This is a genomic window from Siphonobacter curvatus, from assembly GCF_002943425.1.
Classification (GTDB): domain Bacteria; phylum Bacteroidota; class Bacteroidia; order Cytophagales; family Spirosomataceae; genus Siphonobacter; species Siphonobacter curvatus.
This window is the reverse complement of sequence record NZ_PTRA01000003.1, coordinates 115,343-172,023: the sequence shown is the minus strand read 5'-3', so window position 1 is coordinate 172,023 and position 56,681 is coordinate 115,343. Positions and strand designations below refer to the sequence as shown.

General features: G+C 47.8%; 57 protein-coding genes and 1 tRNA gene (2 of these 58 running past the window's edge). 36 read left to right on the top strand and 22 right to left on the bottom strand.

The window, feature by feature from the left end; all coding sequences use genetic code 11:
• Positions 1-528, top strand: partial view of a hypothetical protein gene (locus C5O19_RS17805; protein ID WP_094814999.1) — the 3' portion only. The gene continues 426 nt to the left of window position 1, outside the view; the window shows 528 of its 954 coding nt (coding positions 427-954); its start codon lies off the left edge, out of view; the stop codon is at positions 526-528.
• A 75-nt stretch (positions 529-603) separates the two neighbouring features.
• Here C5O19_RS17805 and C5O19_RS17800 read toward each other — a convergent pair whose 3' ends face one another.
• The 3 genes from C5O19_RS17800 to C5O19_RS17790 form a co-directional block, all read right to left on the bottom strand.
• Positions 604-2,325 carry a D-alanine--D-alanine ligase family protein gene (locus C5O19_RS17800; protein WP_104714745.1) on the bottom strand — a complete coding sequence of 574 codons (1,722 nt, stop codon included), beginning with the start codon at positions 2,323-2,325 and terminating at the stop codon, positions 604-606.
• 175 nt (positions 2,326-2,500) lie between these two features.
• Complete coding sequence (locus C5O19_RS17795; protein ID WP_104714744.1) at positions 2,501-3,127, bottom strand: T9SS type A sorting domain-containing protein; 627 nt, start codon at positions 3,125-3,127, stop codon at positions 2,501-2,503.
• A gap of 168 nt (positions 3,128-3,295) precedes the next feature.
• On the bottom strand, positions 3,296-4,906 hold the full coding sequence (locus C5O19_RS17790) for an OstA-like protein (RefSeq protein WP_165796053.1): 1,611 nt from the start codon (positions 4,904-4,906) through the stop codon (positions 3,296-3,298).
• A gap of 29 nt (positions 4,907-4,935) precedes the next feature.
• Here C5O19_RS17790 and tilS point away from each other — a divergent pair, with 29 nt between their 5' ends.
• The 13 genes from tilS to C5O19_RS17725 all read left to right on the top strand — a co-directional run bounded on the left by tilS (position 4,936) and on the right by C5O19_RS17725 (position 16,267).
• Positions 4,936-6,276 carry a tRNA lysidine(34) synthetase TilS gene (gene tilS / locus C5O19_RS17785; protein WP_104714743.1) on the top strand — a complete coding sequence of 447 codons (1,341 nt, stop codon included), beginning with the start codon at positions 4,936-4,938 and terminating at the stop codon, positions 6,274-6,276.
• Positions 6,277-6,368: 92 nt separating this feature from the next.
• Positions 6,369-7,556: an aldose epimerase family protein gene (locus C5O19_RS17780; RefSeq protein WP_104714742.1), complete on the top strand. Its 1,188-nt coding sequence runs from the start codon at positions 6,369-6,371 to the stop codon at positions 7,554-7,556.
• 126 nt (positions 7,557-7,682) lie between these two features.
• On the top strand, positions 7,683-8,618 hold the full coding sequence (locus tag C5O19_RS17775) for a D-2-hydroxyacid dehydrogenase (protein ID WP_104714741.1): 936 nt from the start codon (positions 7,683-7,685) through the stop codon (positions 8,616-8,618).
• A 178-nt stretch (positions 8,619-8,796) separates the two neighbouring features.
• Positions 8,797-9,747, top strand: a complete 951-nt coding sequence (locus tag C5O19_RS17770) for an outer membrane protein assembly factor BamD (RefSeq protein ID WP_317046507.1) — start codon at positions 8,797-8,799, stop codon at positions 9,745-9,747.
• Between the two features lie 32 nt (positions 9,748-9,779).
• The gene (locus C5O19_RS17765; RefSeq protein WP_094815014.1) at positions 9,780-10,100 is read left to right on the top strand and encodes a DNA-directed RNA polymerase subunit omega; all 321 of its coding nucleotides are present in this window, start codon (positions 9,780-9,782) and stop codon (positions 10,098-10,100) included.
• A 72-nt stretch (positions 10,101-10,172) separates the two neighbouring features.
• Entirely contained in the window at positions 10,173-11,369 is a 1,197-nt protein-coding gene (gene coaBC / locus C5O19_RS17760; protein ID WP_104714739.1) for a bifunctional phosphopantothenoylcysteine decarboxylase/phosphopantothenate--cysteine ligase CoaBC, read from the top strand.
• 21 nt (positions 11,370-11,390) lie between these two features.
• On the top strand, positions 11,391-12,299 hold the full coding sequence (gene porD / locus C5O19_RS17755) for a type IX secretion system protein PorD (protein ID WP_243406436.1): 909 nt from the start codon (positions 11,391-11,393) through the stop codon (positions 12,297-12,299).
• Positions 12,300-12,321: 22 nt separating this feature from the next.
• Positions 12,322-12,759, top strand: coding sequence for a GNAT family N-acetyltransferase (locus C5O19_RS17750; RefSeq protein ID WP_104714738.1), 438 nt, complete (start codon positions 12,322-12,324; stop codon positions 12,757-12,759).
• Positions 12,752-12,973 carry a hypothetical protein gene (locus C5O19_RS17745; RefSeq protein WP_104714737.1) on the top strand — a complete coding sequence of 74 codons (222 nt, stop codon included), beginning with the start codon at positions 12,752-12,754 and terminating at the stop codon, positions 12,971-12,973. The genes C5O19_RS17750 and C5O19_RS17745 overlap by 8 nt, the downstream gene beginning before the upstream one ends.
• Positions 12,974-13,034: 61 nt before the next feature.
• Positions 13,035-14,723: a DNA repair protein RecN gene (recN, locus tag C5O19_RS17740; RefSeq protein ID WP_104714736.1), complete on the top strand. Its 1,689-nt coding sequence runs from the start codon at positions 13,035-13,037 to the stop codon at positions 14,721-14,723.
• Between the two features lie 66 nt (positions 14,724-14,789).
• A complete protein-coding gene (locus C5O19_RS17735) occupies positions 14,790-15,185 on the top strand; it encodes a hypothetical protein (protein WP_104714735.1) in 396 nt (131 codons plus the stop codon).
• Positions 15,186-15,222: 37 nt separating this feature from the next.
• The gene (locus C5O19_RS17730; RefSeq protein ID WP_317046506.1) at positions 15,223-15,867 is read left to right on the top strand and encodes an SCO family protein; all 645 of its coding nucleotides are present in this window, start codon (positions 15,223-15,225) and stop codon (positions 15,865-15,867) included.
• 13 nt (positions 15,868-15,880) lie between these two features.
• The gene (locus tag C5O19_RS17725) at positions 15,881-16,267 is read left to right on the top strand and encodes a RidA family protein (protein ID WP_104714734.1); all 387 of its coding nucleotides are present in this window, start codon (positions 15,881-15,883) and stop codon (positions 16,265-16,267) included.
• A 64-nt stretch (positions 16,268-16,331) separates the two neighbouring features.
• On the opposite strand, the gene C5O19_RS17720 is transcribed toward C5O19_RS17725, so the two are convergent.
• Entirely contained in the window at positions 16,332-17,828 is a 1,497-nt protein-coding gene (locus tag C5O19_RS17720; protein WP_104714733.1) for a DUF4301 family protein, read from the bottom strand.
• Between the two features lie 140 nt (positions 17,829-17,968).
• Here C5O19_RS17720 and C5O19_RS17715 point away from each other — a divergent pair, with 140 nt between their 5' ends.
• The 6 genes from C5O19_RS17715 to C5O19_RS17690 all read left to right on the top strand — a co-directional run bounded on the left by C5O19_RS17715 (position 17,969) and on the right by C5O19_RS17690 (position 22,045).
• A complete protein-coding gene (locus C5O19_RS17715) occupies positions 17,969-18,856 on the top strand; it encodes a PE-PGRS family protein (protein ID WP_133163387.1) in 888 nt (295 codons plus the stop codon).
• 36 nt (positions 18,857-18,892) lie between these two features.
• Entirely contained in the window at positions 18,893-19,309 is a 417-nt protein-coding gene (locus C5O19_RS17710; RefSeq protein ID WP_104714731.1) for a nucleoside deaminase, read from the top strand.
• Between the two features lie 107 nt (positions 19,310-19,416).
• Positions 19,417-20,025, top strand: coding sequence for a superoxide dismutase (locus tag C5O19_RS17705; protein ID WP_104714730.1), 609 nt, complete (start codon positions 19,417-19,419; stop codon positions 20,023-20,025).
• 108 nt (positions 20,026-20,133) lie between these two features.
• Positions 20,134-20,209: transfer RNA gene (locus C5O19_RS17700), tRNA-His, on the top strand.
• Positions 20,210-20,268: 59 nt separating this feature from the next.
• Positions 20,269-20,928 carry a carotenoid biosynthesis protein gene (locus tag C5O19_RS17695; RefSeq protein ID WP_104714729.1) on the top strand — a complete coding sequence of 220 codons (660 nt, stop codon included), beginning with the start codon at positions 20,269-20,271 and terminating at the stop codon, positions 20,926-20,928.
• A 235-nt stretch (positions 20,929-21,163) separates the two neighbouring features.
• Positions 21,164-22,045, top strand: coding sequence for a MerR family transcriptional regulator (locus tag C5O19_RS17690; protein ID WP_104714915.1), 882 nt, complete (start codon positions 21,164-21,166; stop codon positions 22,043-22,045).
• Between the two features lie 74 nt (positions 22,046-22,119).
• Here C5O19_RS17690 and C5O19_RS17685 read toward each other — a convergent pair whose 3' ends face one another.
• Positions 22,120-25,140, bottom strand: a complete 3,021-nt coding sequence (locus C5O19_RS17685) for a TonB-dependent receptor (protein ID WP_104714728.1) — start codon at positions 25,138-25,140, stop codon at positions 22,120-22,122.
• Positions 25,141-25,308: 168 nt separating this feature from the next.
• On the opposite strand from C5O19_RS17685, the gene C5O19_RS17680 reads away from it, so the two are divergent.
• Positions 25,309-26,358, top strand: coding sequence for a DUF3089 domain-containing protein (locus tag C5O19_RS17680; RefSeq protein WP_104714727.1), 1,050 nt, complete (start codon positions 25,309-25,311; stop codon positions 26,356-26,358).
• A 57-nt stretch (positions 26,359-26,415) separates the two neighbouring features.
• Positions 26,416-27,492 (top strand): mannose-1-phosphate guanylyltransferase, encoded by a 1,077-nt coding sequence (locus tag C5O19_RS17675; protein WP_243406435.1) that lies wholly within the window; start codon positions 26,416-26,418, stop codon positions 27,490-27,492.
• A gap of 72 nt (positions 27,493-27,564) precedes the next feature.
• Here C5O19_RS17675 and thiL read toward each other — a convergent pair whose 3' ends face one another.
• Complete coding sequence (gene thiL / locus C5O19_RS17670; RefSeq protein ID WP_104714726.1) at positions 27,565-28,599, bottom strand: thiamine-phosphate kinase; 1,035 nt, start codon at positions 28,597-28,599, stop codon at positions 27,565-27,567.
• Positions 28,600-28,731: 132 nt separating this feature from the next.
• Positions 28,732-29,190, bottom strand: a complete 459-nt coding sequence (locus C5O19_RS17665; RefSeq protein ID WP_243406434.1) for a hypothetical protein — start codon at positions 29,188-29,190, stop codon at positions 28,732-28,734.
• A gap of 105 nt (positions 29,191-29,295) precedes the next feature.
• Here C5O19_RS17665 and C5O19_RS17660 point away from each other — a divergent pair, with 105 nt between their 5' ends.
• Positions 29,296-29,535 (top strand): cytochrome b5 domain-containing protein, encoded by a 240-nt coding sequence (locus tag C5O19_RS17660; RefSeq protein ID WP_104714724.1) that lies wholly within the window; start codon positions 29,296-29,298, stop codon positions 29,533-29,535.
• Positions 29,536-29,670: 135 nt separating this feature from the next.
• On the opposite strand, the gene C5O19_RS17655 is transcribed toward C5O19_RS17660, so the two are convergent.
• From C5O19_RS17655 to C5O19_RS17635, 5 genes are all read right to left on the bottom strand, one after another.
• Positions 29,671-30,606 carry a ring-cleaving dioxygenase gene (locus C5O19_RS17655; protein WP_104714723.1) on the bottom strand — a complete coding sequence of 312 codons (936 nt, stop codon included), beginning with the start codon at positions 30,604-30,606 and terminating at the stop codon, positions 29,671-29,673.
• Between the two features lie 355 nt (positions 30,607-30,961).
• The gene (locus C5O19_RS17650; RefSeq protein ID WP_104714722.1) at positions 30,962-32,215 is read right to left on the bottom strand and encodes a sulfate adenylyltransferase subunit 1; all 1,254 of its coding nucleotides are present in this window, start codon (positions 32,213-32,215) and stop codon (positions 30,962-30,964) included.
• A 94-nt stretch (positions 32,216-32,309) separates the two neighbouring features.
• Positions 32,310-33,251, bottom strand: coding sequence for a sulfate adenylyltransferase subunit CysD (gene cysD / locus C5O19_RS17645; RefSeq protein ID WP_104714721.1), 942 nt, complete (start codon positions 33,249-33,251; stop codon positions 32,310-32,312).
• A gap of 76 nt (positions 33,252-33,327) precedes the next feature.
• Positions 33,328-34,032 (bottom strand): phosphoadenylyl-sulfate reductase, encoded by a 705-nt coding sequence (locus C5O19_RS17640; protein ID WP_104714720.1) that lies wholly within the window; start codon positions 34,030-34,032, stop codon positions 33,328-33,330.
• Between the two features lie 382 nt (positions 34,033-34,414).
• Positions 34,415-34,615 carry a hypothetical protein gene (locus C5O19_RS17635; protein ID WP_104714719.1) on the bottom strand — a complete coding sequence of 67 codons (201 nt, stop codon included), beginning with the start codon at positions 34,613-34,615 and terminating at the stop codon, positions 34,415-34,417.
• Between the two features lie 164 nt (positions 34,616-34,779).
• On the opposite strand from C5O19_RS17635, the gene C5O19_RS17630 reads away from it, so the two are divergent.
• From C5O19_RS17630 to C5O19_RS17620, 3 genes are all read left to right on the top strand, one after another.
• The gene (locus tag C5O19_RS17630; RefSeq protein ID WP_104714718.1) at positions 34,780-35,277 is read left to right on the top strand and encodes a hypothetical protein; all 498 of its coding nucleotides are present in this window, start codon (positions 34,780-34,782) and stop codon (positions 35,275-35,277) included.
• Between the two features lie 69 nt (positions 35,278-35,346).
• Complete coding sequence (locus C5O19_RS17625) at positions 35,347-35,808, top strand: ferritin-like domain-containing protein (RefSeq protein WP_165796052.1); 462 nt, start codon at positions 35,347-35,349, stop codon at positions 35,806-35,808.
• 375 nt (positions 35,809-36,183) lie between these two features.
• Positions 36,184-36,390, top strand: a complete 207-nt coding sequence (locus tag C5O19_RS17620; protein WP_133163386.1) for a hypothetical protein — start codon at positions 36,184-36,186, stop codon at positions 36,388-36,390.
• 161 nt (positions 36,391-36,551) lie between these two features.
• Here C5O19_RS17620 and C5O19_RS17615 read toward each other — a convergent pair whose 3' ends face one another.
• The 3 genes from C5O19_RS17615 to C5O19_RS17605 form a co-directional block, all read right to left on the bottom strand.
• Positions 36,552-36,764, bottom strand: coding sequence for a hypothetical protein (locus C5O19_RS17615; protein WP_104714715.1), 213 nt, complete (start codon positions 36,762-36,764; stop codon positions 36,552-36,554).
• A gap of 151 nt (positions 36,765-36,915) precedes the next feature.
• Positions 36,916-37,857 (bottom strand): hypothetical protein, encoded by a 942-nt coding sequence (locus tag C5O19_RS17610; RefSeq protein ID WP_104714714.1) that lies wholly within the window; start codon positions 37,855-37,857, stop codon positions 36,916-36,918.
• 74 nt (positions 37,858-37,931) lie between these two features.
• Entirely contained in the window at positions 37,932-38,441 is a 510-nt protein-coding gene (locus C5O19_RS17605) for a hypothetical protein (RefSeq protein WP_104714713.1), read from the bottom strand.
• Positions 38,442-38,690: 249 nt separating this feature from the next.
• Here C5O19_RS17605 and C5O19_RS17600 point away from each other — a divergent pair, with 249 nt between their 5' ends.
• Complete coding sequence (locus C5O19_RS17600; RefSeq protein ID WP_104714712.1) at positions 38,691-38,882, top strand: hypothetical protein; 192 nt, start codon at positions 38,691-38,693, stop codon at positions 38,880-38,882.
• 26 nt (positions 38,883-38,908) lie between these two features.
• A complete protein-coding gene (locus C5O19_RS17595; protein WP_104714711.1) occupies positions 38,909-39,724 on the top strand; it encodes a glucose 1-dehydrogenase in 816 nt (271 codons plus the stop codon).
• 71 nt (positions 39,725-39,795) lie between these two features.
• Here C5O19_RS17595 and C5O19_RS17590 read toward each other — a convergent pair whose 3' ends face one another.
• The 4 genes from C5O19_RS17590 to mutY form a co-directional block, all read right to left on the bottom strand.
• Entirely contained in the window at positions 39,796-40,182 is a 387-nt protein-coding gene (locus C5O19_RS17590) for a Dabb family protein (protein WP_104714710.1), read from the bottom strand.
• Between the two features lie 38 nt (positions 40,183-40,220).
• A complete protein-coding gene (gldE, locus tag C5O19_RS17585; protein WP_233207828.1) occupies positions 40,221-41,609 on the bottom strand; it encodes a gliding motility-associated protein GldE in 1,389 nt (462 codons plus the stop codon).
• 124 nt (positions 41,610-41,733) lie between these two features.
• Positions 41,734-42,222 (bottom strand): single-stranded DNA-binding protein, encoded by a 489-nt coding sequence (locus C5O19_RS17580; RefSeq protein ID WP_104714709.1) that lies wholly within the window; start codon positions 42,220-42,222, stop codon positions 41,734-41,736.
• A gap of 85 nt (positions 42,223-42,307) precedes the next feature.
• Entirely contained in the window at positions 42,308-43,375 is a 1,068-nt protein-coding gene (mutY, locus tag C5O19_RS17575) for an A/G-specific adenine glycosylase (protein ID WP_104714708.1), read from the bottom strand.
• Between the two features lie 279 nt (positions 43,376-43,654).
• Between mutY and C5O19_RS17570 the strand changes: the two genes are divergently transcribed.
• The 3 genes from C5O19_RS17570 to C5O19_RS17560 all read left to right on the top strand — a co-directional run bounded on the left by C5O19_RS17570 (position 43,655) and on the right by C5O19_RS17560 (position 46,964).
• The gene (locus C5O19_RS17570) at positions 43,655-43,978 is read left to right on the top strand and encodes an HU family DNA-binding protein (protein ID WP_255157790.1); all 324 of its coding nucleotides are present in this window, start codon (positions 43,655-43,657) and stop codon (positions 43,976-43,978) included.
• A 199-nt stretch (positions 43,979-44,177) separates the two neighbouring features.
• Positions 44,178-45,014, top strand: coding sequence for a tetratricopeptide repeat protein (locus tag C5O19_RS17565; protein ID WP_104714707.1), 837 nt, complete (start codon positions 44,178-44,180; stop codon positions 45,012-45,014).
• 393 nt (positions 45,015-45,407) lie between these two features.
• Complete coding sequence (locus C5O19_RS17560; protein ID WP_104714706.1) at positions 45,408-46,964, top strand: Rne/Rng family ribonuclease; 1,557 nt, start codon at positions 45,408-45,410, stop codon at positions 46,962-46,964.
• Between the two features lie 50 nt (positions 46,965-47,014).
• On the opposite strand, the gene C5O19_RS17555 is transcribed toward C5O19_RS17560, so the two are convergent.
• Positions 47,015-48,034 carry a J domain-containing protein gene (locus C5O19_RS17555; RefSeq protein WP_104714705.1) on the bottom strand — a complete coding sequence of 340 codons (1,020 nt, stop codon included), beginning with the start codon at positions 48,032-48,034 and terminating at the stop codon, positions 47,015-47,017.
• 256 nt (positions 48,035-48,290) lie between these two features.
• Between C5O19_RS17555 and adhP the strand changes: the two genes are divergently transcribed.
• The 5 genes from adhP to C5O19_RS17530 all read left to right on the top strand — a co-directional run bounded on the left by adhP (position 48,291) and on the right by C5O19_RS17530 (position 53,548).
• On the top strand, positions 48,291-49,325 hold the full coding sequence (gene adhP, locus C5O19_RS17550; RefSeq protein ID WP_104714704.1) for an alcohol dehydrogenase AdhP: 1,035 nt from the start codon (positions 48,291-48,293) through the stop codon (positions 49,323-49,325).
• Between the two features lie 207 nt (positions 49,326-49,532).
• Entirely contained in the window at positions 49,533-50,843 is a 1,311-nt protein-coding gene (locus C5O19_RS17545; protein ID WP_104714913.1) for a metallophosphoesterase, read from the top strand.
• 177 nt (positions 50,844-51,020) lie between these two features.
• Positions 51,021-51,902, top strand: a complete 882-nt coding sequence (locus tag C5O19_RS17540; protein ID WP_104714703.1) for a dienelactone hydrolase family protein — start codon at positions 51,021-51,023, stop codon at positions 51,900-51,902.
• Between the two features lie 173 nt (positions 51,903-52,075).
• Positions 52,076-52,285: a hypothetical protein gene (locus C5O19_RS17535; RefSeq protein WP_104714702.1), complete on the top strand. Its 210-nt coding sequence runs from the start codon at positions 52,076-52,078 to the stop codon at positions 52,283-52,285.
• A gap of 171 nt (positions 52,286-52,456) precedes the next feature.
• Positions 52,457-53,548 (top strand): ferredoxin--NADP reductase, encoded by a 1,092-nt coding sequence (locus C5O19_RS17530; protein ID WP_104714701.1) that lies wholly within the window; start codon positions 52,457-52,459, stop codon positions 53,546-53,548.
• A gap of 162 nt (positions 53,549-53,710) precedes the next feature.
• Here the strand turns inward: C5O19_RS17530 and C5O19_RS17525 are convergent, their stop codons facing one another.
• Positions 53,711-54,472: a GLPGLI family protein gene (locus C5O19_RS17525; protein ID WP_104714700.1), complete on the bottom strand. Its 762-nt coding sequence runs from the start codon at positions 54,470-54,472 to the stop codon at positions 53,711-53,713.
• A 25-nt stretch (positions 54,473-54,497) separates the two neighbouring features.
• Positions 54,498-56,681, bottom strand: the 3' portion of a protein-coding gene (locus tag C5O19_RS17520; protein ID WP_104714699.1) for an outer membrane beta-barrel protein. 642 nt of this gene lie beyond the right edge of the window; the window shows 2,184 of its 2,826 coding nt (coding positions 643-2,826); its start codon lies off the right edge, out of view — the gene reads right to left on this strand; its stop codon occupies positions 54,498-54,500.

Genomic DNA, 56,681 nt, shown 5'->3' with positions numbered 1-56,681 from the left:
CAATTGACCCAGGAAAACACGACGATCCGTACGGACTTGGATAACACCCGTCGTTCGTATAGTGACTCGGTTAGTACGCTTCGTACCAGCAACCAGGAGTTAGCCGATAAAGTAACCATTGGTTCCGCACTTCGGGCTGAGAATGTACGTGTATTGGCCGTTAATAAAAAAGGCAAGACTCGCTCAAATGATGAGAACGAGTACAAAGGCAAACGCGTAGATAAAATTAAAGTAGCCTTTACGCTGGCTCCCAACCCGCTGACGAAAGAGGAATCGAAAGACATTATGATGCGTGTAGTTGATCCCGAAGGTGCTGTATTGTCGGATACCGAAACGGGTTCAGGCATCTTCTCTTTCCAAGGCCGTGACATGCAGTATACCTACAAACAGTCGATTCAATACTCTAACAATCGGCCCGTTGTTGAAATGCTGTATACGCGTGGTCAGCAGTACAAAAAAGGAAAATATAACGTTGAGCTGTACGCCGAAGGATTCAAAATCGGTCAAGGCGAATTCGTAGTAAGATAATTCGATTATCATAGCTGTACAAAAAAATACCGCCCGGGTTTCGGGCGGTATTTTTTTGTATCTCTTACTCGAACCTTAAGCAACTGCGATAACGGCCGGAACCAGCTCCCCCGTTAAGAACGTTGTTACCGCGGCCGCATTAATTCGGCATTCTTCAATCAGCGGATGTAGTGGCTCACTCAGCGAGAGTTCCAGATCAGCAATAGAAGGTTTGGCCATGAAAGCCGCATTCAAGATTAGCTTACGACCGTCCGAATGCGTATAAAGAATTTCAGGACGATAATCAGCTGAAGCCGTTAGCGTATTGTAAAGCTTCTTAGCCAGCTCATAGGACTCGTCCGTAGCCTCGAAGGCAATAGTTTGAACGCTACGTTGGGCAAGACCTGCCGTACGCTGCTCAATGGCTTCATCAAGGCGGGCTAGTTGTTGCCGTAATAGCGTCGTGAATTTACCCGTACGGATGCGTTCACGAATAGAAAAGCGGATAAAATACGTGAGCGAATCGGTGACGTTTAACCCAATTTCGGCCATTTGCTTAAAAATAAACGAACTAGGTGACATCCCTGGCAAGGTATTCGGATCGTGTAGCAATACTTCACCAGCGGGCGTCAGGAAACCATCGATGCGTGTACAAACACCGAAGCCCAACAAGCGGAAGGTTTCTTTTACCATCCGATGTACTTCCTGATTATTTTCCAGACTCGTACGAATGGGCATCCCTTTGCGTACCGTATTGGTCAGGTATTTCGTGGCAAAATCAAAAACCGTATCCTCATCGGCTTTAATTACTTCCGAAGGAGGCAGCGCTAGCGGAGAACCGTCAAAATCCTGAATTACGCCGCAGCTAAACTCCTGTCCGTACACAAAACTTTCGAAGAGTACCGCGTCCTCGGCGTGAATGGAACTTAGTATAACGGTACAGTACTGGGCCGCAAACTGCTCGTCAAGGGCTTTCCATAGATCAGCCGGGTGGGCAATGGTAGTTTCGCCATTGAGCGTGAGCGGAAAGGCGATGCCTTCATCTAGGTTGGTGACGCGTTGTAAGAAAGCTCCCTTCTCTTCATCACTTAAGTAAACCCATTCATCGGGGCGAATTTCCTGTTGAAAGAAGCTTTGCCGTACGCCTTTTTCGAATACTTCCTGGCTGTCTTTACGAATGAAGGACACCCCGATGGACGAACCCTGGTGCGGAGCTTTGCACACGAAAGGAAATCCTACATTCTGTTTAACCTGCTCAAAAAGTACTTCCCGGTCAAATTCATCCCATTCCGATTTACTGAGCGAAAAAAGTCGCTTGTTCAAGCCAACCGTTTGCTGAATGAGTTGATTCTGGGTAATTTTATCAATACCAATACCTGAGCCCATGAGGCCTGAACCGTAATAGGGCATTGCGTACCACTCCAGTAAGCCCTGAATAGCTCCGTCTTCGAGTTGGGGACCATGTACGGCCAGGAAAGCAAAATCAAAATACTGCTTAAATTCCTGAGGCAGTATGCGTTTACCTACCTGACTGATCATATGATCCTCCTGCTCCGGCGTTAATTCCAACGATTCCTCGTATACACGAAACGGATATCCTTCCGTACGAGCGAATGATTGAGGCGGGTAGAAATCCCGGATGGAAGCTGCTTCCATGTACTGTGTTTCGAGCAGGATAAAATTACCCCGACCATCAATAAATACGGGAATGGGCTCGAACAAGTAGCGGTCCAAACCCGTATAGGTTGTCTTTCCACCTAAAAATGAAATCTCCCGTTCGCGAGCCGGGCCACCGAAGAAAATGCCAATTCTAAACAAGGTATTCAGTTTTTAAAGGAACAAAAATGGGATTTGACTTAAGAATCGAAAGTTACGGAGCTCCGTATAGAATGTTACATACTTAGCGGTAGAAATGCGAAAATCACTCCTAAAGGGGTACGAAAAAAGCCTCAGAATTTCTTCTAAGGCTCTTCCTGTTATTTTTCGAGTCTTGCTAGGGATGACGAACCAATAGTTTCTTTGTAATCAATGTTCTTCCTTCCTGAGAAAGCTGATAGAAATAAATATTGTTGGGAAGGTTTGACGTGGTGATGCGTTGCTTGCGTTCACTCCGATCCAACATGATATCGGCCACTTGCATACCGAGCGGACTGTAAATGGTAATTTTCGCATCACCGGCATGGGCCGCTATGGCGTATTCTACGTCTACATGATCGTTAGCCGGGTTCGGATACAAGTTGGAAATCGTGATTTTATCACTGATATACAGCTTTTCCGTGGATGCATTGGTTTCTTCAGAAGCCGGAGTTTCACTAGCTACGACTGCCAGCGGAGCAAGCGGTTGATCCGTTTTAGGGGAGCCCGACGACTTGGGACGATTTCGTAAAAGCGTACGATAATATTCGTTAACGGCCGTCGAACGATTCAATTTTACCTCCCGTGACATTTCGGCTTTGGGATAGAAAAAAGAACTCATTTGTTGGGGAACGACCGCAGATTTTGCCTTTGGTTTGATGTCAAGTCGACTGCGTTTTGGCTCTCCCTGAGCATACGTTTCAAGCGTCACTGCCGAAGACAGGACGATTGAAATGCCGTACAGAAAGAGTAAAAGGTGTTTCATAAATTGTTGTATGAAATGCAATCGCTACTTTTTGCAGGAGCAAATGTAGCCATATACGTTTGATAACCAAGTTTTTAACAAGTATTAACACTAAATAATTTACTTTTGTGAATTACTCAGAGAAAAAGGCATACCAAATGTTTTCTACCCTAGTTTCCCCAAATTTTCTCACTTTTTCAGGGTAGCCGTTGGTTCTATTTTTCTCACCGGAGTGGGCTTCACCTGCTTGACTGGCAAGCGTTTAACCATCTCCCGGGTAGGTCGTTCTTTGGCTCGCCAATTGAAACCATCCAACTCTCGGTTATCGGCGGTGACTTCTTTGGGAGGCCTTAATACACCGTCCGGGCTTCCCACAAAGGCAATGCGTTTCACCTGATTTTCCTTAAAATGAAGCCGCATTCGTGAAGCTTGGACGTAATTCATGCCAATGGGTTTACTGTCTTCTTTTTTGGCGAAGTAAATACTTTCGCCATTCCCCTCTACCAGTGTATTATCAAGCTTCGAATCTGCATTGAAATACGCCGTTATTCGTCGGCCCTTCACCTGATTGTACTGAATCAGTGTATCTCTGGCAATAATAAAGGCCCGCCGATTGAGATACATCGTCCGCATCTTGTTATTTACTAAACGGACAAAAATGCTATCGGCTTCCGACTGATTCTGGCCATTCCATAGGATCGGCTTTTTATAAAAGGAAATCAGTGAATCGGCCAGGTTATAGACCAATGAATCACACTTTGCTTGTAGATCACTCCGGAAAATCAATACGTGCCGATCCGCGATTAACCTTCGAGTCGTGTCTTTAACCCCGCGGATCTCCTGCGAGATCAGCGTATCCGCGGAGAGTAATAACGTATCCCTAGCAAAGAATTTTTGTAATAAAGCTTCGCCGTACACCCGCGAAATGCCCGTTTTCCCAAAGTATCGCCCTACCTGTCCAGTCAGTATGGCACTGTCTTTCTTGGCTACCATGACTACATTTCCCCGAGCAATACCGATTTGGGTGATGGGATCGTAAAATAGCGAATCACCGGTCAGATCATTGTTGGGCATGCGCACCGTTGAACGCCCCCTGAAATTCGAAATCCGCGAATTCAAGTTATACGAACCTGAGGATGTAAAAAGCGTATCGTTGGCTGCTTCCTGCTTCTTCTTTTTTGAAATAATCTGCGTAGGAGCGATAAAATAAGCTTCTTTGGAAAGGGTACTATACCGCAGCGAATCGGCAAACAAATCGGTCTCCGGGCTCTTCACTTTCACATTTTTCTTGAATACTGAAAGCTTGGTAGCCGTATTGTAATAGCCCTCTTTACTGACCAGGGTACTGGTTTTATCCACCAGCGTCCCTCCCGTATTGTAGCTGGCGATTTTCGAATTCATGTCGTAATCGAGCTTACGCGTTTTCAGGGTAGATACCTTATCATTGAGCGTCACGACGCGGCCCGTAATCTTGGCCTGCCGGGTATTGCCAAAGTACATCGCCGTATCACCCGTCAGCGTAAGGCTGTCACCCTGGATGATTTTTACATTCCCGTAGGCTTCGACGACGTTGATAAGGTCATTTTTCTTGGCCAGATGACAGAGCAAGACGACATTCCCCTGCCGCATGCGTACATTTCCCCGCAGAAAGGTATTACCGACCGTCTGGTCTACCCAGAGCGTATCGGAATAATCGACATCTACTACTTTTCCTGCCGGAGCGGGCGTGGGATTCTGAGCCCATCCCCATAGGGGAAGCAGGAGTAGCAACCCTACTATATATCTTTGCCAGTGTTTCATTTGCATGGCAAAATTAACCATTCGCAAGCGTGCTGACCGAATTTTTAGCATTCATTAACGAGCGAAAGTTCTTTTCTCCCCAAGATCGGCTGTTACTGGCCGTCAGCGGAGGACTGGATTCGGTCGTATTAACCCATTTAATTCGAAAAGCTGGCTTTGCGTACGGCATTGCTCACGTTAATTTTCAACTCCGGGAAGCCGAATCCGTTCGGGATGAGCTTTTTGTACAGACACTCGCCCAACAGCAGAACGTTCCGTTTTACCTCCAACGCTTTAATACGCTAACTATCGCTCGTCAGAAAGGTTTATCCACCCAACTAGCCGCTCGCCAGTTACGTTACGAATGGTTCGAACGCCTGCGAACGGAACAGGGTTACACCTATATTCTTACGGCTCATCACCTCAATGATTCACTGGAAACCGTTCTATTAAACTTAGTTCGGGGTACGGGACTTGCGGGGTTTCGTGGTATTCCCGCACAGACGCCTACCCTGATTCGTCCCTTACTGGGCTTCAGCCGGCAGCAACTGGCTGCTTACGCTATTGAACAGGGTTTAACATGGGTCGACGATTCAAGCAATGAGAAAGATACCTACCGTCGCAATCGACTCCGCCATCAGGTGGTTCCGGTACTGCAGGAATTAAATCCCAATTTGCTCGGTACCTTTCGCACGACCCTCGACCGCATGGAAGCCGCCGAGCGATTTATCGCCCAGCAACTGCAATCCTGGCAACAGCACGTGGCTCAAACGCACGAACTCTCCTTTGAATCGCTGGATGCTTTCCCCGAGCCCCTGTTTGTACTGGCTGAAACGCTCAAGGCCTACGATTTTTCCTACCCCCAATGTCAGGCTATTTATCAGAACCGAATGGCTCAGCCCGGCACCCGGTATTTCTCTGCCCGGTATGAGCTAATACTCGATCGGCAACGCTGGCTGCTGGAACTTCGGCAAGCATCGTCTCACGCCGTACAAACCCTTCCGGATGCTCCGGCCATTCGTTATACACCGTTTTTCAGCCTTACGTTGCAACGCCTGGAAAATTTTTCCTGGAAAGCGAACCCACTTGTAGCCTATTTGGATGCAGCGGCACTGATTTTTCCGCTTACCCTGCGAATTTGGCAACCGGGGGACTGGTTCTGTCCCCTGGGTTTGGGCGGCAAACGGCAGAAAGTCAGTGATTTTCTGGTCAATCAGAAAGTGCCCCGTACCGAAAAAGATCGCGTGTACGTACTCGAATCCCAGGGCCAGATTGCCTGGATTGTGGGCTATCGCGTAGATGAACGGTTCAAAATCACCGAAAAAACCCAGACGGCCGTACGGGTAGAAATTAACCCAGAGCAGTCTCTTGCAGAAACTACTTTTTCATAAATGCATTTGTATCTAACCGAAAGCCGATAGTTTTGCTTTCTATCGATTGGAAAGCGATTTCGTCTGACCATCTTTTCCTAAACCTCGTAACCATGCTTCATTCATTCCTTCGCCTCGGAAGTGTAACCCTGCTCCTGGGATTGGCCTTAGCAGCCTGCCAGTCTTCCGAAAAAACGGCTACCACTACCCAAGATTCTACTACTGCTTCCACTATGTCTGCTTCGATTACGAAAGTTGCCTTTGGCACCCTCAACAATCAGCCCGTCGACCTGTATACCCTGACGAATCATCAGGGTATGGTGGTAAAAATCACCAACTACGGCGGTATTATCACCGAAATCCACGTGCCCGATAAAGAAGGTAAGCTCGGTGACATCGTACTGGGCTTTGATTCGCTGGCTGGTTATCGTCAACCGAATGTTCCATACTTTGGAGCGTTGATTGGACGGTACGGCAACCGTATCGCCAAGGGGCAGTTCAATCTGGAAGGAAAAACCTATAAACTGCCCGTCAACAACGGACCAAACTCGCTGCACGGCGGTACGGAAGGCTTTGACAAGAAAGTCTGGACGGCGGAAGAAGTAAAAACGGATTCTACCGTAGGATTAAAGTTAACGCTGGTTAGTCCCGATGGGGATCAGGGTTATCCCGGTACGCTCAATGCGACCGTAACCTATACGCTTAGCGATAACAATGCCCTTCGTCTCGACTATCAGGCCACCACAGATAAACCGACCGTTGTTAACCTGACCAACCACACGTACTTTAACCTGACGGGTGGCACGAGCGATATCCTGGGACACGAAGTACAACTCAAAGCCAGCCGGATTGTCCCCGTAGGTGCCGACCTGATTCCAACGGGTAAGCTCCAGGACGTAAAAGGTACGCCTTTTGACTTTACTACGGCCACTGCCGTGGGCCAACGGATTAACGATACCAAAGATGAACAAATCAAAAACGGCGGTGGCTACGATCATTGCTGGGTGTTCGACGAAGCCGGTACGGGCCTGAAATCGCAGGGAATGGTCTACGAGCCGACTACGGGCCGCACCATTGAACTGCTCACGACCGAGCCCGCCGTTCAATTCTATTCGGGTAATTTCCTGGATGGAAAACTGACGGGCAAAAACAACGTCAACTACAAAAAGCGGTCTGGCCTTTGCCTGGAGACAGAACATTATCCAGATTCGCCTAATCAGGCTACTTTCCCCTCGACGGTACTGAAACCAGGGCAGACGTATACCTCGACGACGGAATACCGTTTCTCGGTTCGTAAATAAGATTGCCTCATTGCTACGACGCGGAGGGTGCTGAAGTATGACGCTTTAGGTACCCTCCGCGTCGTTTTGTTTCGTTTCTTGGAGTGAGTTTTTTAACGGAATCTACGTTTCATTTGCTACACGATCATGAATCTATACGTTCAACTTCCCGTACGGGCCGAAGAAAAAGAGTATTTTCTATCGAAACTGCCTGAATCCATTGACGCGGTTTTTGAAATTGACATTACCGAGGCAACGCGGGCAGAAAACATCAAAAAAGCCGAAATTGTCTTCGGAAATCCGCCGGCTGAACTGCTCGAAGCAGCCGAAAATCTTCGCTGGGTACAGCTTCATTCCGTAGGATTTGATAAGTATCAGAACCTGAAAAGCGAAGCTCAACTCACGAATATGAAGGGTTTTTACGCTCAACCCTGTGCGGAAACTGCCGTGGGTGGCGTACTGGCTTTTTACCGGAAAATGGACTGGCTGGGTATTCTCCGCAGTCGTAATGAATGGGTAGGTCAATCGCTACGCATGGAGATGAGCCTGCTTCGCCGGAAAAAAGTCCTGATCCTGGGGACGGGCAGCATTGCCCAGGCCTGCCGTAAAATTCTCAGTGGCTTTGATTGCGAGATTGCCTTCTTTGGCCGCAGTAATCCGGAAGCCCGTTTTCGTACCCCCGAGGCGATTATCGAAGGCATCGGTGAATTTCAAGTCATCATCAATACGCTACCGGGTACGGAGCAAACGGCCCGTTTTGTTTCGGCAGAAATGATTGCCCATATGCATCCGTCGGCGGTATTCGCCAACGTGGGACGCGGCTCAACGGTGGATGAACCCGCTCTGGTACAGGCACTACTCAACGGTGATATTGCCGGAGCCGTATTGGATGTAACGGAGCAGGAACCCTTACCCAATGACCATCCGCTTTGGGATTGCCCTAATGTGATTCTTTCCCAGCATTCAGGTGGCGGATACGCCGAGGAATTCAAGGATCTAATCGATGTTTTCCTCAGCAATCTACACAAGTTTTTATCCCATGAGCCCCTTGAAAATATCATTGATCCGCAGAAAGGCTATTAGAAAAAGGGTGTGATCTAATGGTTCATTTTTTCGGTGTAATGGGCCACCAAGCCTTCGTTTACAGCCGATTAAGGAAGCATTTTCAAAAAAAATAGTATTTAGTAGTCTGCCGGAGTGACGAAACGTCTGCTTTTTTCGTTACCAAGTCTCTCCACTCTCTTAAAAACCTACGGAAGCCTTGTTAACTCTAACAGGAAAGACGTATCTTTGCGGACTTATGCAGACTATTCGGTATTTAGTTCTTTTTCTGGGCATTACGCTAGTTTTTAGTTCCTGCGGGAATTTTGAAAAACTTCGTAAAAAGGGTACTGACGAACAGAAATACCAGGCCGCCCTGACGTATTACAAAAAAGGCGATTACGATAAAGCCGTACTACTGTTTGAAGAACTCAAGCCCCTTTTGAAAGGCTCCGATCAGCAGGAATTGGCTACGTTCTACGAAGCCTACTGTAACTATCACCTTCAGCAGTACGAAGTGGCTTCGTTTCAGTTCAAGCGTTTCTACGAAACCTTTGGCCGAAGCGAGAATGCCGAAGAAGCGTTATACATGAGTTCGTATGCTTCCTACCGGGCGTCGATGCCGTATTATTTGGATCAGGCCAGTACGCTGACGGCAATGGATGCCATGCAAAGCTTCATTAACACGTATCCGCAGAGTAAATTTGTGGAAGAAGCTTCCAAAATTATTAAAGAATCGCGGAAGAAGCTGGAAAAGAAATCCTACGAACGGGCCAAACTGTACTATAAAACCAGTCCGACCAACTTGCAGAATTATCGCTCGGCGGTGTACGCAGTAAACAACTTCAAGAAGGAATTTCCTGATTCGGATTATAACGAAGAACTGGCGTTTTTACAGGTACAGTCCCAGTACGATTTTGCTCAGAACAGCTTGTACACCAAGCAAAAAGAGCGTTACGACGACGTAGTAAAGTACTATCAGGAGTTTGTGGATACGTATCCCAACAGCAAGCTTCTGAAAAAAGCGGAACGTTTCTACGAAGTTTCCGTTAAAAAATCGGCTGATCTGGCCGAACAGGAGCGTTTGGCAAAAGCCGCTCAGAAAGACAAAGAGAAAAACAACCAACCGGCCAACACGGGACGTTTAGGCAGTGGTAGCTCTTCGAATTAATTCCATTACGTAACCATTAAATTAGTAAAGATATGCCCGCGAATCCTTCTATCGTTACTCGCGACACGGACAAACTGGCCGCTAAAACCAACGGCAATATTTACGAGGCAGTAGCCATCATGGCGTCTCGTGCGAAACAATTGTCTGTGAAGCAAAAGGAAGAACTCAATCAAAAGCTTTCTGAATTTGCTTCTACGGTGGATAACCTCGAAGAAATCTTCGAGAACCGCGAACAGATCGAAATTTCCAAACATTACGAGCGTCAGCCCAAGCCCGCTTCTCTGGCTATTGAAGAGTACATTGAAGAACGCGTAAACTGGCGTTACCGGAGTGAATTACCGAGCGAAGACTAATCTTCTTGGCTTTGGGAAAACCTCCGTGCTTGTCTAAGTGCGGAGGTTTTTTATTAGTAGACTTTTTAGCTTATGCTGACGGGAAAACGAATTTTACTGGGCGTCACGGGCAGTATTGCCGCTTACAAAACAGCTTCCTTCGTACGCTTACTGATCAAAGCGGGTGCGGAAGTACAGGTAGTGATGACCCAGGCAGCTCAGGACTTTATTACGCCGCTCACGCTGAGCACGCTTTCCAAACGACCGGTATATACGACGTTTGTAGCGAACGATACGACGGGGGTCTGGAATAATCACGTGGAACTGGGCCTTTGGGCTGATCTCCTGATCATTGCTCCGGCAACGGCCCATACGCTGGCCAAAGCGGCTCAGGGACACTGCGACGACTTATTGATGGCGGTGTACCTGTCGGCCCGCTGCCCGGTGTATTGGGCTCCGGCGATGGATCTGGATATGTACCATCATCCAGCTACGCGGGAAAACCTGAACCGACTTCAGCAGTTTGGCAACACTATTGTTCAGGCAGGCTACGGCGAACTCGCCAGTGGTTTGATCGGCGAAGGACGGATGGCCGAGCCCGAAGAACTGGTAGCTGTAGTGGAAAACCATTTTGTTCAAACGCCCTGGAAAAATAAGAAAGTGCTCATTACGGCAGGCCCAACGCAGGAGGCCATCGACCCCGTACGCTTTATTTCCAATCATTCATCCGGGAAAATGGGCTACGCACTGGCTAGGCAGCTGGCCGCTCAGGGAGCCCAGGTAACGCTGGTCAGCGGCCCCACGGCTCTGGCTTCGCCGCATCCTTCCGTGACGCTGCGTCAGGTACGCTCGGCCCAGGAAATGTACGAAGCCTGTCAGGAAGTCTTTGCTCAACAGGAAGTAACGATACTGGCGGCAGCCGTAGCGGACTATACCCCAACGGTAGTAGCAGAACAAAAAATCAAAAAAACGGAAGCAAGCTTTACCATTGAACTGCGTAAAACCGTTGATATTGCAGCTACCCTGGGGCAACAAAAGCGTTCGCATCAGTTGCTCGTTGGCTTTGCTCTCGAAACGACGAATGAAGTGGCGAATGCCCGGGAAAAATTAACCCGTAAGAATTTTGACTTAATCGTCCTAAATTCGTTAAACCATACGGGTGCCGGCTTTGGTTATGATACCAATCAGATCACAGTCATTGATCGTAACCAGCAACTGACGGAATATCCATTAAAAAGTAAGGCGGAAGTGGCCAATGATATTTTAAAGGCCATTGCCGCGTATTTGTAAGCATCCATCCCCGTGTTCTTTATGAAATATTTGCTTTCCATTCTCTGTACGCTGGCCATGCTGGGTGCGGCCTCCGCTCAGGAACTGGCCTGTAACATTACGCTACGAACGGACCAGGTACGGGTAAACCAGCAAGCCAACAACGCTCAGCAGATTTACGGCGAACTGCAGCGGGCCATGACGGACTTTGTGAACGGCCGCCGCTGGACGAATGATCAGTTTCGGCAAGAAGAAAAAATTCACCTGGATATTTCCATCAATCTTCAGAAGGCTACGGCCCAGGGTGATTACGAAGGACAAGCCATTATTCAGGTGAACCGCCCCATTTTTGGTACTAACTATGAAAGTGTACTGCTTCGGTACGTGGATCGGGCGTTTTCCTTTAAATACCTGCCCGAAAATCCGCTGAATTTTAATGATAACGTTTTCTCGGATAACCTTACGTCCATGTTAGCTTATTACAGCTACATTGCGCTGGCTCTGGACTACGATTCATTCGGTAAACGCGGTGGTGAAGCCTGGATTCAGCGGGCCTATAATGTAGCCAATCTGGCTTCCAATGGTGGTTTTTCCGGCTGGGATCAGCGGGGTGATCAGCGAAGTCGGTACTGGTTAGTAGAAAATCTCCAGAATCAGCAGATGATTCCCTTTCGGGAAGGGTTGTACACGTACCACCGGCTTTCCATGGATGCATTCAGCGATCAACCCGATCAGGCCCGGAAGAACATTCTCGGCGTCCTTAATGACATCCGGCAGGTCATCCAGCTAAAACCTACTTCTATTTTGATTAACAGTTTTTTTGACGCCAAATCCGAAGAAATCGTTCAGGTATTTTCTCAGGGTACGGCGGCCGAAAAAACGCAGGCGTTTCAGGTCTTATCCCAACTCGATCCCACCAAAACGGATTCGTATCGAAGACTTACCAAGTAAGAATTCTTCGTTCTTCTCCTCTATGATTACGCTTCGCCAGGCTACTACGGAAGACAGAGATTGGGCTTATTTCGTCAAGAAGAAAGCCCTAGGATTGTATGTGGTAGAAACCTGGGGAGCTTGGTACGAGCGGATTCAATGGGAGTTTTTTGAACAGACCTACCAGCAGTCGCTTACGCAGATCATTTGTCAGGACCAAACGCCCGTGGGCACGCTCCGGGTAGAGCGGCGGACGGATGAAATTTTTCTGTCGGAACTGTATTTATTACCTACCTTTCAGAATCAGGGAATTGGTTCGGTTTTATTGGAACAATTAAAGGCTGAAGCCCGGCAACGAGCTTTACCTTTGCAGCTAACCGTCCTGCAGGTTAATGAATCCGCCCGCCGCTTTTACGAACGACACGGGTTGGTATGTACCGCAGAAATTAAACACCATTACGTAATGACTTACCATGGGTAAACGACTAGTCAGACTACCAGCCACCGACCCCGCCCTACCCGGACTTACGGGCAAACACCTTAACGTAGTTTTACGCAATGGCGTTACGTATGCGGGACGACTGTTGGGCCAGGAAAACCAGGAATTGATTCTGGAAGACGGTCTGTTACGCGAACGCCGCTACCCCGTGCGGGACATTGAGGAAATTGTGTACGATAAGACTACCGCTTTTTAGTATTTAACAGCCCACCATCCTTTTGTACCTTTGAAGTTCGAAGGTGATCCTCTTTTGACTCATGCTTTCAAATCTGCTCATACAGAATTATGCTCTGATTGAATCGCTCGAGCTTTCGCCCAATGGCGGACTCAACATCATTACGGGTGAAACAGGAGCGGGTAAATCCATTTTGCTGGGAGCCATTGGTTTATTACGTGGCAACCGTGCTGATACCAAAGTACTCTGGGACCCTTCCAAAAAGTGCATTATTGAGGGGCAATTCGATATTTCGGGCTACTTTATTCAAACTCTTTTCGAAGAAGAGGAAATCGATTACGATACCACGTGTATCATTCGCCGGGAAATTAGTCCTTCGGGAAAATCGCGGGCATTTGTCAATGATACGCCCGTCAATCTGGAAACCTTACGCCGGGTTGGTTCCGAGCTGATGGACGTGCATTCCCAGCACGATTCCGTCCTGCTGGGTTCACAGGAATACCAGCTTCAGATTGTCGACACGTACGCCCAGAATACGGCCATTCTGGATCGGTATAAAGAACATTTTCGGGAATTCCGTAAAAAACAGGAAGCCTATGACCGCCTGCAGGCGGAGGCTAAGGAAATCCGTAAAGAGTTTGACTACAATTCTTTTCTGCTCGACGAACTCAGTAAAGGACGCTTTCAAGCCAACGAGCAAACCGAACTGGAACGCGAACTGACGACGTTGGAAAACGCCGAAGAAATCAAGCAACGACTGGCGGCTGCCGTCGGTTACCTCAATGATCCGGAACAAAGTATTCTTGGCTGGATGCAGAGTGTGGTTGGGAACCTGGGAGCGATTAGTACCTATGGAACCGAATACGCCCAGCTTCGCGACCGGGTACAGAGTTGTTTAATTGAACTGAAAGACGTGGTAGCTGACCTGGAGTCAGAAGAAGAATCCGTGGAGCTTGACGACGAGAAAATTGCCGTCGTGCAGGAACGCCTGAGTCTGCTCTACAATCTTCAGAAAAAGCATAACGTTACTACGATTGCCGACTTGCTGCAAATTCAGGCCAGCCTGGAACAGAAAGTAGCCAAAGTGCTCAATCTGGATGAGGATCTGGCGGCGGCTCAAACCGCGGCTCATCAGGCCTGGGAGCAACTGGAACACACGGCCCGGGAACTTTCCGATTCCCGCAAAGTCGTACTCAATGAAATTGATGATTTAGTTACGGGTTTACTGGCGGATCTGGGTATTCCCAATGGCCGCCTCGTCGTGGATCATCAACTGGGCAAGCCCGGCAGTCAGGGAATTGATACCGTTAGTTTCCTCTTTTCGGCCAACAAAGGCATGCAACCCCGGCAGTTGCGGGAAGTGGCTTCGGGCGGTGAGTTTAGCCGTCTGATGCTAGCCGTCAAGTACATTCTGGCCAACAAGCGTTCCCTGCCTACGATTATTTTTGATGAAATCGATACGGGTATTTCCGGTGAAATTGCCATCAAAGTCGGAAACATGATGCTGGATATGGCCCATGGTCACCAGCTCATTGCCATCACCCACCTGCACCAGATTGCGGCCAAGGGCAATGCCCACTATTTCGTCTACAAAGATCATTCGGCGGATCGTACGGTTTCGCGGATTCGTCAGCTTAGTACGGAAGAACGCGTACAGGAAATTGCTCAGATGATCGGCGGGGCAAAACCATCCAAAGCCATCGTGGATAACGCTCGTGAGCTGCTGTCCCAAAATATGACTCAGCGAACCAATTATAAACTTGATTTGTAGGGAAAGAGCGAGCACCCAGTGGATAAGCTCGCTCTTTTCGTTTTATTTTTCCCCAACTACAGGCGTATGAAAAAATATCTTTTCCTGGCCCTGGGCGTATCTCTAGCGGCCTGCCAAAATCCCCCCAGCGAAGATTTAAGCAAGTTTCAGAAAGAAGTAGAAGGCATGCATGATAAAATCATGGGTCCGTACATGCAGATTGAAGACCTTCGCGAAGCCATTCGTCAACAGGTGGCCAAGGATACTACCACGCGTGCCCAAGGCGACAGTTTGATTCTGGCCCTGACCAAGGCCGAAGAAGGCATGAACGACTGGATGGCCAACTACAACGGAGATACCTTACTGGATTTATCCGCTGATCAGGGCCGGGTTTATCTGGAGGCGGAAAAAAAGAAAGTCACGGCCGTTGAAGAACAAACCAACAGCAGCGTAGCCGCCGCCAAAGCGTTTTTGAAAAAGTAGGTTCTTTTCACCTAGAACCGGTTCCCAGGTTTTTCTTATGAAAATGTATTCCGTTGCCTGCCTGATGCTGGCCATCACTTTAGTACTAGCCTGTCAGTCAGAATCGTCGCGTCTACCCATTTTAGGGCCTCGCAATGGCGTGCAAACCCGCGTAGTCGAGGGTAAAACCATAACCGATACGGTATACCATCAGATTCCTGATTTTGCTTTTGCCAGTCAGTACGGGGATACGGTTACCGCAAAGAATTTTACGGGTAAGATTTACATCGCCGATTTCTTCTTTACCACCTGCCCCACCATTTGTCCGAAAATGACGATGGAAATGCGAAAGCTGTATCAGAAATTTAAAGAGGATCCCCAGGTCATGTTTCTCTCCCACTCCATCGATCCTAAACGGGACAGCGTCGGACGTTTGAGAGAGTACGCGACGGATCTGGGTGTGTACGGACAAAAACAATGGTACTTTGTGACGGGCGACCGCAAGGAAATTTTTGACATCGGACAAAACGCCTATTTTGTATCGGCTAAAGAAGATTCCGATGAACCCGGTGGATTACTCCACAGCGGTGCCTTCATCGTCGTCGATCCGCAGCGACGCATTCGGGGTATTTACGATGGTACCAAAGATGAAGTGGTCGGCGAAGTATCCGAAGCGATTGAATTACTCAAAAAAGAAAACTAACGTTCATTCCCTCATGTCTTCACGTCAGAATATTCTCTCGGGTTCACCCTGGGAAGATCGGGTCGGTTACTGCCGGGCCGTACGAATCGGCAATCTCATTGAAGTCGCCGGTACAGTTGCCATTGTCGATGGTGAAACCGTACGGGCCGACGATGCGTACGCTCAAACCAAAAATATCATTGAGCGTATTGCGAAGGTTCTGGAAGAAGCCGGAGCCAGTCTGAGCGACGTCGTACGTACCCGCATGTTTACGACTGATATCAGCAAATTCGACGACATTGGGCGGGCTCACGGTGAGTTTTTCCGAGATATTAAACCGGTAACGGCCATGTACGAAATTCGGAAACTGGTCGCTCAGGAGTATCTGATTGAAATTGAATTTACGGCAGTAGTAGCATAACATTTCTACAAAAAAAGGCTGACTCTGAGGTCAGCCTTTTTTTTATGCTCTATACCGTTTAGACTTATGCTTTGTGTTCGTCACGCAACAGATCGTTTACCGTTTTCACCGGATTGAAGGTGATCAGGGGTACTTCTACGAACAGCGTATTCCAATCGGCCATGGAACCGTTCCAAAGTCCGGGTAATTCCTGAGCTTTCAGGTCTTTGCCATCTTTGGATTTCTGCGTAATAAAGCCCGTTTGCGGATCGCGGTACTTCAACAGATCAAAGGCTTTTCCCGTGTAATCGGTCCAGGAGCAGACCAAATCTACCGGATTAAAGTGCGTCGCTTTCAGGAATTTATTCTTCTGTTCCTCATCATCCATGTCTACCTGAGCGGACTCTACCACTTGCAGTTGGCTAGTACCATCGGAGCTTTTGGCCCAGAAAGGTCCACCGCCCGGCTCGCCTACGTTCTGTACCATGCCGCAAACCCGGATGGGTCGGTTCAGTTTAGTACGGAAATACGCTACTACTTTTTCAACGGACCATTCGTAGAAACCTTCTACCGGCTCTACGCACAGGACGCGGCGTAAGAACTCATCGATTTCCGCCATTAACGCCTGACTCGTGTCTCCACTGTCGAGTCGGTTTAAATAACCGAAAATGCGTTCCCGCGTTTGCAGTAACGTCCCGGCGATGGCCCTTTTGTAAATCGTGGTTGTATTTTTAAGGCGATCCGGTACAACGTTATCAATGTTCTTGATAAATACCAGATCCGCTTCTACGTCATTGAGGTTAGCCAGCAAGGCACCGTGACCCGCCGGACGGAACAACAGGCCGCCATTCTTATCGACAAAAGGCGTATTGTCCAGATTAACCGCAATGGTATCGGTAGAGGCTTTTTGTTCTGAAAAATCAATAACAAAATTCAGGTTGTGCCGCTCGGCGTATTCGGGAGCTTTCTCCGAGATCAGTTCCTTGAATTTGGCCTTATGCTCGGGCGATACCGTGAAATGAATGGCTACTTCGCCTTTGGAACGAGCGTAGCTTGCTCCTTCGACCAGGTGTTCTTCCACCGGGGTACGATTTTCTTCGGCGTAGCGGTGAAATTTCAACAATCCTTTGGGCAATGAACCATAATCCAGACCTTTGCCCGTGAGGAAGTATTCCGCAATGGTTTGCTGATCCGCCGTTTCGATGTCAAGACCGTCTTTGGCTAGCGCTGCTTTCAAGTCGTCATAGAAAGCAAACGCCGGTAACCGCTCAAAAAACTGATCGACTGACTTATCCGATTTTCCGCCCTCCAGGAATCCAAACAAGGATTTGAACATCCGTGTGGCAGCTCCTGAAGCGGGTACAAATTTGACAATCCGTAAGGTAGGTACGTAAGTTTCGTAGGTATCCAGAGCGGCCTGGATTTGCTCGTCCGATAATTGCAGAATGCCGTCTTTAGGGGTAGCGGCACGGGTTAGATTCATCCAGGGGAATCCATTGACGAAGTATTGAATCTGGCTTTCAACCGTTTGGACTTCAATACCTTTGGCTTCAATTTGCTCTAAATCTTTGGTAGAAAACATGATTACTTAGGAAACGTTGAGGCTGAAAAATAAGACGGTGATTAGAAACAGCTAGGAATTATTCTGGTTAAAAATAGACACTTAAGTACACGAATTAACTGTAAATAATGGTTAAAGTTTTTGAAAAATACCCCAAGGCTATGACTTCTTATCGATTGATTATTTTTTTAGGCTTACTCGTCGGTTTTACCGCTTGTGATCAGCTGTTTCCGGGGCCTTCGGAAAACACTTCTTTCGGCTCAGCGGTGAGTCGGGGGGTGCTCAATAATGCTGATATATACGAAGCTTCGGGCCTTGCGGTCAGTCGGCACCAGCCCAATTTTATCTGGACGCACAACGATTCCGGTGACCCCAACCGCATTTTTCTACTGGATGCGACCAATGCCCAGTGGAAAGCCACCGTCACGGTAGAAAATGCCACCAATCTCGACTGGGAAGATATGGCCGCGGCCGTTCGGGATGGAGTCCCCACGCTCTATGTAGGCGATACGGGCGATAACCTCAACCAGTATTCCACCCATGCCATTTACCGTTTCCCGGAGCCAAATCCGGCAACATTGTCGGGAAACGTTTCCGTATCCAACGTTGAACGCATTACCTATCGCTATCCCGATGGTCAGTGGGACGCGGAAGCCCTGATGGTGGATCCTCAAACGCTGGATATTTACATCATCTCCAAGGTTTCTTCGGGTACTCACTTGTACCGTCTGCCTTACCCGCAATCAACCACGGAAGTGATTACGGCGGAAACCGTCGCCAGCCTTTCCCAAAGTACCATTACCGCCGCTGATATTTCGCCCGATGGTCAGGAAATCCTTATGAAAGATTATCTCACCGTGTACTATTGGAAACGAAACGCGGGTGAAAGTATCGCTCAAACCATGCAGCGTTCGGCCCGGGTGATGCCCTATTTTCCCGAACCCCAGGGCGAAGCAATCGCTTTTGCTACGGACCGCTCCGGCTACTATACCCTGAGTGAAGATCGGAATAATATTCGGGCTCATTTGTACTTTTATCCCCGCAAATAAAAACGCTCTTCTGTGGCTTTAAGTGATGAATATTTCATGGCGGTAGCCATGCAGCTAGCTCAAGAGGCGGCTGACGCCGGTGAAATTCCAGTGGGGGCCGTAGTCGTTTCTAACCGTCGTATTATTGGAAAAGGCAGTAACCAGACGGAACGCCTGAAAGATGTGACGGCTCATGCGGAAATTCTGGCATTAACGGCCGCTACGCAACATCTGGGATCGAAGTTTCTCCGCGACTGCACGCTGTACGTAACCCTCGAACCCTGCGTGATGTGTGCCGGAGCCTTGTACTGGGCTCAATTGGGAAGACTGGTGTACGGAGCAGCCGATGAAAAAAGAGGCTATTCGAAAGCCGGTTCTTTGCTGCATCCCAAAACCCGCGTTACCAGCGGTATTTTGCGGGAAGAAACCGAAGCCCAGCTCGTCGAGTTTTTCCGTAAACTACGTCAGTTTTAGCGGTTCCTGTAAAATTCCGATAGCCCTGGAACTCTTTAACCCTTGGAATGCCTTTTTAAAACGAATAGACATTTATTCCTATTTTCAATCCTAATTTTCAACCAGCTATGGCTTTTGAACTTGCTCCTCTTCCCTATGCGGCAGACGCGTTAGAGCCCCACTTCGATGCTCAAACCATGACGATTCACCATGATCGTCACCACCAGACGTACGTTACCAACCTCAACAATGCCGTTGCCGGTACTGAACTCGAAGGAAAAACACTGGAAGATCTTCTCAAGAACGTAGGTCAGTTATCGCCCGCTGTACGGAACAATGGCGGTGGTCACTGGAATCATACATTTTTCTGGAATATTCTTTCTCCCAGCGGCGGCGGTAGCCCCAAGGGTGATTTAGCGAAGGCCATTGATGCCAAATTTGGCTCTTTTGATGCCTTGAAAGAAGAATTTAAAAAAGCCGCTACGGGTCGTTTTGGCTCTGGCTGGGCTTGGTTAATCGTGGGTGAAGACGGCGAACTCGCCGTGACTTCAACGCCTAATCAGGATAACCCACTGATGGACGTAGCCGAGAAAAAAGGCAAATCCATCATCGGTTTGGACGTTTGGGAACACGCCTATTACCTGAAGTACCAAAATAAACGCCCGGATTACATCGATGCCTTCTGGAATGTAGTAAGCTGGGATGTTGCTGAAACTAACTATCAATCAGCGAAATAAGTCGATACAGGGACGGAAGAAGGAAGAATTCCAAATTTTTTCTTCCGTCCCTCTACCGCAAGTACTTGCTTTTTAGTTTTTGAATATGCTATATTTGTAGCTCGAAACGGAGGATGTAGCTCAGCTGGTTAGAGCACCAGATTGTGGTTCTGGGGGTCGCGGGTTCGAACCCCGTCTTTCTCCCTCCTGTCAAACCTGATAAGTTTAACTTGTCAGGTTTTTTTATTGCTACCGCCTTCTTCTATGAAAACCTTGCTTGCCCGCCTGCATTCTTATGAGCCCATCATTCGGCTGATCCTGGCTTTGATGTACATCACTGGTTTGGTTGGTCTTCACATGTCTGCTAGCGAAGATGTATTCCGGTTGCTGGTTCCTTTTCACTTGATTACTACCGGCGTGTTGTTATTGCTTTTTCAGGAATCGCCTACCCGTTCGTTCTGGCTTTTCTGTCTGTCCATCTTTTTGATGGGATACGGCGTGGAAGTAGCAGGCGTACATACGGGCGTGATTTTCGGCGAATACTGGTACGGAGCTACGCTGGGTTTGAAAGTATTCGAAGTACCCTTAACCATTGGCCTCAACTGGCTGGTTCTAACCATCGGAGCGGGTATGCTATGGCAGGAACGGCCCTTGCCTAGGGCTGTACGGGCCACCTTGGCGGCAGCCTGCATGGTTTTTCTGGATGTGCTACTAGAGCCCGTAGCCATTCGGTTTGATTTCTGGCACTGGAAAAACGAACAGATTCCGCTCCAGAACTTCCTGGCCTGGGCTCTGGTAGCCTGGGTGTTTTGCCTGCTTTTTGAGTTCGTTCGCTTTCCCAAAATGAACCGCCTGGCGGCTTACCTTTTTGTGCTTCAGGTTCTCTTCTTTGCCACGCACCGTCTGCTGCTACTTCTTCAATAATTTTCTACAAATATTTAATAATCAATTAGTTATTAAAATTTAAAACAATTCTAAGAACCCTGAGGTTTTTAATTAGCAAGCTCAATCTCCGCTAACGAAGAGCTCTTGCAAACATTATCGTTCACGTTCACGTTCACCAATCAATCCTTACTCGCATTAATCGCTCCGAAGGCATCGTCGGTACTTACGTTTTATGCTCTGTTTGTAAAGTTCCAGCTTTCTGAGGTACATGGCCATGAGCAGTTACTCGATTAAAGACCTTGAGCAGTTATCCGGAATCAAGGCCCATACGCTACGAATCTGGGAACAACGCTACGCTATTATTCAACCCAAACGAACCGATACTAACATTCGGACCTATGCAGAACAGGATTTAAAACTGGTGTTGAACATCGCCCAGCTCAAAGATCACGGTTACAAAATTTCAGAAATAGCAAAGATGACCACGGAGGCCATCCACCAGAAAGTGATGGACATTTCCGAACGTCAGCTGGCTTATCCCGATCAGATTCACGCCCTTACGCTTTCGATGCTCGATCTGGACGAAGACCAGTTCGAAAAAATCATCAATACCAATATCCTGCGATTTGGCTTCGAAAGCCTCATTATCAACATCATTTATCCCTTTCTTAGCCGGATTAGTACGCTTTGGATGACGAGCAGCATTGGTCCTGCTCAGGAGCATTTTATCGTTAATCTAATTCGGCAAAAAATTATCGTGGCCATTGATGGTCAACTGAACAAACAACGCGAAGGAGCCCGAAAATTTTTACTCTTTTTGCCAGAAGGTGAACTTCAGGAGCTAATTCTACTTTTTGCCGATTACATCATCCGCTCACGGCACCACAAGGTCGTTTACCTGGGTCAAAGTTTGCCTTTTGAAGAGTTGGGTTTTGTGTACAATGTGCACAGTCCCGATTATCTACTCACTATTTTTAAATCCATTCCGCCGGGTTACGAGGAATTTCAGGCGTATCTGGACAAATTTTCGGCAGCCTTTCCTCGAGCCACGATTTTGATTCTCTGTAATCAGCACTCGCACGGGCCCATTCTGGTTCCGGCCAATATTCGATTTATCCGCGACATTCAGGAGCTCATCCAACTGGCCGATCATTAAAAAAGCCCGGCGTTTTCTTACGGAAACGCCGGGCTCAATCTTTCACTCGAGTTTAAGTTGAACGGTCTTCGGTATCAGTGAAGGAGTTCATCAAAATTCAGACTTACGTAATACATACCGCCAATCTGCGGGTTGCCCCAGGCCGTCGTATAGGCTTTATTCAATACATTACTGGCTCCTACTTTCAAAATTGATTTTACCGACGGAATTTTCAAACTTACCTGAGCATCCAGCGTACCATAGGCCGGAATTAAAACCTGTGGGTGGTTTTCAGTCGTACGAGCTCGAGCGGGCAATAATAGTTCCATCCAGTTAAAAGCATCCTGATAGCGATAGGTAACCGCAAATCCCCAGTTCGAACGAGCTGAAATTCGCTTGGCTACCGAGGCATTGTACCGGTACTTAGGCGTATTAAAGCCGACCTTGAAACCATCATCAAGTACATTCCGGTTCCGCTTTCCATCGAAAAGTCCTACGCCCCCGGTATTTAACGTCGTATTCGACACGTTTCCGCTAATGATAAAACCCTTGGGTAGCAAATAATCCAGCCCCAGACCAAAACCCTGGTACCGGATATTCTTTTCGTAGTTGTACGGTGAAGAAACCGTTAATGGTCCGCCCGTACCCAGCGTTTTAGGATTATCCGGGTTAATGAATACCAATCCTCCGATGTAATTCTGGAAAACGCTATGGTAATAGTACGCATCGATGAGCAACTTCTCGGCAATCAGACCTTTATAACCGATTTCATAAGTTAGCACGCGTTCGGGCTTGAATTCCGTCAATCGGATTTTATTCCATTTCGAACGATCGCTGGTGTTCGATAAGTAGGTATCATCGTAGGCATACAGTTGGTCCGCGTACGAATTCAGGTTATAGGCATCCCGAACGACTTGCAAGCCACCCAGCAGTAAGGATACGGGTGAAGCCAGACTGATGTACTGATTTTGAGTGGTGGGGATACGGAAACCCGTTTGGTAGCTAGCCCGAATATTATGCGTTTTCGCCAGCGTTAAAACGCCCGACAGACGTGGGCTCCACTGGCCTTTAAAGTTCTCATTCTTATCGTACCGAATCGATCCGGTCAATTTGAAAACATCCGCAAACGAACGAACGGCCTGTACATAGCCGCCCCACTCTTTGATATTGTATTCGCCACCACCCGGTTTTTGCAGGAAGAGCGTACCGCCCGAGTTCAAATCGTACACACGATAATTTCCGCCTACCAAGACTTCCGCAATTTTAGGATCGAGCAGCTTCTTAAAGTTGTACATCCCTTCGGCGTGGTAGAGATTGGTACGGTCTAGGAAACGGGCTCCCTGCGGAATTGGATTGCCTTTGACCCGATCAGCAACGGCGTTAAATTCAGCTGTACCGGGTTGTAGACGACCTGCATCAGCCGCGGAACGAGCTAATCCATTCAACAGGCCGGCGTTAGCACTGACCGCACCCTGAGCGGCGGCGTAAGCGGCCTGGGGCGTTTGTCCAGCTGCCAGAGCCGCCTGTAGAGCCTGGTTGAAGAGTTGCAAGGCTCCGCCCCCGTAGGTAAACGCGTATTGTGGATACCAGGAGCTCGCCAGAGCGGCCGAGTTAAGACTGGGTTTCCAGGCTTCATTGATATAACTCGCCAAAATACCCGACGCATAGGCATCCCCTGATCTTTCCTGGGTAGTATACGCTCGTACGAAAAAATGATCTCCTTTCAATTCCAGTTTATACTGGCCTAAGGTGAAGTCTTTGATGTAATAACGGTCTGAAGACGTATACACTGTTGTACCCAATCCCCAGTTTGCCTGTACTATCGCTTCTACTTTATCACTCAGGCGGTAGTGCAGAGCACCGCTCACTTTCAGACTTTTCGTACGATAATCTACCAAGTCCCGTTCGGTGTATCCCGTGCGAGCCACTAATTGATCGGGCAAAAGAATACCGTTGATAATGGTGCTTGCGGGTAAACCCGTACCGGCCGAAATCGCTTTGATCCCGTTGACAATCTGCGTCAGGCGAGGATCGATCGCGTTCAGTTGAGCGGCGGGTAATTGCATAAACTGGGCAAATACCGGCCGAAAACTAGCCAGACTCACGTTCGATGAATTCTCATCCCCGTACACATTCACACCGTTGTAATTGGGGTTAGTGGCAGGTATACGGTCAAATCCCGGATATAAGGGGTTATCGGCCGCCAGCCCGAAGCTTTGGTCTCGGGTATCCGTTGCTTGCCAGTCTTTGGCCGCTAAGTAACTTACGTTGAGTTTAAAGGCTACTTTGTTATTGAATGCTTTGGCAAAGCGAATAGAAGCGTCATAAAAGGGCGTGGTTGCTTCGGAGCGGTTACTGGCGTGCATGACGCCACCTTTCACGTAGGCACTTAAGCCCTGGTATTGAAATGGACTCTTACTGTTCATCAGTAGTAGTCCATTGGTTGCATTGGGACCATATAGAGCCGAAGCTGCTCCCGGCAGTAACTCCACACTTTCCAAATCGAGTTCGGAAATACCGACAATGTTTCCCACGGCGAAATTGAGGCCGGGAGCCTGATTGTCCATCCCATCTACCATTTGTACCACCCGCGTATTGCCATTACCAGCAAAGCCCCGGGTATTGACTGAGGTAAACGTCAGCGACTGGGTGGCTACATCCACCCCTTTTAAATTCCGTAAGGCATCGTAGAAGCTGGCCGCGGGGGTAGACTGGATACTGCGTATATCCATTTTTTCGATGGATACGGGTGATTGAAGTACGTTCTCCTCCACGCGAGAAGCGGATACTACCACTTCTTCACCCAAATAGGCCTGCTCATGGAGAGTAATGGTCAGATGGGTTTGATTCGCGGAAACATCCAGTACCTGCGTCGCGTATCCAACGCTGGAAATACGGAGCTGAAGCGGTGGTGTGGTTGACGTATTCAGGGTGAAGTTTCCTTTGGCATCGGTGATGGTACCCGTTACCGTACCTACTAATGAAATACTCACCCCAGCCAGCGGCTGTTGGGTAGCAGCATCGGTAACTTTACCGGTCAGAGAAGTTTGACTGTAGGCCGCTAGGCTTCCTAATCCAAGCAGAACAATCCAAAATAAAATACAGGTACGATTCATAAGGGGAACGAATTACATCAATGAACGGGCGAATGTACAACGAAGAATTTGTTAACAAGATGACTATTTTACATTAAAAATATTCAATTAATTATAGAAATAATAAAATAATTCTTTTCAGCGAAAGCATTACGAAACACTTTCTTTACTTAGCGTGTTATTCACGTTATGAATTCAATTTTCCGGGTCATTCCTTTGATTTTAGTAGTAATCAGTGGGTGTGCCCGACCTAAACCGTACTTGATTGAGTCAGCGTACCGTATGGATCAACAGCCTTCCGCTCCGGATTATACTAGACCCGCTCACTGGGCGGCTTTACCCGACCGGAAGGATGCTGCCGATTTGGTTCCTACGCATTCCTCGTTTACGAATCAGCAGGCAACGGCATCCGTAGATGCCTTTTTCGTTTATCCAACCCTGTACGTGGGTAAACCGCAGGGATCGCAGTCTTGGAATGCGGATGTTAATGACCCCACATTAAACGCCCGTATTGACAGTAGTGCGATTACGAATCAGGCTACGGTTTTTAATGGTTCCTGTAAAGTGTATGCCCCCCGCTACCGGCAAGCCCATTACGCCGTTTTTCTGACCAAAGACACCGCAGCCCAACACCAGGCTCTTGACCTGGCTTATACGGACGTCCGAACGGCTTTTTTGTATTACCTTAGTCATTACAACCAGGGTCGGCCTATAATCGTAGCCGGTCATAGTCAGGGCAGTATACACGCCATTCGTCTATTGCAGGAGTTTTTCGACGGGAAAGAATTACAGCAACAACTGGTAGCGGCGTATTTGATCGGACGACCCGTAACCCGGCAAACGTTTCAATCCTTACGCCCGATTGAAAAGCCTGGACAGTCGGGCACTTTTGCGAGCTGGTGTACCTTTGAAAAGAATTTTCACCCAGAACCCGGTTTCTTCCAGGAAGGTCCAGAGGTCATCTGTACCAATCCCCTACTCTGGAATTCATCGGAAACCTACGCGGCTCGTTCGCTACACCAAGGAGGCGTCGGCAGAAATTTGAAATTTCTGCCTAAATTAACCGATGCTCAAACGCACAACGGATTACTCTGGATTTCCAAACCGCACGTCCCTGGAGCCTTTTTACTGAATATTAAAAACTGGCACGTTGCCGATATTAATCTATTCTATGGAAATATGCGAGAAAATGTAGCTTTGCAAGTAAACCATTACTTCCAAACTCATTCCGCCAGATAGTTGAAGAAGTGATCCGCTTTGACACCTATCGTAACCCTATCTTTATTGAATGATCGAATGAACTTCCAACACACGTACGTAGTCATCATGGCCGGGGGCGTCGGTACCCGCTTTTGGCCCTTTTCCCGCCAAACCTATCCCAAGCAGTTCCATGACGTCTTAGGCATCGGACGCACCATGCTCCAGATGACCTTCGATCGCCTGGCCGACATCTGCCCGGTTGAAAACGTCTACATCGTTACTTCGCAGGAGTACTATGATTTGACCAAACAGCAACTGCCCGAGCTTTCCGACCATCAGATTCTGTTAGAACCCTCCCGTCGCAACACGGCTCCTTGCATTGGCTACGCCTGCTACAAGATTGCCACCAAAGACCCCGAGGCCAATATCATCGTTACCCCCGCCGATCATTTGATCTTAAAGGAAAAAGAATTCACCGACCGCATCAAAGTAGCCCTTGAGGCCACGGCTGAATCGGACATCTTAGTGACCCTGGGCATTACCCCCACCCGGCCCGATACGGGCTACGGCTACATTCAGTTTGATGGCCTGACTGACAAGGAAGTCAAGCGGGTGAAGACCTTTACCGAAAAGCCGCACCTGGAGCTGGCTCAGGCTTTCTTAGAGAGTGGCGATTACGTTTGGAACGCGGGTATCTTCGTTTGGAATGCCAGATCCATTCGCAAAGCCTTTGAAACGCACCTGCCCGAAATGGACGAAGCCTTCCGGGATATGGCTACTCATTTTTATTCGGACGATGAAGCTACGCAGTTACTGCGAGCGTACCCCCAATGCCGTAGTGTTTCCATTGATAATGGGGTCATGGAAAAGGCTCAGAACGTGCACGTGGTGCTGAGTGATATTGGCTGGTCGGATCTGGGCACCTGGAAGTCTCTCTACGAAGTGAGTGAAAAGGATGCCAACGACAACGTGATTGATGGCCACATCGTCACTCACAATACGACGGGTTCGATCATCAAGACGCCCAAGGAGCGGCTGGTGGTAGTGGAAGGTTTGTCGGATTACATTGTCGCTGAGTTTGACAACGTGCTTCTGATCTGTCCCAAGGACAAGGAACAAAAAGTCAAAGAGTTTGTCGCGGATGCTTCCAAGCGAGGCACTCATTTTGTCTAGTTAACTTCTTAGTACATAAAAAAGGATACGGAATTCAGTCTTCCGTATCCTTTTTTTTATAACCAATTTCTTTTACTCGCCTTGTTTTTCCCAGCCCTGAGCCGTTAGCGGAATGGCTTCGTTTTGCTTGGTAATCAACAACGCTTCCGTCGGGTCGGCCGAGATGAAGCCGATAAAGCTAATATCCGTCGTCTGATCCAGAATTTTCTGGTAGTCTTCCTGCCGAATGGTAAAGAGTAGTTCGTAGTCTTCTCCCCCATTCAAAGCCGCCGTGAAAGGTCCTAACTTCAACTCCGTAGCTGCCAGGTAAGCTTTCTGATGGATAGGGATTTGTTCTTCGAAAATGCGTACCCCCAGACCCGACTCGGCCGCCAAGTGACGTAATTCAGAAGCTAATCCGTCCGAAACATCGATCATGGAAGTAGGTACAATGTTCAACTCCCGTAGTTGCTTGATAATGTCCAGACGAGCTTCGGGTTTGAGTTGTCGTTGCAGTACGTATTCATGCCCCGCCAGTATCGGCTGGCTTTCGGGGGCTTCGAGAAATACTTGTTTTTCCCGCTCTAGAATCTGTAATCCCAGGTACGCCCCGCCCAGGTCACCACTCACGCAAATAATATCATTAACGGAGGCTCCGCGGCGATACGCTATTTGGTCTTTTTCCACCGTACCCAAAGCCGTTACGGAAAGCACCAGTCCTGAACGCGAAGTCGTCGTATCTCCACCCACCAGTTCCACTTCGTAGTCCTCACAAGCCGTTAGAATACCCGCGTATAGTTCATCGACCGCTTCTACGGAAAACCGATTACTTAAAGCAATACTCACCGTTACCTGCGTCGGTAATCCGTTCATGGCCAGAATATCTGAAATACCCGCCACGATGAGCTTGTAACCCAGGTGCTTCAGTGGGACGTAACTTAAATCAAAGTGGACTCCTTCCACCATCAGTTCGGTAGAAACTAACTGATAGTCCGTATTCCCTTTACTTACCGCCGCATCATCACCGATGCCCTTGACGGTTCGGGCGTGGGAAAACTGTTGCTGAGAGGCGATGCGATGGATAAGGCCAAACTCGCCCAAAATATTCAATTCCGTACGTTCTTCCATTCTTGTGAAACCTTCCGGGGAAGGCTTTAGTTTCCGGCTAAAGAAAAAGCCTCCAGTAATAGGGAGGCCTTACAAAAATAGCTTGAAATTAGATAGGAGTAGCCGAAAAGGTGAAAGCCTTCGGCTTGGGTCCTAGGGATTGACGAGTTGATACTCGTTGGTCGTATTACCCGTTTTAGGATCGGGTGTCGTACGCGTGAGATTCAGTTGGGTCTCCGTTGGCGAACCATTGATGTTGAATTCTACCGTACCATTACTACCCGTGGGCTGAGGCTGGAGATTGGTCAGCGTCAGTTTTTTATTGTCGGATGAAATCGTCCAGTTTCCTACAAATGTTACATCGTCGATTGTAGTCCACCGTACGGTTTGCTGGGCGACGTTACTCAAATCGAGCTTGAATTTGGAATACGTCGTTTTGATATTGCTGGCTCCCCCCTTCGTATAGACCAGCGTATTATTTTCCTTTACCGTATTCACCGTCCATACTTTACGGATAATCTCGGAAACAGGTTTTGAGTTTGGCTTCTTACAACTGCTGGCAATCAGGACGGTCAGGGCTAGGAGACTATATGAAAGTAAATATCTTTTCATCTGCATTTCATTTTTGCACTAAAATAGCGGAAATACGAGACTTCCCATCAATCGATACTGAAAACGCAAAAAATTGGCGATTATTGGTCTTTTAAGCAGGATTTAATGGAAACGTATCAAACCTATACCAAGGCCCAACTGGCCCTTCGAAACGGTCAGGACCGGGAAGAAATCTGGGTGGCTTTTCAGGGAACCATTTATGATGTAACTACCTCGCGACTGTGGCGAAACGGCAAACATTACGAACATTGGGCCGGGCAGGATCTGACGGAAGAACTCAGAGATGCCCCCCATTCTGAACGGGTTTTTGAACGGTTTCGAGTGATTGGAAAGCTGCGTTTATGATCCCTACCAAAGGTTTGAATGGGTTTAAAGTTTGAAAAGTCAGTACAATGGATTTTATCCCATCCTACTGACTTTTCAAACCTTACACTTTTTCAAACGTTCAACTTACTCAAACCTTACATCCAATCTAATCTCTTATAACTTCACCAGTACGGATTCAATTGTAGACCGGTGGGGTTCGTACTGAGCGGGTAATTTCAGGTTTTGGCCTAATTCTTCCAGCGACTCATCGACCGTGAAACCGGGATTATCGGTAGCAATTTCGAAGAGTACACCACCGGGTTCGCGGAAGTACAAACTGTGGAAATACTGCCGGTCAATTTGCGGCGTAATATTCAGGCCACGGCTCTCAATTTTTTCCCGCAAAGCCAGTTGAGCGGCATCGTCTTTCACCCGGAAGGCAACGTGGTGTACACTACCGCCCGCTACATGACCACGACGTTCGCCAGGTACTTCTACCAGATCAATGACATTCGCCGTCTCACTATTAGGGTTCACGAAGCGGTACCGATTCACGTGTTCCATTTCCAATTTATAATCCAGCAATTCCGTCAGAATTTCGGCCGTTGGCTGAATGTTAGCCAATGTCAGCGTCGTACCGGAGAAGCCTTTGATCGCCTGAGCATCGCCAATCTCAGCGGTGGTATTTCCAGAGCGGTTATCTTTCTGTGCGGTTACCGTCAATTCGAGTTTCAATCCGTCGGGATCGAGTACGGTCAGGTATTCTTCGCCGAACTTCGTGGCGGGTTTATTATAAATGACGCCGTGTTGCTCAAGTCGTTTGAGCCAGAAATCCAAGCTTCCTTCGGGTACGGAGAAACCAACTTCCGTGGCCTGTCCCGTTCCTCTGCGGCCTTGTGGTACGGCATTGCCCCAGGGGAAGAAGGTCCAGATGGTACCGGGTTCGGCCTGATAGTTTCCGTAGTAGAAGTGATACGTTTGCGGATCGTCGAAGTTGACTGTTTTTTTCACAAACCGCATGCCTAGCACTTTGGTATAGAAATCATAATTTTTCTTGGCATCACCGGCAATCGCTGTTACGTGGTGAAGGCCTATTACGTTGGTTTCCATGATCTTTCGTGTTTACTATTTCGACTGATTTGATGATACAAAGCTCGCTGATTATAGCCGGCTAAGGAATGGCGGAATCGCGGAAAGGCTTGTCGAAATCGGGGATGGGCGGTACTTCTGAAGGTGATGTGCCATGTATCAGTACCAAAGGCTAGCATCAGCTTTGTATTTCGCAAGAGCTACATCTGTAGCGAATGTTGTACTACCCCGCCCCGCAACTTTACTGGGGCCAACAAAAAAGCCCAGAACCAATAGTTCCAGGCTTATCTACATATCCACTAAACACCTTAAAACTAGGCACATCTACGTATTAGACGGGCACTGGTTCATTTGGTCAAAATGTTTTTTTAAGTTCTTACGCATGGACAAAGCCTACTCCAACGGTAGCGTGCGAGAATTCATCCACTAAGATGAAGGCTCCGTTGGCGGGGTTCTCAGCGTAAACGTCCGCAAAAACCGGCTTGGCTACTTTAAGTCGAATCGACCCTATCTCGTTTAATTTAAGTTGACTAGGCGAGGAACTCTTCTCGAGTGACTGTACGTCAATGAGTTCTTCCAAGGCCAGTACTTTGGCTTTCGTATCGTTGATGCCGTGTTGTAATAACAGCGTTTTACCGGGTGTCAAAGCTTGATAATCCAGCCAGCAAACCTGAGCCGAAAACTCCCGATGCTGAACGGGCTCCTGTCCCACTTTCACTAGCATATTGCCCCGCGAAACGTCAATATCTTTCTCCAGCGTTAGTACCACCGACTCCCGAGCGTGAGCCTGTTCCAGTTGCTCATTAAAGCGTTCGATGGTAGCAATTTTCGACTGCTGACCCGTGGGCAATACGACTACTTCATCCCCTACCGAAAACGTACCGCTAGCCACCCGACCGGCGTATCCGCGATAATCGTGGTATTCTTCCGTTTTGGGACGAACTACGTACTGAACTGGAAAACGAGCGGCCTGCGATGAATCCACTTTTATCTGATCGTCCATGGCTTCCAGCGTCTCCAGCAGAGACGGTCCCGTATACCAGGAGATTTCCTCGGATTTCTTCGTAACGTTTACGCCGTACAAAGACGAAATGGGGATGAATTCTATACTTTGTCCTTCAAACTGTACTTGAGCCGCAATGGCTTCAAATTCCCGCTTGATTTCCTCAAAACGTTCCTGACTGTAGCCAACCAGGTCCATTTTGTTCACACAGACAATCACTTTCGGTATGCGTAACATCGCCGAAATGAAGAAATGTCGGAACGTTTGTTCCACTACGCCGTGCCGGGCATCCACCAGAATCAGGGAAACTTTAGCATTGGAGGCTCCCGTCACCATGTTCCGCGTGTACTCAAAGTGACCCGGCGTATCGGCAATGATGTATTTACGACGGGGGGTACTGAAATAAATATGAGCTACGTCGATCGTAATGCCCTGCTCGCGTTCGGCAATCAGACCATCCGTCAACAGTGAAAGATCCAGAAAATCCAGCCCTTTGCGTTTACTAGCCGAATCTAGGGCTTCCAGTTTGTCGCGGGTAATGGATTGCGTTTCGTACAAGAGACGGCCAATCAATGTACTCTTTCCGTCGTCAACTGAGCCAGCGGTAGCAATGCGTAAAATGTCCATGTATACAAAAGGGGATTACGTAAAGCCCTAGCTCCGACTTGCCCCGTTGAAGATTTTTAATACTAATTTTCTCTGCTAATCGTCCGGTTAACGCTTAGAAATAGCCCTGTTGCTTGCGTTTTTCCATGGCCGCTTCCGAGCGTTTATCATCCATCCGGGCACCCCGTTCCGAGATTTCAGCGGACAGGATTTCTCCGATAATATCATCAAGCTCCGTTGCTTCCGACAGGACGGCCGCCGTACAGGTCATATCGCCCACGGTACGGAATCGAACCGTCGCTTCGAACGGAATTTCGTCGGTATCTTTATTAATGTATTCGGAATCGGCCCAGAGCATCCCATCCCGCTCGAATACGGGACGTTGGTGAGAGAAATAGATGGAAGGCAGGGGAATACCCTCCTCCTTGATATAATTCCAGACGTCGAGTTCGGTCCAATTGGAGATGGGGAATACGCGAACGTTTTCACCCACCGAAATGCGTCCGTTCAGCATGTCGAACAACTCGGGGCGTTGCCGCTTGGCATCCCATTGCCCGAAATCGTCGCGTACGCTGAAAATTCGTTCTTTCGCCCGGGCTTTTTCCTCGTCCCGACGAGCCCCACCAATGCAGGCATCGAACTTGAATTCTTCAATGGCGTCGAGTAGCGTTACCGTTTGCAAGGCATTACGGGAAGCGTATTTCCCGGATTCTTCCTGAGCTTTTCCCTGATTAATGGAGTCCTGTACGTAACGAACAATCAGCTCGGCTCCTACTTCCTTCACCAGCCAGTCGCGGTATTCGATGGTTTCCGGAAAGTTATGACCCGTATCCACGTGCAGCAGCGGGAAAGGAATTTTGCCCGGATAAAAAGCTTTCTGAGCCAGGCGTACCAGGGTAATGGAATCCTTTCCTCCCGAAAACAGAATGGCGGGCCGCTCAAACTGAGCGGCTACTTCCCGCATGATATAAATAGCTTCATCTTCCAGCTCACGGGGGAAAACAGGCTTTTCCAGAGCAGAGGTAGGAATCAAGGATTTATCTCCGAATGAACTCATAGTCAGACTTGTAAAGATTTCCGTGGTTGGTTTTCGAAGGGCCTCCCGGAAATGATCTATTGTTTAGACGATACTTCTACGCTGAGTGTAAGCCACACTCTTTTTTCGATTCTTCCCACCACCAGCGGCCGGCCCGGGGGTGCTCGCCCGGCTCGATAGCCCTCGTGCAGCTGGCACAGCCGATACTGATGAAGCCTTTGCGGTGTAATGGATTGTCGGGTACGCGGTATTCCGATAAATAAGCCAGTACCTGATCGTAGGTCCAGTGAATAAGCGGGTTGTATTTGAGTACCTGATTTCCGTTATCCCATTCCAGAACGGGCATGTCAGATCGGTTTTCCGATTGCTCCGCCCGTAGGCCCGTAATCCAGATTTCGGCTCCGGTCAGGGCTCGTTTCAGCGGTTCAATTTTACGGATGAAGCAACATTCTTTCCGATTTTCAACCGAGTAATAAAAGCTATTGAATCCTTTTTCCTGTACCAAGGCTTCTACGCGTTGCGTGTTCGGGAAGTACGTTTCCAGGGTCTGGTTGTACTTGGCCCGCGTCGCATCCATCAACTCGTAGGTTTCCTGAAATAAACGACCCGTATCTAAGGTGAAGACCCGTACGGGCAAGTGGTTACGAAAGATAATATCAGTAATAACCTGATCTTCCTGACCTAGCGAGGTTGAAAATACTACTTTCCCGGGAAATCGTTCGGTAAGTAAGGCCATTGCCGCCGCGGGTTCCAGAATTTCCAGCTGGGGTTTTAAGTCCTGTATTAATGCTTCGTTGTTCATACGCTTCACGGGGTTCTTCCGCTGCCGATCCTTCGTTTTTTATATACTATCGACAAAATTAGACAATGTCTATAAATTAGATAGAATGATTAACTGATTTTATCAGGAAAACTGTTCGTTCGGACGCTGACTTTTAGCAAATTTTATGAAACCCGAAGCCGTACTAGCCTTATGACCTTCTCCATAAACTTCTAAAAATCAACAGTATATCTCCAAAACAATTCACTTATTTTCTCTTCTACCTACGCGTATCAACACAAAAGTAAGGATAGATTTATCTGATCAGCTTTTCTTCTCCCGTACTGATTTTTACTGGATTAGACCCAAATAAAAGCCCCGCTCGGCGTAGAGCGGGGCTTTTATGGGTAGGACATCGAACGGATCAGCTACCTACAAATTTTTCGGCTTCACGAGCCTTTTCTTCTTCCTGTTGTGAGAGCTCTTTAAACTCTTCATCGTTGTGACGTTTGTGCTCAAGATTTTCTTTCTCCTGGCTTACTTCATTTTCTGCATTCTTTTTTTCTACCTGCTCTAAAAACTTCTCTACGGTAGGTTCTGGATTTTGCGATTCTTGATTTTCCATACATAGCTGAGTTTAGTAAATAAGCCTTGTTAAAATTTAATACCGCCCTTCTTTACAGCGTAACGCGTAGGTTTTCCCCAATTTGGGACGGATCAGACGGTACAGAGAGTGGCACTACTTTTGCCCCCCTATAGGATATTTATATAACTAATATACCTCATCTTATGGAAACGATCCAACCTACGCGTCCGGCTCCCGGCGAAAAATCTTCTGAAATTCATCGGGATACCCCTTCTGAAACAGCTCAAGAATTAGAACTTGAAAAATCCATGGAGGAAAACGAAGGTCCTTTAGGATTGGGTGATGAGTCGGCGTATCCGAAAGAAACCCGTCAGCAGGAGGACCGCTCGGTACAGAACGTTTTTCCGGGTTCAGTGCCTGAAGTGCCACCGACCTCACCGCCGACACCCGAAATCCAGCCAGACTTACCGAATGTTCCCGGTACCTTTCCGGATCTCCCTCATGCTCCCGAAGAAACACCGGATGTAGTACCGGAAGCTCCGGACGAAACGCCTCCGATGCCAGACATTCCCGAGCAGGCTCCCATTCGTCCCGATGAAATCGGGGAAGTAGAAAATATTTCTGCTTCTGAGGAGGCTATGCCCGTACCCACGGCTATTTCGGAAGCAGATCAACAAAATCGGCTTCATCCAGCTCTGTAAAAATCTGTTTATCAATCAACTACGTACTTATTCATTATCCAATCGCACGAAAGTAGTATGGCAACTGAAATGGAAAACCTTATTGATCAGCTGGAATTGCTGGTCAAAATCAATATTGATCGCACCAAAGGCTATTCGGTAGCGGCCAGAGATGTAGAAGAACCGCAGCTGAAAGCATTGTTTGAAAAACTAGAGAAAGAAAGTGAAGGCTTCGCGGACGATTTAGGTGAGGTATTGAAAAAGTACAAACAGACGCCTCCTGAAACAGGTACAACCGCCGCTCGCTTTCACCAATTTTGGATTGACATTAAAGATAAATTACTCGGTAAAGACCGGGATGCCATTTTAAGTTCTTGCGAGACGGGTGATGAAACGGCTCTTGCTACGTATACAGAAGCGTTAGCGCACGAAAAAATTCAGACGCTGCCCGATATTCAGATTTTACTAGAAGGTCAACAAACGATTATTGCCCAGGATTTAATGCTCATTCAATCGCTACGCAACGAAGAAAAGAATATTTCTCAAGCGTAAAAACACGCTTTGGAATGGTATTAGTGATAGTCTAGGCATAAATGCGGTATCCACCCACGTAAGGCGTTGCTCTTCGATTCGTTTTTCAAAACCCATGTTAAATCAATTACAGAATTTATTTTACTATTCCTGACCATGGAAAGAGCTGACAATCACCGCCTAGACTATTGGCTTAATGCCCTTATACACGCTCATGAAGGACGCGTTCGTGTATATCATACCCTAGTTACCCGCGTAAACTGTTTGTTAGTCAAACCTTTCCTCATGCGAGGAATGACTAGCAGTAGTTTATGCAAGACCCAATTAGTGAACCAATTGTGGAATTATGGGGGAAGAATGTCCTATGATGTGGTATCTGCCCCACAGTGGAACGACGTGCTTGACCACGATGACTATGAACAAGATTTGCGTAGAAAAGTAGATGAGAATCTGCTCGTACTCTATCGCAATGCATTACGGGAAGATTTACCCGAAAGCGTACGACAACTCCTCACCAGTCAGTGGAAACTACTGAAAACTTTCACGAATCGACTGGCTGAACTGGAACCAGAACCGACTAATCACTATTTAATGCGAGCTTAGTTTAGTTCAATTTATAATGAAAGTAAAAGCGGTAAGAACATGAAGTTCTTACCGCTTTTTTATGCATCTAGTATCGTGGGTATTGGATTGAATAAAGTCGTTCTGAGAGACAGTAGTCTTATTGCAGGAAGGTTATGGTAGGTTAAGCCGCTACAAAAGGTCTACTGCGTACGCAAGGTATCACTTTCCTGTACAAAAGCTGAATCTTTATCAGTTACTGCTCCGACGCCTTTTGTACCCGTAGGACTATTGGTGAAGAGACCACCAACAATAGCCCAGATAGCACAGATAGCTACTACTACACCAATGAATATGAATAGTTTACGAATATTCGGATTCTCGTTCTGCGGAGTATTAATCGGTTGCTGAGCCATAAGGATATTGGTTTGATTGAAGTATTTCTAGTTACTGATTAATTTAAAATTGTTGTGCCTTTTCTTCTATAAGCCAAAAACCCTTATTAATCAGAATGTTATAAACGAAAGACCCGCTGAGCGGGTCTTTCGTTACTAGAAAAGTTGTAGATTATTTTTCCCGTCTCAAGCTTCTACGGGCATCTTCAATTTTATCATCCAGATCATCCATATATTTCGAAACGTCGCGTTTGGCTTTTCTCCACTCACGACCCGAAGACTGGTTGATACTATAGTACTTCTCGAAAAGCTCCGAACGGCTTTCTTGTAAGTCTTCTCGCATGGCCTCCCGACGACGGCGTTCCCGACGGGTTTCGCCTTTTTGCTTTTCGTCTAAAGACTCAATTCGATTGTTCAACTCATTGATCTGGTCGTCGAGTCGTTCGGCTAATTCGCGTTTCTCACGTTCCTCGCCAGAATCCTGGCGGTTCGAACGACGGGAGCTTCGATCCCAATCCTCATCCTGGTAACGGTCGTCGCGGTCATCATACCGACGGCTGTTGCGATCGTCACTGTACCGATCATCATAGCGGCGGCGATCCCGGTCATCGCGATCATCATTGTAACGATCCCGGCGAGAGCGGTCTTCGTAGCGACGATCATCATCCCGGTAACGATCTACTTCATCCCGGTCACGACGTTCACTCCGGAAGAAGTTCCGATCCTCATTCCGACGCTCCCGGTCATCCCGACGTTCATCATCTTTGCGTTCATCTGACTTTTTATCTTCGTCTTTCCGGTCTTCATCCCGACGTTCTTCGTATTTTTTATCCTCATCTTTCCGCTCCTCGTACTTTTTATCGCTATCTCTTCTTTCATCCCGGTAACGGTCCATGTCTGATTCATCGCGACGGGCTTCTCTTTCCTCCCGTTCTTCCTGACGGCGATCTTTTTCTTTCTCCTCGCGTCGCTCCTGTTTTTCCCGATTTTCGCGGTAGGCGGTACGGTTTGAATCACCGCGTTTAAGGCTACTGGAGAAGTTATCCAGTCCCGCACATGAACTTAAAAATAGTCCAGTAGCCAAAGCTCCTAGTAAAATGATGTGACGTTTCATAGCTATTTCAATTAACGCACTAGCGGTTTCTGTGGGTAGTTAATAAGGCTAGTGCAAGGGTAGTTGGTTGGATGTTAGAAATTATAACGCAGACCCGCGTTCAACTGAGGACTCAAGTAAAAGAAAGCCGGAAGTAATTCGGCATACAATCCTCCTTCCACAAAAAGGGAATAGGGGCTTCGCTTGGAAAGAAACTCGACCCCAGCCACTACGGTAGGCCCAATGCCAATGCTTCGGTCATGAGCATCACTAGTAATGTCGGGATAATAATTCCGAGACGTTAGCTGAGCCCCCACGCCTCCGTAAAGCGACATTCGTTCATTAAATGCGGGAGCGTACCAGAGATAATTGGCATTGATGGCAAACCCAACGCCTTTAAGCCTACCTTTCCGATAATCGCTCGTACCACCAAACAGCCCTCCGTAGGTACCTATATTCACATCAAAGGCATTACGGTCACCGTATTTTCGGATATTGAGGCCAGTAGGCTGACCAATTTTCAGACCCAAGGCCCAATCTTTAATTTGAGCATGTACCAGCGTCGTACAGCTCACAAAAAATAGAGAGATAAGAATTTTTTTCATGGGTAGTTCATCTTAACAAGTAATCAACGATTGTACTAATTTAATCACCATTGATAAATGAAAATCTGCTAGTTATTTACTAACAATTTTCATGCCGTTGTCCTTTTCTTCTCTTAATCAAAGAAATTCAGGTGCCTACCGCTTTATATAACGTTTTTGGGGAAATGACTACCCATGCTTTGAACGGGTTTACCCCTTCTCTACCCGGCACAAAACTTTCTTTCATCCTCCCCAAAACCCAAAACAGCTATGAAATCAGAAGAAATGTTAGGAACTCTTTCGCCCACGACTCGGGAGCGTGCCTTACTGATTGCCAAACGTTTAATGCGAGGCGGTAGACGAAGTCCAGCTGAAGCTATCAAGATGGCCAGCGAATTGGCCCGGCGATGGGCCTGGCGTCAAGTACCTGCTCGCCGTTTAACGGAAACCTATTATAATTAGCTTTACTATTATCCTACTTACTACTTATGGCTTCCTATCAAAGACTCAAAGATTCTGTAGCAATGATTACGGGTGCTAGTTCCGGCATTGGAAAAGCAATCGCTATTGAAATGGCCCGTGAAGGTGCTTCGGTTGTCATCAACTATCATAAAACATCAGAAGGTGCAGAAGATGCCTTAGCTCAGATTGAAGCCTTCGGCGGCAAGGGCATTATCGTGAAAGCGGATGTAAGCAAAGAAGAAGATGTCAAGCAAATGTTTGATAAAACGCTGGAAGCTTTCGGAAAGCTGGATATTCTCGTTAACAACTCAGGTCGTCAGGTTGATGCTCCTTTTCTGGAAATGACCCTTGATGAGTGGGAAGCCGTCATCTCGACTAACCTAACCAGCCAGTTCATCTGCTCAAATCTGGCGGCCCGTCAATTTGTGAAGCAGGCCGAAGCGAATCCTTCCCAAGAGGCCAACGCTATTGGTAAAATCATTTGCATGAGTTCGGTTCATGATATGATTCCCTGGGCTGGACACGTCAATTATGCGGCTTCGAAAGGTGGTGTACTGATGTTCATGAAGTCTATCGCTCAGGAACTGGCTCCTTTGAAAATTCGGGTAAATGCCATTAGCCCGGGAGCCATTAAAACACCAATCAATAAGGAAGTGTGGAGTGATCCCGAAAAGATGCCCGCTCTGATGGATCTCATTCCGTACAAACGCATTGGTAAACCGGAAGACGTGGCTAAACTGGCCGTATGGCTCTCCTCGGACGAATCGGATTATATTACCGGAGAAGCGATCTATATCGATGGAGGTATGATGCTATATCCAGAATTTGCAGACAATGGTTAATGCCTTTCATGAGAGAAAAAAAGAAGGGATGCCTCAAACGGGCATCCCTTCTTTTTTTCTCTGACTATGGATTAGATCAACTGTGAATCGTAAACGACTACTTTACTCCACAAATGTTTGTTCTTATCGATAAAAGCTTTGTGTTCGGGGTGTACCAGGTAAGTCTGCTCGTCTTTAGCGGAGGCGAAGACCAGCATGACCGAGAAACTGTAGGTACCATCCGTTACCGCCTTATCGAATTCGGTAACGACGGGCTTACCAATGTGCGCGTGTTTGATCACGGACAGCTTACCCAGACTCTTCAGGGCATTCAGTAACTGATCGTGCTCGGCTTTATTTTTCGGGTTTTTCAACCAGAAAAATACGTGGTGAACAAAGGTTAGTTTTTCATCGGCCTGGGGTACTGCACCGGCAGCCGCAACAACGGAGGCATTTTTCACAAATGATCGACGATCCATGGATTGAGGTTATGATAGAATTTGACTGAATTAAGCTACTAATCTAAATTACGATCCTGTTTCTTGATTTCGCTTCGTTGCATAGAAACGCGAACTTTCTTGATTCGTTTCTGATCAGCGGCGAGTACCCGGAACGTGAATACGTCATGAATGACCTCTTCATTTACTTTGGGTAGACGTCCAAATAATTCCAGTAACAATCCGCCTAACGATTCGCTATCGCCGCGTACGTTCCCAAAGACGTCGATCCCCATGTTCATCACCTTGGTTACATCGTTGAGAGACGTTTTTCCCTCAAACACGTAGGTGTTTTCATCAATCTTCGTGTACTGAATTTCTTCTTCATCGTACTCATCACGAATATCCCCTACAATTTCTTCAATGATATCTTCGAGCGTAATCAGTCCTTCGGTTTCGCCGTATTCATTGACGACAATGGCCATATGGACGCGTTTTTCCTGAAAATCATGGAGCAAATCGTCAATCTTTTTGCTTTCGGGAATAAAGTAGACGGGTCTTACATTAGCCTGCCATTCGTAATGTTCGTCTTTATCAATGTGCGGTAACAAATCCTTGATGTACAGAATACCTTCAATCTTGTCGATCGACGTTCGATAGACCGGTACACGCGAGTAACCCGACTTATTGATTTTATCCATCAATTCGTGGAAATCCAGCTCAATATCGAAGGCAGTAATATCCATCCGGGATCGCATGATCTGTCGGGCCGAGATGCTACTGAAGTTAACAATTCCCCGCAGGATTTCCTTTTGCTCCAAAGACGTATCCTTTCCCGTTGTAATTTCCAGGGCGTGGCTGAGTTCTTCGGCAGTAATAGTATAGCCTTTCCGTTGAACCCGTTTTTCGATGATATTGGAAATACCCATCAACGGTACCGAGATCGGTCGAAAGAGAAACTGAGCCGCTTCAATCACCGGAGCTGTAATCTTCAGAAAGCGAATCGGATTCTGATTGGCCCAAACTTTGGGTATTAATTCACCGAAAAATACAATCAGAAAGGTTACCCCAACGGTTTGAATCACTACACCGACCCAGGCCGCCACCCCTTCACCCAGGGCTTCCTTGGTAGCAATGGAGGTCAAGGTAACCAGCGTAATGTCGAGTAAATTCTTGAAGATGAGCAGCGTCGCCAGTAACAACTGCGGATGATCGAGCAATTTGGCAATCCGGCGTTCGGCGGCGTTGTCGCTATCCCGAATTTCGTTACGAGCGTCGAGTGAAAGGGAAAAAAAGCCTACTTCTGAACCGGCAGCTAAAGCCGAGGCGGCTAGTAATAACAACAGCATAAGGCCGTTGCTGATGTAGAATCCGGCACCTACCGCGTTGGCGAGAGGTGCCCAAATAGGGAATGGGTCTAAAATATCGCCCAGGGTTAGAGCGGATTCAGTGAGCAAATGTGGCTCCAAGTCAGGAAGCGTTTGGTGAAACGTAAGCCAAGGTAACAAAAAATTGAATCCGTTAACCCCGACCGATTTGCAAAACAATCAGGATTAACGGATATGTACTAATTATGGCAAGCAGATTTAATGCCTAGAAGGGTAAATCGTCTTCGTCGCTGCCACTGTTGAAAGCAGGAGTCACCGGCGTAGTCGGCCGGGGAGCTGCGGGCGTCGCTGCTGCCGTCGGAGCTGGCGTACTACTCGTCGAAGCCGTGGTTGGCGTGAAACCACCTTCTTCATTACGGCCACCGCTACCCATCAGGTTAAGTTCCATCACCCGTAAACGTAACGCTGAACGGGTGTTGCCTTCTTTGTCAGTGAACTCTTCCATCCGTAAACGGCCCTCTAAATACACCTGATCTCCTTTTTTCAAATACTGAGAAGCGATGTCGCTCAGGCGTTCCCAGGCTTCTGCCCGGAACCAGGTCGTCTGTTCTACTTTTTCGCCCGTACGGGTCGTGTACGATTCAGTAGTAGCCACACTAAATTCCGTTACTTTAGCTCCGCTGGGAAGTGTCCGTGTTTCGGGATCACGCCCGAGATTACCGATTAAAATTACTTTATTGAACGTCCGTGCCATGTTAAAATAGTCAGTAGGATTGAATGTGAAATTACGAAATTTCCCGGGTAAATCAAAGCGAAATTTTCGGGTACTATCCTCCTGATCAATCAGTTATTTTACTCACCCACTGATCAATAAATTTAAGTACTAATACCGATTTAGGCAACTGATCAATTGCCTCTGGGGTATACCAATGCAAAGGTTCAGGTAAGGCTAGCGGTCGGGTTACTTTCAAATGCCAAAAACGCGTCTCGATACGTTGGTGCGAGAGTACGTGCGTATACACGGGCGACTCCTCCAGCAGTACTAACTCCGGTAGTAAGGGTTGCAGACTCGCGTGTTGACTAAGCGTTTCCCAATCCAGCAGTTGTTCGTCTTCGATCAGCAGGAAATCAAACATATTCGTCCAGACGTCTTTTCCAGTCCGTTCACGCATGGCTAGTCGGCCCTGTTCGTCTTCCAATACTATGTAGTGAAAGAAACGGTCGCGTACTTTCGCCTTCTTCGCTTTGACGGGAAGTTGACTCTGTCGTCCCGTCAGATTCGCTTCGCAAACCTGATTAAACGTACAAAACATACACTGCGGCGAAACGGGTACGCACTGGGTCGCACCGAAATCCATAATGGCGTGATTAAATAAGTCCGGATGCTCAGCCGAAATCAGGGAATTCGCCCGTTGGGTAAATTGGGCTTTGGCGGCGTGACTGGTAATATCCGTTTCGATCCCGAATATACGCGAGAGCACCCGGTACACGTTTCCATCCAGTACCGCCACTTTTTCGCAGAAGGCGAAGGAGGCAATGGCGGCGGCTGTATAGGGTCCGATTCCTTTGAGTTTGAGTAGCTCCTGGTACGTAGTAGGAAAAATGCCGCCGTAGTCTTCCACAACGATTTTAGCCGTGCGATGCAGATTTCGGGCTCTTGAGTAATAACCGAGTCCTTGCCAAAGGCGTAGTACTTCCCGTTCGTCGGCATGGGCCAGGTCCGTAATGGTTGGAAACGTTTCGATGAAGCGGTAGTAATAAGGCATTCCCTGCACGACCCGCGTTTGCTGGAGGATGATTTCCGAAAGCCAGATGTGATAGGGATTGGTGGTATGCCGCCAGGGTAAATCGCGGCCGTAGCGTTCGTACCAAGCCAGTAGTTTGGGAGCAAAAAAATCGTTGGTCATCTCAGGGTGTAAAGCAGAAGAAACTAAAAGAATCAAGCCACTTTACGAGGGCCGACAGACTGGCAGAAGTGAGGTAAAAGTGACAAAAACGAGGAAAAGCAAGGCCCTCTACGCACTTAGTTTTCGTCACAAAAAGAGGGATAATTCGCTAAATACGAGTCGGTTACAAAAAAAATATTGACCACATTTCTCAATAATTGTTTTGCAAATGAATTCAAACCCGTACTTTTGTGCCTCTAAAATTTTGAGCCTTAGGCACTTTCTCAATTAAAAATCATTATAAACCTTTTAAAGTTTACCCAAGTGACCAAAGCAGACGTGATCGCAAAAATCGCCGAAAAGACCGGCATTGACAAAGCTGATGTAGCTCAGAGCCTGGAGACATTCTTTGGCGTAGTGAAAGAAGCTCTCGTGGATGGTGAGCCGGTATACGTTCGCGGTTTCGGCAGCTTCGTGAATAAGAAGCGGGCGAAGAAAGTAGCACGGAACATCTCTAAAAACACGACGATGGAAATCCCCGAGCACTACATTCCTAGCTTTAAGCCCGCTAAAGAATTTACGGAATCAGTAAAAACTTCTGAAAAAGCTAGCCAAGCCGTTTAAGCCGCTGGTATAGCTCCGGATATGCAGGGTAGGAAGAAGGCTAACAATCATGCTATACTTTCTTTCTGCCCTCCTGTCCAGATTTTTTAAGTACCCAATGAATTGATTTGCTTTGGTAAGTGTTGAATTTGTGACTTTCTCTATCTGCTGAATCGTATTCGCTAATCGTTAGTCTCAAATTTTTAAAATCATTGCTCCCGTGAAGAAATCATTTATTACCCTTATCGTTGTTGCTGTTGCTTCAATTGGCGGGCTGTATAGTCTGCCGAAAGTAGCCGTGAAGGATGATAAACGAGCCACGGAGAATAAAGTACCAACGCAGTCAGAAGCGTCCAAACCCTCAGCTCCGGCCGCTGAAACTCATCTGCCCCCCGTCCCGGCTGAACAACGTAAAGCCATCGACGGAGCCCGTCAGATTTTCGAAAGTACCAACCACTCCACGAGCGAACGCATTAGGGCCGGCGAGCAATTGGCGGAACTCTTTACTCAAGTGAGCCGGTTTGACAGTGCAGCGTATTTCGCCGGAGAAATGGCTGGACTCCAACCGACGGTCGAACGCTACTTGAAAGCGGGCGATCGGTATTACGAAGCCTTTACGTTTGCCCTTGATTCAGATAAAGCGGCAACGCTAGGTCAGCAAACGCGGGATTGGTACCAGAAAGCCCTGGACCAGAATCCGAACCTGCTGCAGGCAAAAGCCAACCTGGCCATGACTTACGTATCCACGTCGAACCCGATGCAGGGTATTGGCATGTTACGCGAGCTTCTGGAGCAGGACCCGGACTTTGAACCTGCCTTGTTCAACCTGGGCATTCTTTCCATGCGTTCCAACCAGTACGAGAAAGCGGTTGGACGTTTCGAACGAATCCTGCGGACTCACCCCAACAGTACCCGCACGATGTTTTATCTAGGCATCTGCTACGCTGAAACGGGCCAAAAAGAAAAAGCCAAACCTCTGCTGGAAGAGGTTCGGAAGAAAGAAACTGACCCGTCTATTCAGGCGGGTGTCCGGGAATACCTGGAGCAGTTAAAGTAATTTTTTAACTCGGTTGCTGGTTTCTGGGTGATCAACTGATGCCTACGAACCGACAACTTTTAAACTCATTTTCAATTATGCCTTGCGGAAAAAAACGTAAACGCCACAAAATCGCTACTCACAAACGTAAAAAGCGGCTGAGAAAGAACAGACACAAGAAGAAATAACATCGAGTGGAAAGTGAAAGGTGAAAAGTGCAGTTTTTTCACTTTTCACTTTTTGACTTTTCATTTTTCACTCCTTGGGCTGGCCCGATTGGGTTACAGCCTTTTTGTGTATTCACCCAATTCTGTTCGAACCGAGTAAATGAATAAGAAAAGTTAAGTCAGCATCGCTTTCGTGTCGCTGGAAGCGTTTCTTATGGGTTTACTCTAAACCCTCTGAGCATCACCTGTGAGCAATGAATTAGTTATCAATTCGACTCCCAAAGGTGATAGAATCGCTCTTTTGCAGGACAAAAGAATCGTTGAATATCACTTTGAAGAGTCAGAAGAGCACTTCTCTGTGGGCGATATCTACCTGGGAACGGTCAAAAAACTGGTCACCGGGCTCAATGCCGCTTTCATAGATATTGGGTACGAGAAAGATGCCTTTCTTCATTACCTAGACCTGGGGCATAACATCAACTCACTTAACAAGTACACGAAAGATGTAATTGCTAAACGCGTGAATGATGGCATGCTGAATGGGTTCGAAATGGAGCCTGAAATAGACAAGCATGGCAAGATTGATAAAGTCTTAACCAAAAATGCCCCTATTTTAGTCCAGGTTGTTAAAGAGCCTATTTCAACCAAAGGTCCTCGACTTTCCTGCGACATTTCCATTGCAGGCCGTTTTCTGGTACTTGTTCCGTTTGGGCATTCGATTAACATTTCCAAAAAGATCACCAGCAAACAGGAACGTCAACGCCTTCATCGACTCGTACAGGGCATCAAACCGCCTAACTTCGGTGTGATTATCCGTACGGTTGCCGAAGGAAAAGAATCGGAGGAAATTGAACTCGACCTGCGAAGCCTCTTGGCCAAGTGGGATGCGGGGATGAAAGCCCTCCGGGATGCTAAGCCTCGTGATAAAATCATCGGTGAGATGAGCCGGGCTACGTCGATTATGCGGGATATGCTGAACGATAACTTCGACAGTATTACGCTCGACAATAAGGATATGTACGAAGAGGTTCGTTCGTATGTTACCCAGATTGCTCCCGAAAAACAGAATATTGTTAAATTCCATCAAGGGAAAAACAAGGTATTCGAACATTTCGGCATTGAAAAGCAGCTTAAAATGCTTTTCGGGCGTTCGGTAAGTTTACCGGGCGGCGGCTATCTGATCATCGACCATACGGAAGCCTTACACGTCATTGATGTAAACTCTGGTAATAAATCCAATCAGGAAGAAAGCCAGGAAGATACGGCGGTCAATGTAAACATTGAAGCAGCCAAAGAAATTGCCCGTCAGTTGCGGCTTCGGGATATGGGTGGCATCATCGTCATTGATTTTATTGACATGAAAAAGCCCGAGAATAAGAAGCAGATTTACGACGTGATGCGGGAGGAAATGAAGCTCGATCGTTCGAAATTCACCATTCTGCCCCTCACTAAATTTGGTCTTATGCAGATTACCCGGCAACGGGTACGGCCCGAGCTCAACATTCAGACTCAGGAAGTTTGTCCAACCTGCGGTGGAACGGGAAAGATTACGGCGAGTATTGCAGTCTCAGACATTGTTGAACAAAATCTGGATTACATACTCAGTAAGCAAAATGAAAAAGGGCTACGGATCATGCTCCACCCCTACCTTTATTCATACTTTATGAGCGGTTTTCCGTCTCGCCGAATGAAGTGGTGGCTGAAATACCGAACCTGGGTAAATTTGGTACAGGACAGTTCGCTGGGAGTAACCGAATTTCATTTTTACAATAAATCCGGTGAGCCGATTGAGGTACACGGATAAATGCATAGAAACAAAAGGCCGGAATCGCTTGATCCCGGCCTTTTGTCTTTCTATACATAATTGCGAATCAGATCTTTCAAATGCGCTGGATTTCGGCTGCGTTTTAATTCCTCCTGTAATTGCTCAACAGTAGCCTTCAGACGTTTAATTTCCTGAGCAAACTTGGCATCCATCTGTCGGGGCTCTGCCACAAAGCGGGCCTGAAAATCACTCTTACGTACTTCGTTCAATTGACTTTGTAACTGATCAGCCTGCTTCTTCAAAGCCTGATTGTAGGCGGCCATTTCCTGAAAATCGTCCGTCACACTAGCCTCGGTTTGTTCACTCTGCAATTTCAGCAAAGCAAACCAGTTGCCCTGCTGATAGGCTTCCGTAAGCTCCTGCATCAGCCGGGTTTTATGCTCCCGCTGGCCTTCGTCCCGCTCGCGATCCGGATGCAGGCGTTTCACCAGATTCATGTATAGTTTACGCAGCGGTATAAGTTCAGTCGGTACAACTTCGGGTAATTGTACCGCCTTTTTCTGCTTTCGTTTTTCCTTTTTCTCCGCCCGTTTCTGTCGTTTCTCCTCTTGTCGGGCTTGCTGTTTCGCCAGTTGCTCGGCCACGTAAGCCCTTAATTCCTGTTCAGTCGTGAGGCGAACCCCTTCAAAACTAATACCGTACTGCTGAGAAAATAGCTCTTTTAATTCTTCGAGACGGTCCTTCTCGGCTTTGGTTTCCTGGCCCGTATGCTCATGGTAGATGGCCCGCAGGTCTTCCCGCCCAAACCGCCGGATGAGTACCGCCGATTCCTGAATAATAAACGCTTGTAAAGCTCCTTTCTCCGCTTTTTTGAAGGCTTTGGAATGATAGGCATCGTTGAAAAGATGCACCCGGCGGACGTGAGCGTCTACGACGGCTTCTTCCAGCGGTAGAATTTCCTGCTTCACCCGTTCACGGGCCATTGCCTCCCAGCTTTCGTAATTCTGGAGGTCCTGCCGTAGCTGCTCGATTCGTTGCAGGTACTTCTGAAACGTTTCCTGAACGTCGGATAGCGTCGCTTTTCCAGGAGTCGGTATTAACTTTTCCACGCGTGAATCTGATTAAGCTGCAAAGTACGGCAAGAGTTTCCTCCAAAAGAATAGGGCCTGCCTATTGCCCTTTAAAAATCGTAGCACCATAAGAAGGCCTTTCCCCAATCGTGCGGGATCACGCTTCACCTTGATAGAATCGTTCGTTTTTATGATAGGATTGAAGATGTAAGGAGTAGAGCTTATGCTTTTCCTTTGAAGAACGATCGATCCTTTCGTTCACTCGTATTCTTTCATCTATCTAAACACGTTTTCTATGTTACCCCTTACTATGAAAGCGGCGGTTGTCCGTGAATTCGGGAAACCCCTATCCATTGAAGAAATGCCGGTTCGCCGACCCGGTCGTAACGAAATCTTAGTTAAAGTAATCGCTAGTGGCGTTTGTCACACTGATTTGCACGCCGCAGATGGCGACTGGCCGGTGAAACCCAAGCTACCGCTCATTCCTGGACATGAAGGGGTCGGTTATGTCGTAGCCTTAGGGCCGGATGTTACCAACGTTAAAGAAGGTGATGCCGTTGGCGTACCCTGGCTCTATAGTGCCTGTGGTTGCTGTGATCATTGCATTACTGGCTGGGAAACGCTTTGCGAGCGTCAGCAAAACGGCGGCTATAGTGTAGACGGTGGCTACGCCGAATACGTCATTGCCGATGCCCGATACGTAGGGAAGCTCCCCTCGAACGTCAACTTTATTGAGATGGCTCCTATTCTTTGTGCCGGCGTAACCGTGTACAAAGGGCTAAAAGAAACCGAAACCAAACCGGGTGAGTGGGTGGCTATTTCGGGAATTGGAGGTCTGGGCCACGTAGCCGTGCAATACGCGAAAGCCATGGGTATGCACGTCGCGGCTATTGACGTAGCGGACGATAAATTAGAGTTAGCGAAACGACTGGGAGCCGACTTAGTAGTCAATGCGAAAACGCAGGATCCGGGCGAATACCTGCAAAAGGAAGCGGGCGGCATGCACGGCGTACTAGTTACGGCGGTTTCGCCCATCGCCTTTCGGCAGGGCATCGCAGCCCTTCGCAGAAAAGGTACCATCGCATTAAACGGTTTACCTCCCGGAAGCTTTGATTTACCCATTTTTGAAACCGTTTTGAAACGTATTACCGTTCGCGGTTCTATCGTCGGTACGCGTAAAGATCTCCAGGAAGCCATCGAGTTTGCCGTCGAAGGAAAAGTACGGGCGACCGTGCATACTACCCCTTTGGAATCCATTAACGACGTATTCGATCAAATGAAAAAAGGAGCGATTGAAGGCCGTATGGTAATGGAAATCGCTTCGGCCTAAGTTTAGGTTTATCAGCGTACGCTACCTGCCAAGGAGCTAAACTTTTTCGTAAGGTTTAGCTCTTTTTTGTTACAGCTGGTTGAAGCACACTCGCTTAAAACCCTTCAGTCTCAGGATTCACCATTCATCCCAAAACTAGCCCGATTTGAACTATCTCCGCTGGTACGCTTGTTTCAATCCTCAGAACTTGGTTTTAACGCTTCCCTCATGAATAGAAGTCTCACTTTGATCATAACCCTTGCCGTCCTCCTGGTGGTAGACTGGTACGGTTTCCAGGCGGTGAAGGCCGCTACCCAGCAGGCTTCACCGGGCTGGCAACGCTTTGCCCGACTGCTGTACTGGAGTTTCCCTGTGGTTGCCTTACTCATGTTTGCTCTCTCCGCTACGCTGGGCAGCGATTTCTGGGGACGGTTTAAAATTCTACGAGGGTTTCTGTTTAGTTATATTTTGATTGGTTACCTGGGTAAGATCTTCATGGTACCCTTTCTGTTGCTTGACGATCTCAGTCGGGCCTTCCGCTGGGTCATTTCCCATTTTAACTCTTCGTCTACGGTCGATACGCCCATTGTTGCGAATGCCCCGGATGCTGCCGCACCTGCTCCGACGGCCCAACTACGCAATCCGGATACTATTTCACGTTCAGAGTTTCTGGCAAAATCCGCTCTGGTCGCTTCCGCGGTTCCCGCCATCGCTTTTACGTATGGCATTGTATCAGGAGCCCATGATTACCGCATTCGCCGCGTACCGCTGGTACTGAAAAATCTGCCCAAGCAATTTGATGGCTTACGGATCGCCCAGATTTCGGATATCCACTCGGGTAGCTTCTTTAATAAAACGGCGGTGAAAGGCGGTATTGAAATGCTACTTCGCGAAAAACCCGATATGGTCTTTTTTACCGGTGATTTAGTGAACGACCGGGCTATCGAGGTAAAAGACTATAAAGATGTATTCGATAAAGTGAAAGCTCCGCTGGGCGTTTTCTCAACCCTGGGTAACCACGATTACGGTGACTACGCAGCCTGGAACAGTGCCCAGGAAAAACGGCAGAACCTACTGGATCTCGAACGGGTACACCGCGAAATGGGATACGATCTGTTACTCGATGAACACCGTTTCCTGGAAATGGGTGGTGAAAAACTGGCCATCATCGGGATTCAGAACTGGGGTACAGGCGGCTTTGCTCAATACGGAAATCTGAAAAAGGCGGCCGCCGGAACGGAAGAAGCTCCGGTGAAATTACTGCTCTCTCACGATCCGAGTCACTGGGATGCCCAGGTTCGTCCGCTGTTCCCGGATATTGATGTACAGTTTGCCGGCCATACGCACGGAATGCAGTTTGGTGTCGAAACCAAGTACTTCCGCTGGAGCCCGGTTCAGTACCGCTACAAACAGTGGGCGGGTCTCTACGAACAAGGCGATCAGAAATTATACGTAAATCGGGGCTATGGCTATATTGGCTACCCCGGACGCGTAGGGATGCCCCCGGAGATTACGATTTTTGAATTGAAGAAAGGATAGAAAACGGAGTTCCTCGTTGTTCGTTCTTTGAATCTTCCATTCCTCCTTAACAGGATCTCAAAAAGCCACGTAGAAAATTTTCTGCGTGGCTTTAACTTTTTATCGGTTGAAACATCTTTTTCGCAGGCTTGTTTTTACCTTAACTACCGTGTTCACCCGATTCAAATCCCGAATGTTATGAAAAAAATACTCCTTGCTCTTAGTTTGCTTATCAGCGGAACGCTGACTTACGGTCAAAGCTGCTGTGAAGAAGCTACCGCAGCCTGTCACGAAACGAAGGATCAGGCCAAAGGTCTGGCTCCCGATCCCATGCAGTTGATGGCCTCTACCAAAGAGTTTCAAGCCATGCACGTAGAACCCCTGCCTTTCACCTTCGTTAGTAAGGCCGGTGGCGAAATGATCAAGATGGATGCTCCCGACGGAAAAGCGGCAAACGGCTTTTTCATCAAGGCTAAAAACCCCTCGAACAAATACTTGCTGGTCTATCAGGAATGGTGGGGCCTGAACGATTACGTAAAGCAGGAAGCTGAAAAGTACTACAATGAGCTCGACGGCAAGGTAAACGTACTGGCTCTGGATATGTACGACGGCAATGTAGCTACCACCCGCGAAGACGCCGGAAAATACATGAGTCAGGCGAAACCCGAGCGTTTGGAATCGATCATGAAAGCGGGCATTAACTACGGTGGACCCAAAGCTGAATTTGCGTCGATTGGCTGGTGCTTTGGTGGCATGCTTTCCCTGAAGTCCGCCCTGCTGGAAGGTTCGCAGGCGGTGGGTTGCGTGATGTACTACGGCCGTCCGGAACAGGATATTGATAAACTGAAAACGCTAAAAACGGACGTGATTGGTTTCTTTGGCAAGAAAGACAAAGGCATTCCTCCGACCGTAGTGGAACAGTTTGAGAAAAACATGAAAATGGCCGGTAAAAAAATTGAGGTAAAGATGTACGATGCCGACCACGCCTTCGCCAATCCCAGTAACCCAATCTACGACGAAGCCGCTACGAAAGATGCCTTTCAGCATTCGTCGGAATATCTGAAGAAGAAACTGCTGTAAGCTTTCGGTTTGCTGTTTTCAGTGTTCAGTATTTTTGACCCGAAGATACCCAGGCACGACGGCCCACGAAGTGATAAGCTCAACGTGAGGCTGACTTCTGAAAATAGAAAACTGCTAACTGAAAACTAAACCGTCCGTACTTTGCGTTACTATCCTGTAAACTACATGATCCGATGAAAAAGCTGATATTCACGTTACTGATTGGAGCCATGGTGTTGCCTGAGTACGCCTCCGCTTCCTCTTCAAGCCCTTCCTCGGGCACCACGGTACAAACCGAACAGGCCCACGCTCGTAAGCGACGTTCGTATCGCAAAAAGAAAGGTTTCATGTGGGGTTTGTTCCGGAAAAAAGACAAAGGCTGCGGCTGTCCCAGTTATAAATAATTGCAAACGTACTTTCTAGGGTTAACCTGTCTCACAAGGACAGGTTTTTTCATGATCGACTGTACCTTTGCTTTTCGTTTTTCAGCAGAGACTCATTCCGATGCCTTCTCTGATTTTCATACATGGTCAACGTCCTTAGTCGTGTTGACTGTCAACGGTTAATTATTCCCAATGAGCAAATATTTTCATTTAACGGTAAAGGAGGTCGTTCGTGAAACGGAGGATACCGTTACGATTCACTTCTGGCACCCACCCCACGCCACTATTCCGTATAAAGCCGGTCAGTTTCTGACATTGATCGTCACCGTCGAAGGCAAAAAATTACGTCGGGCGTACTCCATGTCCAGCTCGCCTACTAAAGATGCTTCCATCGCGGTTACGGTCAAACGCCTGCCCAATGGTCTGGTCTCCAATTACCTCAACGATCAGGTAAAAGTGGGTGATGTCATCGAAGTCATGGAGCCGATGGGCCATTTTGTGTACGAGCCGCAAGCCCAGAAAACGGGTGGTTTGAGCTTTTTCAAATCCAACAAAGGTCGCCATCTGGTCTTTTTCGGAGCCGGTAGTGGCGTAACGCCGCTGATGTCGATGATCAAAACGGCCCTGCCCGGTGAGCCTCAGTCTAAAGTCACGCTTTTCTACGGCAGTCGCACGGAAACGGGGATCATCTTCCGCGATCAGCTTTCGCAGTTACAGGACCAGTACGGCAATCGACTGGAAGTAGTGCACGTACTGAGCCAGCCTCAAAGCTGGGACGAACGTACGGGTCGGATTAATCAACAGGCCGCCATCCGTTTATTGGACGAATTCGGCGTCAACGCCCGTTCGGCGGAATACTATATCTGCGGACCCGATGGAATGATGGAAGAGGTGCAGAATGCCTTATCTATTTTGGGAGTCTCTAAAGATCAGGTTCACAAGGAAAGCTTTGCTCCCTCGAAAGATACACACGGGGAAGTCGTGGAAGAGGAAGACGATAGTAAACTCAAAACCCGTAGCGTGACCATTATCTACGAAGGGGCTGAATACAAAGTGGAGGTGAAGCCTCACCAGACGATTCTGGAAGCAGGACTGGAAATGGACATTGATCTACCCTACTCCTGCCAGGCCGGGATGTGTACGGCCTGTATGGGTCGTTGCAAATCGGGCAAGGTACTCATGGACGAAGAAGATGGCCTTTCCCCGCAGGAAATCGACGCCGGTTTCGTACTCACCTGCGTAGCCCACCCGCTCACGGAAGGGGTTGTAGTGGAGATTGAATAAATCAAGTTTTCAGTCTTGGGTTTGCAGTGAATTGCTAGCCTTTGCTCTAGTATCTCCATATTACTAAAAAGCCAGCCAGATGTATTCTGGCTGGCTTTTTATGTGAACGCCTGGTTATTACTTATCTATTGAAAACGGTAAATTCAAAAACAGTCAACTCTCCTAATTCCAAGGCTTAATTCCCCAATACGGATTGCGTTGAGCCTTGATACTATCTTTAATGTGCTCTTTGATAATCCGATCACGTTCGGCCAGATTGATCTTCTTTCCTTTCATTTTCGGTAACGCTAGTTGCTTCGGCTCTACTTTCTTCAGGTCAATTTTTGTAGCCGTTACCACCGTGACTCCATCATTATAATCTAGTTCCAGAATGACTCCCGGCAGTCCAAACAAACGTTCAGGGCCCGCTGATACCGGCAAATCATCGGCAAACCAGGCTACGATTTTCTGCTGGTTAGCGGGATCTTCCATCTCTGCTTTCATGCATACGTGGCCCGCAACGTCTTTCAGCTGATTGAGTATTTTCCATTTGGGAATTTTGAGTGAATCCTGAATCACATAGGTTTTGCCACCCATTTCATGCCATTCCGTAATAGTCTCCTTGTCAAAATCCCGTTGGACCAGGTAGTCGTCCTGCCGCCACGACCAGCGACCATCATCGGTTTCGCCCTGTTCGCCTTCGTAGGTATACACACTCTGAGCGGGTGTAAAGACCAGTTTTAGTTTCGTTTTCTCTTCGTCGTCGTTCCCCCACATCATCTTTGCCCGATCCTTTTCTTCCTGACTCAAAAAAGGCAGTTTGGCGATGAGCTTGGTCCAGTACGTTTTCCGTTCGTAATTCACTATTCCTTCCATGTCCTGAGCCTGTACCAGGGGAAGTACCGTTACGAGTAGGATCAGGGTTTGTATGACTTTCTTTTTCATTGATTCGTTGAATACAGTGCTTGACTTAGAACCCACCATTCCGACGCAGATTGGCTTTGATGCCCCGCATGTTGTACGTATAACTGAGCATAAAATACCGGGTAATGGTTTGTACCTGCGTCTGCGTAAAGAAGTTACCCGAGGCTCCCTGATTGATTCCGAGGTTGCGGCGGAAGACATCGTAGGCCGACAGGCGAACCTCTGATTTTTTGTTTTTACCCAACAACTTATACACGGCCATGTTCAGAATCGGGATATTTTGATCGAGTCCGAAGCGGTCGTTTTTGTAAATGTTGTAATTGAAAGTCGCATTGAAGTACAGCTCCCAGGGGCCTTTCACGTTCATCTGCCCGCTATAGCTGGAATTCCAGATATTTTGATTTTGTCCCGTGTTGATCGAGTATTTCACCAAGCTATATGACCAGTTTGCATTTCCGTAGAACGTGAAGTTTTCGCTCGGGGTCAGCTCCAGGTTCAATCCCCAGTTGTAGCGGTTATTATTGGTACGGTTCTGAACGTCGTTAATAAGCGTATAGCTGCGACCAAAGTTGATATTAGAATTCACCCCAATGTTAGCCTTGTTTTTCTTCAGTGGAAAACCAAAGTTTAAATACGTCCCGTAATTCTGTCCACCCGTCAGGTTAATAGGCTGCGTCCGCGTAATCAGTAAAGAGTCGATGGTTTGGCTATAGACGACCTGATTGACGTTGTACGAGTAATTGATGTTTCCGAAGAATCGCGTAAAGGACGAAGGATTGAAGTACTGAAAACCGGCGTACGCGTTATGACTGACCGTAGGTTTCAGGTCCGGATTTCCCTGCGTAATGTAGAGCGGGTTGGAATAATCAATGATGGGTTGCAGATCACGAACCGAAGGCTGCTGCACGCTACCGGAGTAATCCATATACAGGTAGCGGTTGTTTTTCAGATCGATGTTCATATTAACGCCGGGTACAACTACCGTGTAGGATCGATCGACATTCATGAACTGACTCGCGTTCTGATCCGTTGCAAATCGTCCCGAGATGTTCATGTGAATACCCGCCAGTCCAGCTCCGATGTTGAGGCCTTTGTAGTTGTAGCGAAAACCGGTACCGAGTCGATTGTGCATGATCTGGTTGGTATAATAGCGGCTCAGCGTATCGTTTCGCCGATTACCTTCCTCTAGGTCGTACACATTGCGATCTACCTTATCCTGCCGTACTCCGAAGTTGTAAAAGCTTTCCCAGGCAATGCGTTTGGTCACGGGCTGTGCGTAGAACAAGCTGGTCCTGATCTGATTCTGACGGCTGGTATTGTCCGTTAGCAGGTTGAGCTGGCGGGGCGGCAAAGCCCCTGTTTCAGCAGGCACGAAGAATTCGTTGTCCGATTTTTGCTGTCCGTCCGCATCGCCATTGTTCAGATTGAAGGTAGCACTGGCGGCAAAACTTCTGCCTTTTTGCTTGAATTTATGCCGGTACAGGGCCGAACCGGAGAAATTGATCGTCTGGCTGGTATTGCGGTTATCCTGCGTGGTCTGACTCGTCAAACGCCCCCCTGACCGCAGGTTTTCTTCCTGTTTACCCTGGGTATACGTCTGGTTATTGATGGTACCGTTCGCAATCAGAATCAGCGTATTGAGCGAATCGAGATTATCCTCGTACCGTAATTGCACGCGGTGGTTGTCGTTTTTCGTGTATTCATTAGACGTCGTATTGGTCTCGAATTCATTATCCGCCAGAATGCTCTGCCGTTTGGAAATCTGATCGATCCAGTTCCGACGCTGGTTATAATAGTAGTTGGAGCTGAATTTCTTCTTCTTGGTTTCGTAATTGTAGTTCAGCCCCCCGGCGTATGAATTGTTGAAACCCCGGTCGCCGCCCCCACCATTCATAATGATGACGTTGCCGCCCTGAATTATGATCCCATCGTTGCCGCCGTCATTGCCCGTCAAACCTCCTCCGAAGCCAAAATCCGTTTCATCCCAACGGTAGGCTGAACTACCGTAGAAATCCTGACGGTCATCCCAGCTCATACCCGACTGGTTGATATTGTTGCCGAACCCAACGACAGCAAACTGCTGCTTATCGTCGAATTTGTTGTAGTTCCCCCGAACATCTATGCGTTCGTCCGTACCCACTCCTGCTTTGATCTTTCCAAACCCTCCTCTTTTATACTCTTCTTTTAAAGCCAGGTTGACGGTTTTCTCTTTCTTACCGTCGTCAATACC

What these genes read in the sequence shown, in the direction of transcription:
- C5O19_RS17730 (WP_317046506.1), top strand. Translation starts at nt 15,223, where the DNA reads ATGAAAATGTATTCCGTTGCCTGCCTGATGCTGGCCATCACTTTAGTA.
- C5O19_RS17525 (WP_104714700.1), bottom strand. Translation starts at nt 54,472, where the DNA reads ATGAAAAAGAAAGTCATACAAACCCTGATCCTACTCGTAACGGTACTT.
- C5O19_RS17660 (WP_104714724.1), top strand. Translation starts at nt 29,296, where the DNA reads ATGGAAACGTATCAAACCTATACCAAGGCCCAACTGGCCCTTCGAAAC.
- cysD (WP_104714721.1), bottom strand. Translation starts at nt 33,251, where the DNA reads ATGAGTTCATTCGGAGATAAATCCTTGATTCCTACCTCTGCTCTGGAA.
- C5O19_RS17690 (WP_104714915.1), top strand. Translation starts at nt 21,164, where the DNA reads ATGAGCAGTTACTCGATTAAAGACCTTGAGCAGTTATCCGGAATCAAG.
- C5O19_RS17675 (WP_243406435.1), top strand. Translation starts at nt 26,416, where the DNA reads ATGAACTTCCAACACACGTACGTAGTCATCATGGCCGGGGGCGTCGGT.
- C5O19_RS17605 (WP_104714713.1), bottom strand. Translation starts at nt 38,441, where the DNA reads ATGAAAAAAATTCTTATCTCTCTATTTTTTGTGAGCTGTACGACGCTG.
- C5O19_RS17540 (WP_104714703.1), top strand. Translation starts at nt 51,021, where the DNA reads ATGAAAAAAATACTCCTTGCTCTTAGTTTGCTTATCAGCGGAACGCTG.
- C5O19_RS17590 (WP_104714710.1), bottom strand. Translation starts at nt 40,182, where the DNA reads ATGGATCGTCGATCATTTGTGAAAAATGCCTCCGTTGTTGCGGCTGCC.
- C5O19_RS17680 (WP_104714727.1), top strand. Translation starts at nt 25,309, where the DNA reads ATGAATTCAATTTTCCGGGTCATTCCTTTGATTTTAGTAGTAATCAGT.
- C5O19_RS17790 (WP_165796053.1), bottom strand. Translation starts at nt 4,906, where the DNA reads ATGAAACACTGGCAAAGATATATAGTAGGGTTGCTACTCCTGCTTCCC.
- C5O19_RS17720 (WP_104714733.1), bottom strand. Translation starts at nt 17,828, where the DNA reads ATGTTTTCTACCAAAGATTTAGAGCAAATTGAAGCCAAAGGTATTGAA.
- C5O19_RS17750 (WP_104714738.1), top strand. Translation starts at nt 12,322, where the DNA reads ATGATTACGCTTCGCCAGGCTACTACGGAAGACAGAGATTGGGCTTAT.
- coaBC (WP_104714739.1), top strand. Translation starts at nt 10,173, where the DNA reads ATGCTGACGGGAAAACGAATTTTACTGGGCGTCACGGGCAGTATTGCC.
- C5O19_RS17745 (WP_104714737.1), top strand. Translation starts at nt 12,752, where the DNA reads ATGGGTAAACGACTAGTCAGACTACCAGCCACCGACCCCGCCCTACCC.
- porD (WP_243406436.1), top strand. Translation starts at nt 11,391, where the DNA reads ATGAAATATTTGCTTTCCATTCTCTGTACGCTGGCCATGCTGGGTGCG.
- adhP (WP_104714704.1), top strand. Translation starts at nt 48,291, where the DNA reads ATGTTACCCCTTACTATGAAAGCGGCGGTTGTCCGTGAATTCGGGAAA.
- C5O19_RS17530 (WP_104714701.1), top strand. Translation starts at nt 52,457, where the DNA reads ATGAGCAAATATTTTCATTTAACGGTAAAGGAGGTCGTTCGTGAAACG.
- C5O19_RS17545 (WP_104714913.1), top strand. Translation starts at nt 49,533, where the DNA reads ATGAATAGAAGTCTCACTTTGATCATAACCCTTGCCGTCCTCCTGGTG.
- C5O19_RS17725 (WP_104714734.1), top strand. Translation starts at nt 15,881, where the DNA reads ATGTCTTCACGTCAGAATATTCTCTCGGGTTCACCCTGGGAAGATCGG.
- C5O19_RS17635 (WP_104714719.1), bottom strand. Translation starts at nt 34,615, where the DNA reads ATGGAAAATCAAGAATCGCAAAATCCAGAACCTACCGTAGAGAAGTTT.
- C5O19_RS17735 (WP_104714735.1), top strand. Translation starts at nt 14,790, where the DNA reads ATGAAAAAATATCTTTTCCTGGCCCTGGGCGTATCTCTAGCGGCCTGC.
- C5O19_RS17655 (WP_104714723.1), bottom strand. Translation starts at nt 30,606, where the DNA reads ATGGAAACCAACGTAATAGGCCTTCACCACGTAACAGCGATTGCCGGT.
- C5O19_RS17665 (WP_243406434.1), bottom strand. Translation starts at nt 29,190, where the DNA reads ATGAAAAGATATTTACTTTCATATAGTCTCCTAGCCCTGACCGTCCTG.
- C5O19_RS17615 (WP_104714715.1), bottom strand. Translation starts at nt 36,764, where the DNA reads ATGGCTCAGCAACCGATTAATACTCCGCAGAACGAGAATCCGAATATT.
- C5O19_RS17580 (WP_104714709.1), bottom strand. Translation starts at nt 42,222, where the DNA reads ATGGCACGGACGTTCAATAAAGTAATTTTAATCGGTAATCTCGGGCGT.
- C5O19_RS17695 (WP_104714729.1), top strand. Translation starts at nt 20,269, where the DNA reads ATGAAAACCTTGCTTGCCCGCCTGCATTCTTATGAGCCCATCATTCGG.
- C5O19_RS17625 (WP_165796052.1), top strand. Translation starts at nt 35,347, where the DNA reads ATGGAAAACCTTATTGATCAGCTGGAATTGCTGGTCAAAATCAATATT.
- C5O19_RS17775 (WP_104714741.1), top strand. Translation starts at nt 7,683, where the DNA reads ATGAATCTATACGTTCAACTTCCCGTACGGGCCGAAGAAAAAGAGTAT.
- C5O19_RS17630 (WP_104714718.1), top strand. Translation starts at nt 34,780, where the DNA reads ATGGAAACGATCCAACCTACGCGTCCGGCTCCCGGCGAAAAATCTTCT.
- thiL (WP_104714726.1), bottom strand. Translation starts at nt 28,599, where the DNA reads ATGGAAGAACGTACGGAATTGAATATTTTGGGCGAGTTTGGCCTTATC.
- C5O19_RS17685 (WP_104714728.1), bottom strand. Translation starts at nt 25,140, where the DNA reads ATGAATCGTACCTGTATTTTATTTTGGATTGTTCTGCTTGGATTAGGA.
- C5O19_RS17650 (WP_104714722.1), bottom strand. Translation starts at nt 32,215, where the DNA reads ATGGACATTTTACGCATTGCTACCGCTGGCTCAGTTGACGACGGAAAG.
- mutY (WP_104714708.1), bottom strand. Translation starts at nt 43,375, where the DNA reads ATGACCAACGATTTTTTTGCTCCCAAACTACTGGCTTGGTACGAACGC.
- recN (WP_104714736.1), top strand. Translation starts at nt 13,035, where the DNA reads ATGCTTTCAAATCTGCTCATACAGAATTATGCTCTGATTGAATCGCTC.
- C5O19_RS17710 (WP_104714731.1), top strand. Translation starts at nt 18,893, where the DNA reads ATGGCGGTAGCCATGCAGCTAGCTCAAGAGGCGGCTGACGCCGGTGAA.
- C5O19_RS17780 (WP_104714742.1), top strand. Translation starts at nt 6,369, where the DNA reads ATGCTTCATTCATTCCTTCGCCTCGGAAGTGTAACCCTGCTCCTGGGA.
- C5O19_RS17610 (WP_104714714.1), bottom strand. Translation starts at nt 37,857, where the DNA reads ATGAAACGTCACATCATTTTACTAGGAGCTTTGGCTACTGGACTATTT.
- C5O19_RS17795 (WP_104714744.1), bottom strand. Translation starts at nt 3,127, where the DNA reads ATGAAACACCTTTTACTCTTTCTGTACGGCATTTCAATCGTCCTGTCT.
- C5O19_RS17535 (WP_104714702.1), top strand. Translation starts at nt 52,076, where the DNA reads ATGAAAAAGCTGATATTCACGTTACTGATTGGAGCCATGGTGTTGCCT.
- C5O19_RS17595 (WP_104714711.1), top strand. Translation starts at nt 38,909, where the DNA reads ATGGCTTCCTATCAAAGACTCAAAGATTCTGTAGCAATGATTACGGGT.
- C5O19_RS17640 (WP_104714720.1), bottom strand. Translation starts at nt 34,032, where the DNA reads ATGAACAACGAAGCATTAATACAGGACTTAAAACCCCAGCTGGAAATT.
- C5O19_RS17765 (WP_094815014.1), top strand. Translation starts at nt 9,780, where the DNA reads ATGCCCGCGAATCCTTCTATCGTTACTCGCGACACGGACAAACTGGCC.
- C5O19_RS17600 (WP_104714712.1), top strand. Translation starts at nt 38,691, where the DNA reads ATGAAATCAGAAGAAATGTTAGGAACTCTTTCGCCCACGACTCGGGAG.
- C5O19_RS17715 (WP_133163387.1), top strand. Translation starts at nt 17,969, where the DNA reads ATGACTTCTTATCGATTGATTATTTTTTTAGGCTTACTCGTCGGTTTT.
- C5O19_RS17705 (WP_104714730.1), top strand. Translation starts at nt 19,417, where the DNA reads ATGGCTTTTGAACTTGCTCCTCTTCCCTATGCGGCAGACGCGTTAGAG.